The organism is Cellulosimicrobium sp. I38E (genome assembly GCF_001647255.1).
GTDB classification, from domain to species: domain Bacteria; phylum Actinomycetota; class Actinomycetes; order Actinomycetales; family Cellulomonadaceae; genus Cellulosimicrobium; species Cellulosimicrobium cellulans_E.
In genome coordinates, this window is sequence record NZ_LUAZ01000001.1 from 57,672 (window position 1) to 114,020 (window position 56,349).

General features: G+C 74.6%; 51 protein-coding genes (2 of these 51 running past the window's edge). 27 read left to right on the plus strand and 24 right to left on the minus strand.

Features of this window, described 5'->3' with window-relative positions:
* Both A0J59_RS00245 and A0J59_RS00250 read right to left on the minus strand, forming a co-directional pair.
* Positions 1 to 558 carry the 5' portion of a proline/glycine betaine ABC transporter permease gene (locus tag A0J59_RS00245; protein ID WP_053370040.1) on the minus strand. Its footprint begins 312 nt before the window's first position, so the window shows 558 of its 870 coding nt (coding positions 1–558); its start codon is at positions 556 to 558; its stop codon lies beyond the left edge, outside the window.
* A complete protein-coding gene (locus A0J59_RS00250; RefSeq protein WP_064314857.1) occupies positions 555 to 1,913 on the minus strand; it encodes a glycine betaine/L-proline ABC transporter ATP-binding protein in 1,359 nt (452 codons plus the stop codon). Before A0J59_RS00250 ends, A0J59_RS00245 begins: the two co-directional genes overlap by 4 nt.
* A gap of 571 nt (positions 1,914 to 2,484) precedes the next feature.
* On the opposite strand from A0J59_RS00250, the gene ahcY reads away from it, so the two are divergent.
* From ahcY to A0J59_RS00275, 5 genes are all read left to right on the plus strand, one after another.
* On the plus strand, positions 2,485 to 4,047 hold the full coding sequence (gene ahcY, locus A0J59_RS00255) for an adenosylhomocysteinase (RefSeq protein ID WP_082918615.1): 1,563 nt from the start codon (positions 2,485 to 2,487) through the stop codon (positions 4,045 to 4,047).
* Positions 4,048 to 4,081: 34 nt separating this feature from the next.
* Positions 4,082 to 4,699, plus strand: coding sequence for a hypothetical protein (locus A0J59_RS00260; protein ID WP_047232128.1), 618 nt, complete (start codon positions 4,082 to 4,084; stop codon positions 4,697 to 4,699).
* 92 nt (positions 4,700 to 4,791) lie between these two features.
* Positions 4,792 to 6,312, plus strand: coding sequence for a sensor histidine kinase (locus tag A0J59_RS00265; protein WP_082141077.1), 1,521 nt, complete (start codon positions 4,792 to 4,794; stop codon positions 6,310 to 6,312).
* Between the two features lie 115 nt (positions 6,313 to 6,427).
* Positions 6,428 to 7,087 carry a response regulator transcription factor gene (locus A0J59_RS00270; RefSeq protein ID WP_047232210.1) on the plus strand — a complete coding sequence of 220 codons (660 nt, stop codon included), beginning with the start codon at positions 6,428 to 6,430 and terminating at the stop codon, positions 7,085 to 7,087.
* Between the two features lie 334 nt (positions 7,088 to 7,421).
* Complete coding sequence (locus tag A0J59_RS00275) at positions 7,422 to 8,630, plus strand: acyltransferase family protein (protein WP_255364846.1); 1,209 nt, start codon at positions 7,422 to 7,424, stop codon at positions 8,628 to 8,630.
* On the opposite strand, the gene A0J59_RS00280 is transcribed toward A0J59_RS00275, so the two are convergent.
* Positions 8,603 to 9,421 (minus strand): RDD family protein, encoded by an 819-nt coding sequence (locus tag A0J59_RS00280; protein ID WP_047232129.1) that lies wholly within the window; start codon positions 9,419 to 9,421, stop codon positions 8,603 to 8,605. The two genes, A0J59_RS00275 and A0J59_RS00280, sit on opposite strands and share 28 nt — an antisense overlap.
* Positions 9,422 to 9,510: 89 nt before the next feature.
* Here A0J59_RS00280 and A0J59_RS00285 point away from each other — a divergent pair, with 89 nt between their 5' ends.
* Positions 9,511 to 10,500, plus strand: a complete 990-nt coding sequence (locus A0J59_RS00285; protein WP_064314859.1) for a stage II sporulation protein M — start codon at positions 9,511 to 9,513, stop codon at positions 10,498 to 10,500.
* Between the two features lie 61 nt (positions 10,501 to 10,561).
* Here the strand turns inward: A0J59_RS00285 and A0J59_RS00290 are convergent, their stop codons facing one another.
* From A0J59_RS00290 to A0J59_RS00315, 7 genes are all read right to left on the minus strand, one after another.
* Positions 10,562 to 11,872 carry a winged helix DNA-binding domain-containing protein gene (locus A0J59_RS00290; RefSeq protein WP_064314860.1) on the minus strand — a complete coding sequence of 437 codons (1,311 nt, stop codon included), beginning with the start codon at positions 11,870 to 11,872 and terminating at the stop codon, positions 10,562 to 10,564.
* 7 nt (positions 11,873 to 11,879) lie between these two features.
* Positions 11,880 to 12,002, minus strand: coding sequence for a hypothetical protein (locus A0J59_RS22170; RefSeq protein ID WP_255318720.1), 123 nt, complete (start codon positions 12,000 to 12,002; stop codon positions 11,880 to 11,882).
* Between the two features lie 171 nt (positions 12,003 to 12,173).
* The gene (locus tag A0J59_RS00295) at positions 12,174 to 13,466 is read right to left on the minus strand and encodes a DUF58 domain-containing protein (protein WP_047232132.1); all 1,293 of its coding nucleotides are present in this window, start codon (positions 13,464 to 13,466) and stop codon (positions 12,174 to 12,176) included.
* 10 nt (positions 13,467 to 13,476) lie between these two features.
* Positions 13,477 to 14,469 (minus strand): MoxR family ATPase, encoded by a 993-nt coding sequence (locus A0J59_RS00300; RefSeq protein WP_047232212.1) that lies wholly within the window; start codon positions 14,467 to 14,469, stop codon positions 13,477 to 13,479.
* Positions 14,470 to 14,675: 206 nt separating this feature from the next.
* Positions 14,676 to 15,935, minus strand: a complete 1,260-nt coding sequence (locus tag A0J59_RS00305; RefSeq protein WP_082918616.1) for a DUF4350 domain-containing protein — start codon at positions 15,933 to 15,935, stop codon at positions 14,676 to 14,678.
* Entirely contained in the window at positions 15,932 to 16,603 is a 672-nt protein-coding gene (locus tag A0J59_RS00310; protein ID WP_064314861.1) for a DUF4129 domain-containing protein, read from the minus strand. Before A0J59_RS00310 ends, A0J59_RS00305 begins: the two co-directional genes overlap by 4 nt.
* Positions 16,600 to 17,985: a glycerophosphoryl diester phosphodiesterase membrane domain-containing protein gene (locus tag A0J59_RS00315; RefSeq protein ID WP_064314862.1), complete on the minus strand. Its 1,386-nt coding sequence runs from the start codon at positions 17,983 to 17,985 to the stop codon at positions 16,600 to 16,602. Before A0J59_RS00315 ends, A0J59_RS00310 begins: the two co-directional genes overlap by 4 nt.
* Before the next feature lie 274 nt (positions 17,986 to 18,259).
* On the opposite strand from A0J59_RS00315, the gene mtrA reads away from it, so the two are divergent.
* The 7 genes from mtrA to secA all read left to right on the plus strand — a co-directional run bounded on the left by mtrA (position 18,260) and on the right by secA (position 29,083).
* On the plus strand, positions 18,260 to 18,943 hold the full coding sequence (gene mtrA / locus A0J59_RS00320; RefSeq protein ID WP_047232133.1) for an MtrAB system response regulator MtrA: 684 nt from the start codon (positions 18,260 to 18,262) through the stop codon (positions 18,941 to 18,943).
* Positions 18,940 to 20,781: an MtrAB system histidine kinase MtrB gene (gene mtrB, locus A0J59_RS00325; protein WP_369799730.1), complete on the plus strand. Its 1,842-nt coding sequence runs from the start codon at positions 18,940 to 18,942 to the stop codon at positions 20,779 to 20,781. Before mtrA ends, mtrB begins: the two co-directional genes overlap by 4 nt.
* Positions 20,778 to 22,508: an LpqB family beta-propeller domain-containing protein gene (locus A0J59_RS00330; RefSeq protein ID WP_064314863.1), complete on the plus strand. Its 1,731-nt coding sequence runs from the start codon at positions 20,778 to 20,780 to the stop codon at positions 22,506 to 22,508. The genes mtrB and A0J59_RS00330 overlap by 4 nt, the downstream gene beginning before the upstream one ends.
* Positions 22,509 to 22,671: 163 nt before the next feature.
* Positions 22,672 to 23,487, plus strand: a complete 816-nt coding sequence (locus tag A0J59_RS00335) for a ComF family protein (RefSeq protein ID WP_064314864.1) — start codon at positions 22,672 to 22,674, stop codon at positions 23,485 to 23,487.
* A 273-nt stretch (positions 23,488 to 23,760) separates the two neighbouring features.
* Positions 23,761 to 24,414 carry a ribosome hibernation-promoting factor, HPF/YfiA family gene (hpf, locus tag A0J59_RS00340; protein WP_047232136.1) on the plus strand — a complete coding sequence of 218 codons (654 nt, stop codon included), beginning with the start codon at positions 23,761 to 23,763 and terminating at the stop codon, positions 24,412 to 24,414.
* Positions 24,415 to 24,538: 124 nt separating this feature from the next.
* Positions 24,539 to 25,774: a winged helix-turn-helix domain-containing protein gene (locus A0J59_RS00345; protein ID WP_064314927.1), complete on the plus strand. Its 1,236-nt coding sequence runs from the start codon at positions 24,539 to 24,541 to the stop codon at positions 25,772 to 25,774.
* A gap of 249 nt (positions 25,775 to 26,023) precedes the next feature.
* The gene (gene secA, locus A0J59_RS00350; protein WP_064314865.1) at positions 26,024 to 29,083 is read left to right on the plus strand and encodes a preprotein translocase subunit SecA; all 3,060 of its coding nucleotides are present in this window, start codon (positions 26,024 to 26,026) and stop codon (positions 29,081 to 29,083) included.
* A gap of 97 nt (positions 29,084 to 29,180) precedes the next feature.
* Here the strand turns inward: secA and A0J59_RS00355 are convergent, their stop codons facing one another.
* Positions 29,181 to 29,750 (minus strand): Rv3235 family protein, encoded by a 570-nt coding sequence (locus A0J59_RS00355; protein WP_064314866.1) that lies wholly within the window; start codon positions 29,748 to 29,750, stop codon positions 29,181 to 29,183.
* A 27-nt stretch (positions 29,751 to 29,777) separates the two neighbouring features.
* A complete protein-coding gene (locus tag A0J59_RS00360) occupies positions 29,778 to 30,785 on the minus strand; it encodes a LysM peptidoglycan-binding domain-containing protein (RefSeq protein WP_064314867.1) in 1,008 nt (335 codons plus the stop codon).
* Between the two features lie 167 nt (positions 30,786 to 30,952).
* Between A0J59_RS00360 and A0J59_RS00365 the strand changes: the two genes are divergently transcribed.
* Entirely contained in the window at positions 30,953 to 31,492 is a 540-nt protein-coding gene (locus A0J59_RS00365; protein ID WP_047232218.1) for a hypothetical protein, read from the plus strand.
* Positions 31,493 to 31,572: 80 nt separating this feature from the next.
* Here the strand turns inward: A0J59_RS00365 and A0J59_RS00370 are convergent, their stop codons facing one another.
* The gene (locus tag A0J59_RS00370; RefSeq protein ID WP_047232140.1) at positions 31,573 to 31,788 is read right to left on the minus strand and encodes a helix-turn-helix domain-containing protein; all 216 of its coding nucleotides are present in this window, start codon (positions 31,786 to 31,788) and stop codon (positions 31,573 to 31,575) included.
* Positions 31,789 to 31,914: 126 nt separating this feature from the next.
* Between A0J59_RS00370 and A0J59_RS00375 the strand changes: the two genes are divergently transcribed.
* Genes A0J59_RS00375 through A0J59_RS00385 form a run of 3 tightly spaced genes read left to right on the plus strand, consistent with a single transcriptional unit; the run spans position 31,915 to position 34,521 of the window.
* Complete coding sequence (locus tag A0J59_RS00375; protein ID WP_064314868.1) at positions 31,915 to 32,613, plus strand: hypothetical protein; 699 nt, start codon at positions 31,915 to 31,917, stop codon at positions 32,611 to 32,613.
* A complete protein-coding gene (locus tag A0J59_RS00380) occupies positions 32,610 to 33,986 on the plus strand; it encodes a hypothetical protein (RefSeq protein WP_064314869.1) in 1,377 nt (458 codons plus the stop codon). The genes A0J59_RS00375 and A0J59_RS00380 overlap by 4 nt, the downstream gene beginning before the upstream one ends.
* A gap of 4 nt (positions 33,987 to 33,990) precedes the next feature.
* Complete coding sequence (locus tag A0J59_RS00385; RefSeq protein ID WP_047232143.1) at positions 33,991 to 34,521, plus strand: hypothetical protein; 531 nt, start codon at positions 33,991 to 33,993, stop codon at positions 34,519 to 34,521.
* 59 nt (positions 34,522 to 34,580) lie between these two features.
* Here A0J59_RS00385 and hisN read toward each other — a convergent pair whose 3' ends face one another.
* From hisN to A0J59_RS00410, 5 genes are all read right to left on the minus strand, one after another.
* A complete protein-coding gene (hisN, locus tag A0J59_RS00390) occupies positions 34,581 to 35,375 on the minus strand; it encodes a histidinol-phosphatase (protein ID WP_064314870.1) in 795 nt (264 codons plus the stop codon).
* A gap of 57 nt (positions 35,376 to 35,432) precedes the next feature.
* Complete coding sequence (gene rsgA / locus A0J59_RS00395) at positions 35,433 to 36,503, minus strand: ribosome small subunit-dependent GTPase A (RefSeq protein ID WP_064314871.1); 1,071 nt, start codon at positions 36,501 to 36,503, stop codon at positions 35,433 to 35,435.
* Positions 36,503 to 37,858, minus strand: a complete 1,356-nt coding sequence (gene aroA / locus A0J59_RS00400; protein ID WP_064314872.1) for a 3-phosphoshikimate 1-carboxyvinyltransferase — start codon at positions 37,856 to 37,858, stop codon at positions 36,503 to 36,505. Before aroA ends, rsgA begins: the two co-directional genes overlap by 1 nt.
* A 71-nt stretch (positions 37,859 to 37,929) precedes the next feature.
* Positions 37,930 to 38,634, minus strand: coding sequence for a DoxX family membrane protein (locus A0J59_RS00405; protein ID WP_064314873.1), 705 nt, complete (start codon positions 38,632 to 38,634; stop codon positions 37,930 to 37,932).
* A 127-nt stretch (positions 38,635 to 38,761) separates the two neighbouring features.
* Positions 38,762 to 39,307: a ferritin gene (locus A0J59_RS00410; protein ID WP_047232147.1), complete on the minus strand. Its 546-nt coding sequence runs from the start codon at positions 39,305 to 39,307 to the stop codon at positions 38,762 to 38,764.
* 251 nt (positions 39,308 to 39,558) lie between these two features.
* Between A0J59_RS00410 and A0J59_RS00415 the strand changes: the two genes are divergently transcribed.
* The gene (locus A0J59_RS00415) at positions 39,559 to 40,275 is read left to right on the plus strand and encodes a sigma-70 family RNA polymerase sigma factor (protein WP_047232220.1); all 717 of its coding nucleotides are present in this window, start codon (positions 39,559 to 39,561) and stop codon (positions 40,273 to 40,275) included.
* Entirely contained in the window at positions 40,272 to 40,607 is a 336-nt protein-coding gene (gene rsrA / locus A0J59_RS00420; protein WP_231581754.1) for a mycothiol system anti-sigma-R factor, read from the plus strand. The genes A0J59_RS00415 and rsrA overlap by 4 nt, the downstream gene beginning before the upstream one ends.
* Before the next feature lie 106 nt (positions 40,608 to 40,713).
* Here the strand turns inward: rsrA and A0J59_RS22590 are convergent, their stop codons facing one another.
* Positions 40,714 to 40,788 carry a 50S ribosomal protein bL37 gene (locus tag A0J59_RS22590; protein WP_099052597.1) on the minus strand — a complete coding sequence of 25 codons (75 nt, stop codon included), beginning with the start codon at positions 40,786 to 40,788 and terminating at the stop codon, positions 40,714 to 40,716.
* Positions 40,789 to 40,980: 192 nt separating this feature from the next.
* Here A0J59_RS22590 and A0J59_RS00425 point away from each other — a divergent pair, with 192 nt between their 5' ends.
* From A0J59_RS00425 to A0J59_RS00435, 3 genes are all read left to right on the plus strand, one after another.
* Complete coding sequence (locus A0J59_RS00425; RefSeq protein WP_047232148.1) at positions 40,981 to 41,904, plus strand: DUF4097 family beta strand repeat-containing protein; 924 nt, start codon at positions 40,981 to 40,983, stop codon at positions 41,902 to 41,904.
* Complete coding sequence (locus A0J59_RS00430) at positions 41,904 to 42,503, plus strand: PadR family transcriptional regulator (protein WP_047232222.1); 600 nt, start codon at positions 41,904 to 41,906, stop codon at positions 42,501 to 42,503. Before A0J59_RS00425 ends, A0J59_RS00430 begins: the two co-directional genes overlap by 1 nt.
* 71 nt (positions 42,504 to 42,574) lie before the next feature.
* Positions 42,575 to 43,378, plus strand: coding sequence for a hypothetical protein (locus tag A0J59_RS00435; protein ID WP_064314874.1), 804 nt, complete (start codon positions 42,575 to 42,577; stop codon positions 43,376 to 43,378).
* A 72-nt stretch (positions 43,379 to 43,450) separates the two neighbouring features.
* Here the strand turns inward: A0J59_RS00435 and A0J59_RS00440 are convergent, their stop codons facing one another.
* The gene (locus A0J59_RS00440) at positions 43,451 to 44,074 is read right to left on the minus strand and encodes a GDSL-type esterase/lipase family protein (protein WP_047232150.1); all 624 of its coding nucleotides are present in this window, start codon (positions 44,072 to 44,074) and stop codon (positions 43,451 to 43,453) included.
* 94 nt (positions 44,075 to 44,168) lie between these two features.
* Entirely contained in the window at positions 44,169 to 45,083 is a 915-nt protein-coding gene (locus A0J59_RS00445) for an aldose 1-epimerase family protein (protein WP_064314875.1), read from the minus strand.
* A gap of 108 nt (positions 45,084 to 45,191) precedes the next feature.
* Between A0J59_RS00445 and A0J59_RS00450 the strand changes: the two genes are divergently transcribed.
* Entirely contained in the window at positions 45,192 to 46,187 is a 996-nt protein-coding gene (locus tag A0J59_RS00450; protein WP_047232151.1) for an aldo/keto reductase, read from the plus strand.
* A 178-nt stretch (positions 46,188 to 46,365) separates the two neighbouring features.
* On the opposite strand, the gene A0J59_RS00455 is transcribed toward A0J59_RS00450, so the two are convergent.
* The 3 genes from A0J59_RS00455 to A0J59_RS00465 all read right to left on the minus strand — a co-directional run bounded on the left by A0J59_RS00455 (position 46,366) and on the right by A0J59_RS00465 (position 52,541).
* Entirely contained in the window at positions 46,366 to 50,142 is a 3,777-nt protein-coding gene (locus tag A0J59_RS00455; RefSeq protein ID WP_255364849.1) for a multifunctional oxoglutarate decarboxylase/oxoglutarate dehydrogenase thiamine pyrophosphate-binding subunit/dihydrolipoyllysine-residue succinyltransferase subunit, read from the minus strand.
* A gap of 396 nt (positions 50,143 to 50,538) precedes the next feature.
* A complete protein-coding gene (locus tag A0J59_RS00460; protein WP_082918618.1) occupies positions 50,539 to 51,741 on the minus strand; it encodes a cell wall metabolism sensor histidine kinase WalK in 1,203 nt (400 codons plus the stop codon).
* Positions 51,738 to 52,541: a response regulator transcription factor gene (locus A0J59_RS00465; RefSeq protein WP_231581757.1), complete on the minus strand. Its 804-nt coding sequence runs from the start codon at positions 52,539 to 52,541 to the stop codon at positions 51,738 to 51,740. Before A0J59_RS00465 ends, A0J59_RS00460 begins: the two co-directional genes overlap by 4 nt.
* Positions 52,542 to 52,691: 150 nt before the next feature.
* Here A0J59_RS00465 and A0J59_RS00470 point away from each other — a divergent pair, with 150 nt between their 5' ends.
* The 4 genes from A0J59_RS00470 to A0J59_RS00485 form a co-directional block, all read left to right on the plus strand.
* Positions 52,692 to 54,068: a hemolysin family protein gene (locus A0J59_RS00470; RefSeq protein ID WP_047232226.1), complete on the plus strand. Its 1,377-nt coding sequence runs from the start codon at positions 52,692 to 52,694 to the stop codon at positions 54,066 to 54,068.
* Positions 54,065 to 55,108, plus strand: a complete 1,044-nt coding sequence (locus A0J59_RS00475; RefSeq protein WP_047232153.1) for a hemolysin family protein — start codon at positions 54,065 to 54,067, stop codon at positions 55,106 to 55,108. Before A0J59_RS00470 ends, A0J59_RS00475 begins: the two co-directional genes overlap by 4 nt.
* A 132-nt stretch (positions 55,109 to 55,240) precedes the next feature.
* Entirely contained in the window at positions 55,241 to 56,050 is an 810-nt protein-coding gene (locus A0J59_RS00480) for a D-alanyl-D-alanine carboxypeptidase family protein (RefSeq protein ID WP_047232154.1), read from the plus strand.
* Between the two features lie 52 nt (positions 56,051 to 56,102).
* Positions 56,103 to 56,349, plus strand: the beginning of a protein-coding gene (locus A0J59_RS00485; protein WP_064314877.1) for a hypothetical protein. 317 nt of this gene lie beyond the right edge of the window; 247 of the gene's 564 nt are visible here — the first part of the coding sequence; its start codon is at positions 56,103 to 56,105; its stop codon lies off the right edge, out of view.

Below are 56,349 nucleotides of genomic sequence, written 5' to 3' on the forward strand. Positions count from 1 at the left end.
CTCGACGACCTCCTTGTCCACCTGCCGGATGCCGAGCTCGGTGAACCGGACGCCGGGCGCCATGGCGAAGATGATCGTCGCGATGATGCCCGGGACGGGGCCGGTGAGGAAGATGACGACGGTCGGGATGAGGTAGACGAACGCCGGCATGGTCTGCATGAAGTCGAGGACCGGGCGCACGACCGTGGAGACGCGGTCGTTCCGCGCCGCCCAGATGCCGAGCGGGATCGCGACGACGAGCGCCAGGACCGCGGAGAGCAGGACGAGCGCGAGGGTGTCCATCGCGTTGTCCCACTGGTCGACGCCGGCGATGACGACGAACCCGACGAGCGACCCGAGCGCGAGCTTCCAGCCCTTGGCGAGGAGCGCGAGCAGGGCGAGCGCGAGCGCGACGACCCAGAACGGCGGGCTCGACAGGATGGTGTCCAGCCCGTCGTAGATGCCGACGAGCACGTCCTTGACGAAGCGGAAGAGCGGCCGGAACGTCGTCGTCATCCAGTCGACGAACGTGTCGACCCACTCGCCGAGCGGGATGCGGGGGACGAGGGTGTCGTTCACGCGGCACCTCCCTCGGTCGTCAGGTCGGAGTTCACGGCGGCGTCCGCCACGGTCCCGTCCTGCCCGGCCGGCGCGCCGAGGTCGATCTCGCCGGTGCGCGGCTGGTCCGGCGGGACCATGGCCTCGAGCAGCGTGACGCGCGGGACGACGCCGACGAGGCGGCCCTCGGCGTCGGTCACGGGCACGGGGAGCGAGGACTCGGCCGCGGGGGCGAAGATCTCCGCGAGCGGCGTGTCCGGGGAGACGGGCGCGACGCCGTCGTGCACGAGGTCCCCGATGGACTCCTTGCCGGCCTTGAGCGCGGCGACGGCGTCGTCGTCGCGCACGACGCCGTGCAGCACGCGCTGGCGGTCGACGACGTACGCGGCCGAGACCTGCGCCTCGCGCATGGCGCGGCTCGCCTGGCGCGGCCCGCCGCTCACGGGGACGACGACCGCGGGGCGCACCATGACGGACGACGCGGTGAGGACGCGCGTGCGGTCGACGTCGGCGACGAACTGGGCGACGTAGTCGTTGGCCGGGTCGGAGAGGATCTGCTCGGCCGTGCCGATCTGGACGATCCGCCCGTCGCGCATGACGGCGATCCGGTCGCCGAGGTGCATGGCCTCGTTGAGGTCGTGCGTGATGAACACGATCGTCTTGCCGAGGCGCTGCTGGAGGTCGAGGAGCTGCTCCTGCATCTCGCGCCGGATGAGCGGGTCGAGCGCGCTGAACGCCTCGTCCATGAGCAGGACGTCGGTGTCGGCGGCGAGCGCGCGGGCGAGGCCGACGCGCTGGCGCATGCCGCCCGAGAGCTGCGACGGGAGCGAGTCCTCCCAGCCGCCGAGCCCGACGAGGTCGAGGGCGGTGCGGGCCTTCTCGCGGCGCTCGGCCTTGCCGACGCCCTGGATCTCGAGCGGGTAGGCGGCGTTGTCGAGCACGGTGCGGTGGGGGAGCAGCGCGAAGTGCTGGAAGACCATGCTCACGCTGCTGCGGCGCAGGGCGCGCAGCTGCTTGGCGTCGGTGGCCGCGAGGTCGGTCCCGCCGACCACCACGTGGCCGGACGTCGGCTTCCACAGGCCGTTGAGCATCCGGATGAGCGTGGACTTGCCGGAGCCGGAGAGGCCCATGACGACGAAGATCTCGCCGCGGCGGACCTCGAAGGACGCGTCGATGACCGCGGCGGTCCCGAGCGACTTGACGTCGTCGCGGGACGCGCCCTGCTCGAGGCGCCTGATGGCCTCGACGGGCCGGCGCCCGAAGACCTTGTAGACGTCGCGGACGGAGACGGCGACGTCGGCCGCTGTCGTGCTCGGCTCGGTCTGCTCGGGTACTGCGGTGGTGCTGTCTGGCGGGGTGATGCTGGGGGCAGTCATGCGGGCGGGTCTCGCCACCTTCCGTGCGGGGGACCGGCACGCCCCGCGCGAGGACGGCGCCAGAGGGGGGTCCGGCGGCGGCGTCTCGGGAGCGCGGCACGTGGCCCCTGATCGCGTCGCGGTCGGGCGCCCGGGGGCGACCTCCGCGCTCGGCGCGCAGCGGGCCACATGCTGGTCCGACGTCAATCGGTACTCCAGCACCCTGCCTGATTCGAGGTTCAACTTCTACCCAGGAGGCTGCCGCTGGGGACCAATCCAGGACGTTTCTTGACCGAACATCGTTGGAACCGCGCGGAGGACGGACGATCACGGATCGTTATCCCTTTGTGATCTTGAGATGGTCAAGCATTCGTGTTACGCGCGCGCCCGGGCGCGCGCGCCGGACGAACGGTGTGACCCGCGCCGGGTGTCCCCGTCGCCGGGGCCGGTCGGCACCGTCGTCGGTAGGCTGGGACCGGGCGGGCCGCGGTCCCGTCCGGCGCGGACGGGAGCCCCCAGCGCAGCCACCGGCCGACCACCGGACCGGCCGGTACCACCGGCCCTTCCGGCACCGAGAACGCACAGGAGAACCATGTCCACCACAGCGCCAGCCCCGACGACCGGCACCCCGGGGGCCACCCCCGGCTTCGACGAGGTCCCCGGCCGCCACAAGGTCCGCGACCTGTCCCTCGCCGAGGCGGGCCGTCACCAGCTCCGCCTTGCCGAGCACGAGATGCCGGGACTCATGGCGCTGCGCGCCGAGTACGGGGAGTCGCAGCCGCTCGCCGGGGCACGGATCGCCGGGTCGCTCCACATGACCGTGCAGACCGCCGTCCTCATCGAGACGCTCGTCGCGCTCGGGGCGCAGGTGCGCTGGGCGAGCTGCAACATCTTCTCCACGCAGGACGAGGCCGCGGCCGCCGTCGTCGTCGGGCCGCACGGGACGCCCGAGGACCCGCAGGGCGTGCCCGTCTTCGCGTGGAAGGGCGAGAGCCTCGAGGAGTACTGGGACTGCACGGAGCAGATCCTCGTGTGGCCCGGGGACGAGTCGCCGAACCTCATCCTCGACGACGGCGGCGACGCGACGATGCTCGTCCACCTCGGCCTCCAGTACGAGCGCGCGGGCGTCGTCCCGCCGGACACGCTGCCGGGCGAGCCGGACCACACGCACGAGATGAACGTCGTGCGCGCCGTGCTGCGCCGCGCGCTCGAGGCGGACCCCCTGCGCTGGACGACGATCGCCCAGGCGCTCCAGGGTGTCACCGAGGAGACGACGACGGGCGTCCACCGCCTCTACCAGCTCGCCGAGGCCGGCGAGCTGCTCTTCCCGGCGATCAACGTCAACGACTCGGTCACCAAGTCGAAGTTCGACAACAAGTACGGCATCCGCCACTCGCTGCCCGACGGCATCAACCGCGCGACCGACGTCCTCATGGGCGGCAAGGTCGCGTTCGTCGCGGGGTACGGCGACGTCGGCAAGGGCGCGGCCGAGGCGTTCCGCGGGCAGGGCGCGCGCGTCATCGTGTCCGAGGTCGACCCGATCTGCGCGCTCCAGGCCGCGATGGACGGCTACCAGGTCGCCCGGATCGAGGACGTGCTCGGCGAGGCCGACTTCTTCATCACGACCACGGGCAACAAGGACGTGATCCGCGCCGAGCACCTCGTCGCGATGAAGGACAAGGCCGTCGTCGGCAACATCGGTCACTTCGACAACGAGATCGACATGGCGGGTCTCGCCGAGGTGTCGGGCGTCTCCCGCACCGAGATCAAGGCGCAGGTGCACGAGTGGACGTTCGCCGAGCCCGGGCCGGACGGTCAGCCGACGGGGCGCTCGATCGTCGTGCTGTCCGAGGGGCGCCTGCTCAACCTCGGCAACGCGACCGGCCACCCGTCGTTCGTCATGAGCAACTCGTTCTCCAACCAGGTGATCGGTCAGATCGAGCTGTTCCAGGACGCGACGCGGGCCGAGCGCGAGGGTCGCGAGCGGTCGTACGCGCGCCAGGTCTACCGCCTGCCCAAGGTGCTGGACGAGAAGGTGGCCCGCCTGCACCTCGACGCGCTCGGCGTGCGGCTCACCGAGCTCTCGCCGTCCCAGGCCGACTACCTCGGCGTCCCCGTCGAGGGGCCGTACAAGCCCGAGCACTACCGCTACTGAGCGCGGGCGACCACCCGCGCCACGAGGAGGCCGCATGGACCTGTCGCCCGACGAGCGTCGCTCCGCCGTGCCCTCGCCCTCGACGGGCGGGGGCACGGCGGGACAGGCCGGTCCGCCGGTCGACGGCGAGCCGGAGGGGCCGCCCCCGGGCGTCCGGCCGCTGTGGCACCGGGTCGGCGACCGGTGGGAGCGCGAGCCCCCCCACGACCTGCTCTACGGCGCGATCGTCGCAGGGTTCGTCATGGCGGTGTCGAGCGTGCACGCCCCGACGGGCGACCGGGTGGTCGTCGCGACGGGCCTCGTCGCCGTCGGGTACTGGCTCGCGCACTGCTACGTGGACGCGGTCAGCGGGCGCTTCCACGACAGCGGGCACTCCCTGTGGGACCGCACCCTCACGGCTCTCCGGCTCAACGTCGGGGTGCTGCTCGGTGCGGTCCCCGGGATGCTGGTCTACCTGCTCGCCTCCGCGTTCGGGCTCGACGTGGAGAACGCGGCGCTGGTCGCGGTGTGGTTCACCGTGCTCCTCCTCGGCGTCGTCGGCTTCCTCGCCGCCTACCGGGCGGGCGCCCGGGGCCGCCGCCTCGTCGGGGAGACCCTGCTCGCCGCCGCGTTCGCGGGCGTGGTCATCGCCGTCAAGTACCTCCTGCACTGACCCGCGTCGCGCAGGGACACGGGGGTTGTCCCCACCCCGGCGCGGCGGCGGCCACCCTGTCGTCGTGACCGCGGCTCGCCCAGACTGGCAGCATGACTGCCGTGACCCCTGACCAGCCGAGCGTCGTGCCCGCGGGCGACCCGACGTCGGGCACCCCGACCGCGGGACCCGCGCATGGCCTCCTGCCGACTCCGGACGCGTCCGCGACGGGTGCCGCCGCGACGTCCGCGACGGTGACGGACGCGACGACGTTCGCCGGCACGCAGCCCGACCCGCGGTACGTCGACCACCGTGAGCGGGTCGCGTTCGCGAGCGCGCCGTTCCACCGCCAGACGTGGCGCGCTTACGGGTACCTGTGGCTCGTGCTCCTGCTCGCCCCGTTCGCCTTCACCTACGGGCTGTTCGCGGTGGTCTTCCTCGTGGCGATGCTGGTTCCGGTCATCGGCCTCGTCGTCGCCGGCTGGGTCGTGGTCGGCGGGCGCGGTTGGGGCTCGATGTACCGCTCCCTGGCGCGCTCGGCGCTCGGCATCGACGTCGCCGCCCCCGCGCCGTACGTCCGGCGCCGCGGGTTCTGGAGCACGCTGTGGAGCGGCATCGGCGACGGGACCGGCTGGCGGGCCGTGCTCTTCCTCCTCGTCACGTTCCCCCTCGCGATCGTGTCCTTCGTGGTGAGCACCGTTTTCCTCGCCGTCGGGCTCGGCGGGACGACGCACTGGATCTGGTCGCGCTGGCTCCCGCTCCAGCAGGCGAGCGACGGGTCGTGGCACCGCGGTGCGTCGTTCGGCGCGGACTGGTTCGTCGACACCCCGGTGCGGCAGCTCGGCCTCGTGGTCGTCGGCCTGCTCTTCCTCTGGCTCTGGGCGCAGATCACGCGGGGATTCGCGCAGCTCTTCCGCGCGCTCACCGTCGCGCTGCTCGGCCCGACCCTCTCGAGCCTGCGCGTCGCCGACCTCGAGGAGTCGCGCGGCCGCACCGTCGAGGACGCCGACGCGAAGCTGCGGCGCATCGAGCGCGACCTGCACGACGGGACGCAGGCCCGCCTGGTCGCCGTCGCGATGCAGCTCGGGGAGGCCAAGGAGCAGCTCGCCGCGGGCGGCGACCCGGACGAGGCGCTCGAGCTCGTGGACCTCGCGCACTCGTCGACCAAGGAGGCGCTCGTCGAGCTCCGCGAGCTCGCGCGCGGCATCCACCCGCCGGCGCTCGACAACGGGCTCGCCGTCGCCCTGGAGACGCTCGCGGCGCGCTCGCCGCTCCCGGTCACGGTCGACGTCGACCCCGCCGTCGAGGCGTCCGGTCGGCTCGCGCCGGCCGTGGAGTCGATCGCGTACTTCTGCGTCGCCGAGCTCGTGACGAACGCGGTCAAGCACGCACGGGCGACGGGCGTGTACGTGCTCGTCGAGCGGCAGGGGGGCGGTCGCGGCGCGCGGCTGCGCCTGCGGGTGCGCGACGACGGTCAGGGTGGCGCGCGCGTCGTGCAGCCCGGGTCCGACGGCCAGCGGTCCGGCCTCGCGGGCCTCGCGGAGCGCGTGCGCTCCGTGGACGGCACGTTCGAGCTCACGAGCCCGGTCGGCGGACCGACGGTCGTCACGGTCCTCCTCCCCGTGCGGGTCTGACGTGCGCACGGACGACCGTGTCCTGTCGGTCCGTGCGGACGGCGTCGGGCACGATGTCCCCGGGGCATCCCGCCCGCCGGGGCCGTCGCACGGCCCGCCCGACCGGAAGGACACCATGCGGCTCGCCATCGCCGAGGACTCCGCCATCCTGCGCGACGGGCTCGTCGCGCTCGTCACGCGCCGTGGCCACGAGGTCGTGGCGGCGGTCGCTGACGGCGACGAGCTCGTCGCGCGGGTCGCCCGCCTCGCGGCCGAGGACGCGCTGCCCGACGTCGCGGTCGTCGACATCCGCATGCCCCCGACGTTCACCGACGAGGGCCTGCGCGCCGCCCTCGCGCTGCGCGCCGAGTACCCCGACCTGGGCGTGCTCCTGTTCTCGCAGTACGTCGAGACGCGGTTCGCGAGCGAGCTGCTCACCGGGGGCGCGCGCGGCGTCGGGTACCTGCTCAAGGACCGCGTCGCCGACGTCGGCGAGTTCGTCGACGCGCTCACGCGCATCGCGGCCGGGCAGACCGTGCTCGACCCCGAGGTCGTGAGCCAGCTCATGGGCGCCTCGCGGTCCGACGACGGGCTGGCACGCCTCACGCCGCGCGAGACCGAGGTCCTGGAGCTCATGGCGCAGGGGCGCTCGAACTCCGCGATCGCGGAGGCGCTGTTCCTCTCCTACGGCGCGGTCGAGAAGAACGTCACGTCGATCTTCGGCAAACTCGGCCTGCCCCAGGACGCGGGCGACCACCGCCGCGTGCTCGCCGTGCTGCGCTACCTCAAGGTCTGAGCGGGGCGGGGGACAACCCCCGTCGGACCGGGTGGTCCGCCGCGAGAGGCTCGGGGGACCGTCCCGTACCGGGACGAACAGGATGTTTCGAGACTGGTGAGCACCGGGGATCCTCCCGGGCACGCCGACCTTGGAGCATCCCGTGGCCGTCCTGTCGCCGCCGCCGTCCCCGACCCGCGCGCCGTCCCGCGCGCGACCCGCACCCGCCCGACCGTCGCCCCCGGGCGGGGCGCAGCCCCACCGGGACCGACCGTCGTCGGGCACCGCGCGGGCGCCTGGCACCGCACCGGTCCGCCTCACCGCGCCGGACGGCCCCCGCCGACCGCGGCGCGACGTGTTCGTCGACGCCGTGCGGGCCCTCGCGACGCTCAGCGTCCTCACGGTGCACTGGCTCATGGCGGACGCGACGTGGGACGGCGAGCACCTGCGCATCGGCAACGCCCTCGCGCACGGCGCCGGCTGGACCGTCACCTGGGTGCTCCAGGTGCTCGCGCTCCTGTTCTTCGCCGCCGGCGCCTCGGCCGCGTACGGGCTGCGGCGCGGGCCCGACGGCGGTCGCTCGTCCGGGCCGGCGGGTGCCGGTCGGGTGGTGGCCCGCCCGAGCGTCCTCGGCGACCTCGCGGCCGGTGCACGGCTCGCCGGGCGGCGCGTGCCCCGGCTGCTGCGGCCCGTCGGGGTGTTCGTCGGGGCGTGGGTCGTCGCGATCGGGGTGCTGCTCGCCGCGGGACTGCCCGGGGACGCCGTGCGCTCGCTCGCGACGCTCGCGCCGCAGCTCCTGTGGTTCCTCGCGGTGTACCTCGGCCTCGTCGTGCTCACGCCGCTCCTGCGCCGCGCGCTGCACGCCGCGGGCTGGTGGACCGTGGGGGCGCTCGCCGCCGCGCCGCTCGCCGTCGAGGCGCTGCGGTTCGGCGCCGGGCTGGAGCGACTCGCGCTCGTCGACGTCGTGCTCGTCTGGGCCGTCCCCTACGCGATCGGGCTCCTGTACGCCGACGCGCGCTCGGGGACCCGGGTCGTGCGAAGGGGGCGCATGGTGCCCGTCGCCGTCCTCCCGCGGCCGCTCGTGCTCGTCGGGGTCGGGCTCGCGGCGGCGGCGCTCGCGGCCCTGCTCGTCGTCGTCGGGCCGTACCCGGTCTCGCTCATCGGCATGCCGGGAGACGCGATGTCGAACCTCGGCCCGCCGACGGCGCCGGTCGTCCTGCACGCGGTCGCGCTCGTCGCGCTCGCGCTCGCCGCCCGAGGGCCGCTCGTGCGCTGGGCGGACGGGCGCGGCCGGGCGGTCGTCGCGAGCCTCGCCCGACGGTCGATGACCGTCTACCTGTGGCACCTCACGGCGATGATCGTCGTCGTCGGGACGGTGCTCGTGGTGCTCGGTCAGCAGCTCCCGGCACCGGGCAGCGCCGACTGGTGGGCGAGCCGCCCGGTCTGGTTCGGCGCCTTCGCGCTCGTGCTCCTGGGCATCTCCCGCGTCGTCGGCCGGTTCGAGGACGCGCGTCCCGTGCGGCGCGCGGCACGGCGTCAGCGCGTGGGGTCAGGGATCGAGTAGGGGAGCCGGTGCAGCAGCTCCGCCTGCTCCCCGGCGAGCGCCTGCGCGCGCTGCGCCGTCGCCCAGTCCCGGTCGCGCCGCTCGGCGAGCACCGCCAGGAGGAACGTCTCCGGGTGCGTGCCGGGCGGCGGGCCGGGCGCGACGTACCGCTCGACCTGCCCCGCGAGCTCCTGCCCCAGCCGGGCACGCGACGCCGGGTGCAGCTTGCCCGCGCGGGCCAGGAACTGTCGCGCCGCGAGCGCGAGGCCGTCGGGCAGGCGGCGCATGTCGGCGTGGGACGCCCATGCGGCGAGGTACGGGGGCATGACGAGCGGCGCGAGCGTCGGCCGCCCGCCCCGCACCCGGATCGCGTAGGTCCCCGCCGCCATGTCGCCGAGGCGCTTGCCCTTGTCGTTCGTCAGCGACGCGACGAGCGCGACGGAGCCGAGCGTCAGCCAGATCTCGCCGATGCCGACCAGGGCGCGCAGGAAGGCGTGCCGGAAGCGGACCGGACCGCCGTCGTCGCGCACGACCCGGATGCCCAGCGCCAGCTTGCCGAGCGAGCGGCCGCGCGAGAGCGTCTCGACGGTCGTGGGGATCACGACCATGACGAGGACGGCGAGCGCGATCCCGATGGCCGGGGCGAAGTCCGGGTCGACCAGCTCGAGCGAGCCCGACGTCGCGAAGAGCAGCGCGAACAGTGCGACGAAGAGCGTCAGCATGTCGAGGAAGAGCGCGAGGCCACGCGTGACGAACGACGCCGGTCGCGCGTCGAGGACCACGCCCTCGCCGATCAGGATGCCGTCCCGCACGCTGCTCCTCGCCCTCGTTCCGTCACGGGTCCGTGCCCGCGCGCCGGTCGGCGCACCGGCGGCACGCCCTGTGTGGCAGGGTATCGGTCGTGGACCTCGACGCCTTCACCGACGTGCACCGCGCGCAGTGGGACCGCCTGGAGACCCTCACCTCGCGGCGCACGCTCGACGGTGCCGAGGCGGACGAGCTGGTCCGGTTGTACCAGGCCGTCGCGACGCACCTGTCGACCGTCCGGTCCGTCGCGCCGGACCCCGTGCTCATCTCGCGCCTGTCCGTGCTCCTCGGCAAGGCCCGGACGCGCATCGCGGGGGCGCACGAGCCCGCGTGGCGCGACGTGGTGCGGTTCCTCACGGTGTCCCTCCCTGCCGCCCTGTACCGGATCCGGTGGTGGTCGGTCGGTGTGACGGTCGCGTGCCTCGTGGTCGCGCTCGTCGCCGGGACCTGGGTCGCGACGACGCCCGAGGGCCTCGCGTCGATGGGCCCGCCGAGCGTCCAGGAGAACTACGTGAACGAGGCGTTCGCCTCGTACTACGACCCCGGGCTCGACTTCGCGACCGTCGTCTGGACCAACAACGCCTGGATCGCGGCACAGTGCATCGGGCTGGGCATCACGGGGATCTTCCCCGCGTACGTGCTGTTCTCCAACGCCGTGGCCATCGGGTCGACCGGTGGCATGATGGCCGCGCACGGGGAGCTCGGGCTCTTCCTCCAGCTCATCGCGCCGCACGGCCTGCTCGAGCTCATGTCCGTGTTCGTCGCCGGTGCCGCAGGCCTGCGGATCTTCTGGGCCTGGGTCGACCCGGGTCCGCTCCCGCGCTCGCGCGCCCTCGCCCAGGAGGGCCGCGCGCTCGTCACGGTCGCGATCGGGCTCGTCATCGCGCTCGCGATCTCCGGCGTCATCGAGGGCTTCGTCACGGGCTCGGCCATGCCGTGGTGGCTCAAGATCGTCATCGGCGCCATCGCGCTCGCCGGGTTCTGGGTCTACACGATCGTGCTCGGTCGTCGTGCCGTGGCCGCCGGCGAGACCGGCGACCTCATCGCGGACCACGCGGGCGACGTCGTCCCGGTCGCGGCCTGAGCCTGACGCTTCTTCCCGGCTCCCGGCTCCCGGCTCCCGGCTCCCGGCTCGTGGGGCCCGCTCAGTCGTGCATGACGACGCGCGCCCGCGCGCCCGGCCACGCGCACCGGACCCAGTCCTCGGCTCGCGCGACGACCGCGTCGCGCACGCCGGGCTCGCGGAGCCGGTCCGCGGGGGAGCGGCGGCCGTCGGCGTCGCCCGCTCCGTCGGCAGCCGTGCCGTCCCGGGTCACGTCACCCGCGGGGCCGCGCAGCGGGCGCACCTCGACGTGCACGACGTCGTCCGCAGGCGCGTCGGGCGACGTCGCCTCGGTCGTCGGCCGGGCGGGGGTGGGCGGGCTGGCCGTGGCCGTCGGGCGCGCCGTCCACGCCCCGGCCACGCGTCCGTCGACGAGCACGGTCGCCGCGACCTGGCCGTTGATGCTCACGACGCTCTTGACCGGGACGTCGCCGAGCACCCGCGTCCGGTCGTCGTGCGCGAGGACGAGGTTGTCGAAGTCGCCCGCGAGGACCGTCGGCACGGGCGCGTCGCCCGGCGGGCGAGGCGCGTCGGGGAGGTCGAAGAGCTCCTCGCCGTCCGGGCCGGTGAACGTCACGAGCTCGGGACGCAGCACGTCGAACGCGGCCTTGAGCCGCGTCAGCCCCGCCCAGCGCTGCGCGTCGACCACGGAGGCCGGGCCGAACGCCGCCAGGTAGCGCCGCACGAGCCTGACGCGGGTCGCGAGGACGGCGTCGGGGTCCGTGTCGTGCGCGACCGCGTCGAGGATCGGGTCGGACCGGCCCAGCCAGGCCTGCACCGTCGTCCACGTGGTCGTGGTGCCCGGCCCGCTCGCTCCCCAGAGCCCGCGCGGCGGCACCTGGACCAGCGGCAGCAGGCAGCGCGCCCCGTACGCGAGGTGCTTGGGGTCGACGTCGGGCCATCGCTCCGCGAGCCGCCTGCCGAGCTCGACCGAGGTCAGCGGCTCGTCGAGCAGGTCGCGCGCGACCTCCTCGAGGTCGTCGAGGTCCACGTCCGCGAGGGCCGCGCCGTGCTGGTTCTTCGCCCGCAGGTACGCGGCGAGCGTCGGCCGCACCAGTGCGGTGAGCGCCAGCGCGTCGTCCGCGGCGACCAGGTGCACCGTGCCGCGCAGCGCGCCCACGCGCACGACGTCACGGCTGGTGAGCAGCGAGCCCAGGTCGTCGGGCGCGAACGCCGCGAGCCGCGACCACAGGGCGGGGTACGGCGACGACGGCACCTGCGACTGGAGCCCGACGAGGTGCCGCACCTCGTCCAGCACCGACGCCGCGCGCGGGGCGTCGAGGTGCTGGCGCGCGAGCAGCGCACGGTTGAGGTCGTCGTGGCTCAGCCGCGGCCCGAACCGCCCGTCCGCCATCGGCGCGTCAGGACAGCACGATCGCGAGCGCGGGGATGAGGAAGGTCGCGAGGAGCGCCGCCACGACGATCATCGCGACGCGACGGTTGCGCCGTGCGCGCTGTCGGGGATCGGTCGGCTGCCAGGCCACGGGGGTTCTCCTGAGCTCGGTGGAAATACCCGCACGACCCTACCTCGCCCCTGAGACAGCGTCCTCGTCCGCCGAGGTAGAACCGCCGGTCGCGAGGTAGAACGCGCGGAGCTCTATCTCGTGACCGGAGGTTCTACCTCGCGGTCGGCTGACCGGGCAGCGGCCCGGACGTCAGAGCCGGCCGGCGGCCTTGAGGGCGAGGTAGGTGTCGGCGAGGCGGGGGGCGAGGTCGTCGGGGAGGGCGTCGACGACCTCGACGCCACGCTGGCGCAGGACGGTCGTCACGGCGGCGCGTTCGATCTCCCCGCGTGCCGCGGCGGCGGCGTCGTACACCTCGGCGGTGCCGGTGCGGTCGTCGCGCAGGGCGACGACCTCGGGGTCGCCGGCCGCGGCGAGCACGACCTGGTGCTTGGCCGTGAGCTGCCCGACGACGGGGAGCAGCCCGGTCTCGACGGCGGCGGCGTCGAGGGTGGACAGGAGCACGACGAGCGCGCGCTGGGACAGGCGTTCGTGGACCGCGCCGACGAGCCCCGGCCAGTCGGTCTCGAGCAGGGCGGGCTCGAGCGGGGCGAGCGCGTCCGCCATGGCGGGCATGAGGCGCGGGCCGGCGGCGCCGGCGACGCGCGAGCGCACGGTGCGGTCGTACGCGATGAGCTCGACGCGGTCCCCGGCGCGCCCGGCGAGCGCGGCGAGCAGGAGCGCGGCCTCGATGCTCGCGTCGAGGCGCGGCTCGTCGCCGACGCGGGTCGCGGACGTGCGCGACGTGTCGACGACGACGAGCACGCGCCGGTCGCGCTCCGGACGCCACGTGCGCACGACCATGTCCCGACCGCGGGCGGACGCGCGCCAGTCGATCGAGCGGACGTCGTCCCCGAGGACGTACTCGCGCAGCGAGTCGAACTCGGTGCCCTCGCCGCGCACCTGGACCGCCGCCCGGCCGTCCATCTCGCGCAGGCGCGCGAGCCGGCTCGGGAGGTGGCGGCGGGACGCGAACTCGGGGAGCACGCGCAACCGGCCGGGCACGGTGATCGAGGCCTGGCGCGCGGCGAGGCGCAGCGGGCCGAACGAGCGGATCGTGACCCGGTCGGCGACGCGTTCGCCGCGCCGTGTCGGCACGAGGACGGTGGTGACGCGCGCGGCCTCGCCGGGTGGCAGGTCGACCGGGTGCCGGTTGACCTGGGTCCCGGCCGACGGCGGCCACGCGTCCCGGACGAGCGCGCGCAGCCGCCGCGGTGCGAGGTTGGTCAGGGTGAGGCGCGACGTCGTCGTGTCGGTGAGCCGGACGGAGCCCGGGACGCGGCGCTCGACGGCCACGCGCCGCGGGGACGCCGCGAGCGACGCGTCGAGCACGCACAGCGCGACGACCAGCAGCGTCCACACGAGCACCGTCCCCGGCACGGGGAACAGCAGCACGGGGACGATCCCGAGCGCCGTCAGCACGACGGCGCGCCACGTCAGGGCCACGTGCGACGCCTCAGCGGGGGACGGGGACGGACGCGAGCACGGTGTCGAGCACGCTCTCGGCGGTCACGCCCTCGAGCTCGGCCTCGGGCCGGAGCTGCACGCGGTGGCGCAGCGTCGGGTGCGCGAGGGCCTTGACGTCGTCGGGCGTCACGTAGGAGCGGCCGGACAGCCACGCCCACGCACGCGCGGTCGCGAGGAGCGCGGTGGCGCCGCGCGGGGAGACGCCGAGCGACAGCGAGGGGGAGTGGCGCGTCGCGCGGCACACGTCGACGGCGTAGCCGAGGACCTCGCGCGCGACCTGGACGCGCGCGACCTCGGCGCGCGCCCGGTCGAGCACGTCGCGTCCGGCCACGGGGCGCACGCCCGCGCCCGCGAGGTCGCGCGGGTTGAACCCGGCGGCGTGGCGCGCGAGCACCTCGACCTCCTGCTCGCGCTCGGGCAGGGGCAGCACGACCTTGAGCAGGAAACGGTCGAGCTGGGCCTCGGGCAGCGGGTAGGTGCCCTCGTACTCGACGGGGTTCTGCGTCGCGATGACGAGGAACGGGTCGGGCAGCGGGCGCGGGGTCCCGTCGACGGACACCTGGCGCTCCTCCATCGCCTCGAGGAGCGAGGCCTGCGTCTTGGGGGGCGTGCGGTTGATCTCGTCCGCGAGCAGGAGGTTCGTGAAGACGGGGCCCTCGCGGAACGAGAACTCGGCGGTCCGCGCGTCGTACACCAGCGAGCCGGTGACGTCGCCGGGCATGAGGTCGGGCGTGAACTGCACGCGCTTGGTGCCGAGGTCGAGCGACGCGGCGAGCGTGCGCACGAGCAGCGTCTTGGCGACGCCGGGCACGCCCTCCAGCAGCACGTGGCCCTTGCACAGCAGCGCGATGAGCAGGCTCGTCACGGCCCCGTCCTGCCCGACGACGGCCTTGCCGACCTCGGTGCGGACGGCGGCCAGGGCCTGGCGCAGCTCGGGAGACGGCGCGGGCGGCGCGTCGTGCACGGGCGCCGGCGCGGGCACGCCCGGCTGGCCATGGCCGGCCGGGGGCGCGGCGGCGTGGCCCGGCGCCGGGGCACCGGGGGCGGGCGGTCCCTGCTCGTGCCCGGGGGCGCCGGCGGCCGCGCTCACGCGGTCGGCGACGCTCGGGTCCTGGGTGTACGGCTGCCCCTGGTGCGGTGGCGGCGCGTAGCGGTCGGGCTGCGGCACGGAGCCGTCGGGGTGGTGCGTCACGAGTGGTAGACCTCGCTCTCGATCCGGTCAAGGTGACGCGCGAGCTCGAGCAGCGCCGCGTCGTCGGCGGGTGGTGGTCCGTACAGGAGCTGGGCGACCTGGTCGCCCGGTCGGCCCGTCGCGCGGGCGACGGCGTCGACGAGGGCAGGTGCGTCGGCGGAGCGCGGGAGGCCGAGCCGGCCCGCGAGCCGGTCCGCGGCGCTCGCGCGGAGCCCGGCGGCGGCGTGCCCGCGGGCACCGGCGCGCCGGTAGAGGCGGCCGCGGCCGCGCGTCGTCTCGGCGGCGCGCACGACGACCGGGAGGTCCTCGGTGACGAGCGGCCCGAGCCGCCGGCCCCGCCACAGCGCGACGACGAGCACGACGACGAGGACCTGGAGCGCGACGACGCCGAACCAGGGCGGCAGCGACAGGGCGGGGGTCTGCTCGTCCTCGCCGCCGCCGAGGGACGTGTCGAACGGGTCGGGCACGAGCCACACGAGGCGGTCGTTCTCGCCGAGCATCCACAGGGCGAGCGCCGCGTTCCCCTCCTCGGTGACCGAGTCGTTGCGCAGCACGGCCGTCGTGTCCACGGCGCGCACGGTCCGCTCGTCGGTCTCGTGCACGAGGTAGGCGCCGATGGCCGGGTCGTCCGGGGAGGGGAAGCACAGGACGGTCGTCCGGTCGAGCGCGAGGAAGCCGACGCCGTCCGAGCGCAGGGCGCCGGCGGCCTCCGCGACCGGGTCGTCGCAGCGCGGGGAGCGCGCGGACGTGCCCGAGCCCCAGTCGTAGGCGAGCTCCGCGCCGCCGTCCGTCGCGGGCGAGAGCAGGAAGTCGGGAGGGGCCACGAGGACGAGGTCGGTGGGCGTGCGCACGAGCGCCTCCACCTGCTCGTCGAGCAGGAAGTCGCCCTGCGCGACGAGCAGCGTGCCGCCGTCAGCGGACGCCGCGACCGCGTCCGCGACCGTGGTCACGTAGGTGACCTCGACGCCCTGGTCGCGCAGGACCTCCGCGACGGCCCTGGCGCCGGCGGGCCCGGGGTTGTCCGGCGCGAGGGGCGTGGACGACGTCGTCGGCCGTGCGATCGCCGACAGGCCGGCGAGCGCGAGGAGGGCGACGACCACGGCCACCGGCCAGCGCGCGCGACGCCACCGGCTGCGGGCGCGCGAGCCCGCCGTGGTGCCGTCGCCCACGACGGGCACGTGCGCCGTCGTGACGGTTCGAGGACCGTCACCGGACGGGGGCGCGGTGGGGTGGGGCGGGGACGCCGTGGTGCTCACGCGTCGCCACCCCCCGAGGTCGGGGCGGAGTGCGCGAGCTCTGCCCGCAGCGCGGGGCGTGTCGCCAGGGTGCGCTCGTCGAGCGCCCGCAGGAACGCGTCCGCCTCGGGCCCGACGGCGGCCTTGCCGTACGCGACGTCGTCGAAGAGGTGCGCGCCGCGGGCGAGGCCGTCGGCGACGTCGGGTACGCGCTCGCCCGCGGCCTCGGCGGCCTCCCACGCGGTGCGTCCGGGACGCGCGTCGAGGACGGCCCGTTCCTCGAGCGAGCGGACGACGGCACGGAAGCGCTCGAGCGTGGCGGTCGCCCAGTCGGCCCGGGACGCCGCGGCATCGGCCGCTGCGCGCATCTCGGCGGCGGTCCGCGCGTCGTCGTCGTGCACGACGGCGGACGACGTCGCCCGGCGCGACAGGCGCACCGGGCCCGCCACCCAGTAGGCGATGCCGGCCACGAGGAGCACGACCACGACGACGAGCACCGCGGTGAGCGGGCCGCCCAGGTCGATCGTGGGCGCGCCGTCGAAGAGCCCGAGCAGCCAGTCGAGGAACCGCTGGAGGAGCGACGGCTCCGTGCGGTACTCGGGCTTCGCGAGCTCCTCGACGAGCCACCGGCGCGCCTCGTCGGCGTCCGGCTGCACGGGCACGTCGGCCGCGAGCGACCGCAGCGTCATGCGGGCGGCTGCGCGTTCGCCGCGGTGGCGAGCTCGACGTCCAGGCCCTCGCGACGCATGCGGACGTCGATGTAGAGGAGCGCCACGACGCTCCCGAGGAACAGCGTCATGACGATGGTCGAGACCGCGACACCGAGTGCCAGCAGGGCGTTCGCGAGGAAGGCCTGACCCGCGGCGAGGAGGAACGTGCTCACGATGCTGAACGGCGAGACGACGATCTGCACGACGACGTACATCGCGACGTAGGCCAGCAGGTAGATGCCGAAGAGGCGCCAGAAGCTGCCGCGCGTCAGTCGCCACGACCGCCGGACGGTCGCCCAGAACGGCTGGCCCTCGAGCGCGAGCGCCGGGGGGACGAGCCCGGTCCGGGTGCCGACCCAGACGGCGAGCACGAGGAGGCCCGGGAGGGCGACGACGAGCAGGACCACGCCGAGCCCGGTCGTGGCGGCGAAGCCGAGAGCGACCAGGAGCACGACCAGCGCGACGGCGACCGCCCACGCGAGGCCCAGCAGGAGCGAGAAGCCGATGAGGAACCAGGCGCGGCGCCCGACCTGCGACCAGACCTCTCCGATCGTGGCCTTGCGCCCGATGACGGACTGCCCGATGGACACCGTCAGCAGACCGCTGACGATCGGGGTGGCGAGGCTCGTCGTGAGCCCGGTCCCGAGCGTGCTCGAGTAGAGCATCGCGAAGTCGTTCTCCATCCCGCCGAGCCCGGACTCGCTGGGCAGGGAGAGGAAGAAGTCGGCGAAGTAGCCGGAGAACGCCCATCCGAGGAGCGCCCCGATGATCGTCGCGATCACGACGACGAGCGCGCTCATGCCGAGCATGACCCGGGGGTTGTGCCGGATCGCGCCGAACGCACCGTCGAAGATCTCGCCGAGCGACAGGGGGCGGAGCGGGACGATGCCCGGCTTCGCGGCGGGCGGCACGTAGGGCGCGCCCGCGAAGCCGGCGGGCGGGCCGTAGCCGGGGGCGCCGTACTGCGGCTGTCCGTACTGACCCTGGCCGTACTGACCCTGCCCGTGCTGCCCCTGTCCGTAGCCCTGCTGGCCGTATCCGCCCGGAGCCTGCGGCGCGGACTGACCGTACTGCGGCTGCCCGTACGACGGCTGCCCCCACCCGCCGGGTGCGGGCGCGGGCGGCTGGTCCGCCGTCGGGACCTGCCCGGGTGCGTACCCGGGGGCGTACTGGCCGTACCGGGGCGGGGACGGCGGCTCCGGGGCAGCGCCGCCCGACGCGCCGTAGCCGGGTGCTCCGTACGCGGGGGCCCCCCAGCCTCCGGCGTCACCGCTCGGGCCCGCGGGCGTCGTCGGACCGGGTGCCGCCGTCGGGTCCGGCGTGGCACCGTCCGGCGTGCCGGAGGTGTCGGGTGTGCTCATGTGCTCGTGGTCCCCCGCGGTCGGCTCGGGCGTCGTTCCAGGCCGCCGGGCGAGGATCGGCAACGGCGGCGAGGCCACCCTAGTACGCGCCCCTGCGCGTCGTGCCGAGGAGAGGCGTGGTCCCGCGTGGCACGGCCGGGGCCACGCGCCTGCCGACCTCGCCTCGTGCGCATGCGGGACCGGCCCGCCACCTCGGCGCGAGGCGCGGCGGGTTCACCCGCGCCGCGGCGTCGGGCCGCGCCGAGGTGAGGCGCGTCGATGGCAAGATGTCCGCATGAAGGTTCGTGTGCTCGTGGTGGACGACGACACCGCCCTGGCCGAGATGATCGGGATCGTCCTGCGCTCCGAGGGCTTCGAACCCGTGTTCTGCGCGGACGGTGACCTCGCGCTCGAGACGTTCCGCAGCACCCAGCCGGACCTGGTGCTCCTCGACCTCATGCTCCCGGGCAAGGACGGCACCGAGGTGTGCCGCCTCATCCGCGCCGAGTCCGGCGTGCCCGTCATCATGCTCACCGCGAAGAGCGACACGGTCGACGTCGTGCTCGGCCTGGAGTCCGGCGCCGACGACTACATCTCCAAGCCGTTCAAGCCCAAGGAGCTCGTCGCGCGCATCCGGGCGCGCCTGCGCCGCACGGAGGAGCCGGCCCCGGAGCACCTGTCGATCGGCGACGTCGAGATCGACGTGACGGGTCACCGCGTGTCCCGCGGGGGCGAGCAGGTCGCGCTCACGCCGCTCGAGTTCGACCTCCTCGTCGCGCTCGCGCGCAAGCCCTGGCAGGTCTTCACGCGCGAGGTCCTCCTCGAGAAGGTGTGGGGCTACCGGCACGCCGCGGACACGCGCCTCGTCAACGTCCACGTCCAGCGTCTGCGCTCGAAGATCGAGCACGACCCCGAGAACCCGGAGATCGTGCTGACCGTCCGCGGCGTCGGGTACAAGGCGGGCGCGACCCGCACGTGAGCGCGACGGCCGGCTCCACCGACGGGCGCTGGCGGGGGCTCTGGCGCCGGGTCCGTCGACGCGCGCGTGCCACGGTCCGCCGCGTCGTGTGGCGCTGGCGCTCGTCGATGCAGCTGCGCGTCGTGACGTCCGCGCTCGTCGTGGGCGTGCTCACGGTCGGCGCGCTCGGCGCCTACCTCACCGACGCGATGCGCGACGGGCTCTACGAGCGGCGCGCGGCCGAGGTGGACCTGGAGAGCGCGCAGTCGACGCAGCAGGCGCGCAGCACGCTCGACGCCTCGCCCGCCGCGAACGCGACGGAGGCGCAGTCGCTGCTGTTCGACCTCTTCTCGATGCTCCAGAGCACGGGGTCGTCGCGCGACGTCTTCCTGTGGCAGGCGGGAGGGTCGAGCACCGTCGGCTTCCTCGACCTGTCGACGAACCCGCAGCTCGTCGACCTCGTCACGCCCGAGATGCGCGAGGCCACGGTCACCGCCGACGGCGAGCAGTACCTCCAGTCCGTCGGGATCCCGGTCGACCCGGCGGACCCGGACTCGCCGGTCGTGCCGGGCATCGTCGTCGGCTCGACGGTCGAGGTGCCCGTCGCCGGGACGTACGAGCTCTACTACCTGTACGACCTGGAGGCCGACCAGGAGACGCTGCGCTTCCTGCAGTCCGTCCTGCTCGTCGGCGCGCTCGTCCTGCTCGCGCTGCTCGTCGGCATCACCGCGCTCGTCACGCGCCAGGCCGTGCTGCCCGTGCGGCAGGCGGCGACGGTCGCGGAGCGGCTCGCCGACGGCCGGCTCGACGAACGGCTCCCCGTCAAGGGGCACGACGAGATGGCCTCGCTCGCGCACTCGTTCAACGAGATGGCGCGAAGCCTCCAGGACCAGATCGGGCGCATGGAGGAGCTGTCGATGCTCCAGCGCCGGTTCGTCTCCGACGTCTCGCACGAGCTGCGCACACCGCTCACGACGATCCGGATGGCGTCCGAGGTGCTGCACTCCTCGCGCGAGGACTTCGACCCCGTCTCGAAGCGCTCGACCGAGCTGCTCCAGACGCAGCTCGACCGGTTCGAGGACCTGCTCGCGGACCTGCTCGAGATCAGCCGGTTCGACGCGGGGGCCGCGGTCCTCGACGCGGAGCGCCGCGACCTGCGCGACGTCGTCAACGCCGCGGTCGACCACGCCGCCCCGCTCGCCGAGCGCAAGGGCGTGTGGCTGTCGGTCCACCTCGGGGACGAGCCCGTGACGGCGGACGTCGACCCGCGGCGCGTCGAGCGCATCGTGCGCAACCTCGTCGTGAACGCGATCGAGCACGCCGAGGAGCGGCCCGTCGAGATCACCGTCGAGGGCGACGGGCACGCCGTCGCGGTCGCGGTGCGCGACCACGGGGTCGGGATGACCGCGGACGAGGTCCAGCACGTGTTCGACCGCTTCTGGCGCGCGGACCCTGCCCGCGCCCGCACGACCGGCGGCACCGGCCTCGGCCTCGCGATCTCGCTCGAGGACGCCCACCTGCACGGCGGCTGGCTCGAGGCCTGGGGCCGCCCGGCGCGCGGCGCGAGCTTCCGGCTCACGCTCCCGCGGCGCGCGGGCATCCGGCTCCAGTCCTCACCGCTGCCGCTCGTGTCGGAGGCGGCGGTCGGCCGAGGGCTCCCCGCCGAGTGGAGCGCCACGACCCCGGTCGTCGAGGACGTCGAGGGGACGGCGGGTCCCGCCGACCTGCCGTCCGTCACGGGCGGCATCCCCGTCGTCCTCCCGCGCGACCCCGGCCCGTACCCGGGCCGGGGGACAGAGCCCCACCCCGGAGCGCAGCCGGAGCGGCTGACCTCCGACGACGTGCAGGAGGCGCGATGAGCACGACAGGGACGCTGCGCCGTCGGGCCGTGCGTGCGCTCACCGCCGGGCTCGCGACGGCGCTCGTCGCCGCGCTCGGCGCGTGCGCCTCGATCCCCACGTCCGGACCGGTCACCGAGGGGCAGGCGACCCCGGAGGACCCCGGCCAGCCGTTCGTCAGCGCCGCCGCCCCGCGCCCCGACGCGTCGCCGTCCCAGATCGTCCAGGGCTTCCTCGCGGCCCAGGCCCAGGGCGCCCGGAGCTCGTTCGACGTCGCCTCGGAGTTCCTCACGCCGGAGGTCCAGGAGGAGTGGTCCCCGCTCGCCCAGGTGGCGATCGTGGCGGGGGAGCCGGAGCTCGTCGTGGACGAGTCGACGCTCGAGGGCGGGACGACGACGGTCCGCACGACCGCGGAGCTCGTCGGCACCGTGGACGAGCACGGGGTCTACACCGAGGAGGTCCCCGGGCAGACCATCGAGATCTCCTACGGCCTCGTGCGCGACGACCGCGACCAGTGGCGCATCGGCACCGTCGACGACGGTCTGACGATCACCGAGACGAACTTCGCGCAGACGTACAAGCAGGTCAACCTCTACTTCCCGACGCTCGACCGGGAGTACCTCGTGCCCGACGCGCGCTGGTTCCCCAGCCGCAACTGGCAGGCGCTCGCGGTCCGGGAGACCCTGCGCGGGCCGTCGGAGTGGCTCGCCGGCTCCGTGGCGACCGTCGCTCCCGAGGGCACCGCGCTGAGCATCGACTCGGTCCCGGCAGCGGAGGGGACGATCTCCGTGCCGCTCACGGATCCCGTCACCGCGGCCTCGTCCGCGGACCGTGCCCTGCTGCTGGCCCAGCTCCAGGCCTCCCTCGGGGGACGCGTCGAGATCACGGTCGACGTCGGCGGGTCCGTGCTCTCCGCCGACGAGGTCCCGACGATCGGCGTCGCCACGACCCCCGACGACCCCGTCGTCCTGGCCGGTGACCAGATCATGAGGCTCCAGGGCCGCACCACCGAGCCGGTCGCGTCGGCCGCACCGCTCACGGGGCTCCAGCCCACTGCCCTCGCGTTCCGGGGTCGCTCCACCGACGCCGCGTTCGTCGTCCGCGACGGGGGGAGCCGCATCGTCACGGCGCCCACCGCGGAGGCCGGGCCGACGACGCTCCTCACCGGGTCGAACCTCCTTGCCCCGTCGATCGACCGCTACCAGTACCTGTGGAGCGGTCCGCAGGTCCAGGCGGGTTCGCTGCAGGTCGTCGACCTCGGGGAGGCGGGCTCGGACGAGGCCGTGACCCCCGTCGCGGCGGCCTGGCTCGAGGGGCGCACGGTCATGTCGGTGCGGGTCGCCCCGGACGGCGCGCGGGTCGCCGTCGTGAGCGACGCGGGGAGCGGGGCGCAGATCCACGTCGCGGGCATCGTCCGCGACGAGTCCGGTCGCCCCACCCAGCTCTCCGAGCCGGTCCGGGTGGGCCAGCCCGTGCTGGCGGCCACCCAGGTCACGTGGGTGGACCGCGCGCTCCTGGGCGTCCTCGGCAGGACGGCGGGGACGGCCGAGCCCGTGGTGCAGCGCGTCCCCGTCGGCGGGCCCACGGTGCCCTCGTCGCCGGTCGAGGACGCGGTGTCGCTCGCGTCGGCGACGGGCGTCTCGACGACGCTCGTCGGGACGAGCGACAGCAGCCTCTACGCCGCAGGCACCTCGACGCTCTGGACCAGGGTCGCGACCGAGGTGCGGCTGCCCACCTTCCCGGGCTGACCACGCGGGCGACGTCGCGCTGTCCCGAGGGCGGTCCGTCGCTCGCGCGGGGTGGACCACAGGACCGGCCGCCGGGTGCGGAGCCTGGTCCGCGTGACGCCGTCGTCCACAGGTCTCGCGCCCGCGTCCGCACGCCGAAGCCCTGCGCGGGCAGGCTGGTCCGGTGCTCCTCCTCGCCCTCGACGACGTCGCGCGCCTCGTGCTGCCGGTCGCCTGCCCGGGGTGCGACCGCCCCGACGTCCGCTGGTGCGCCGACTGCCTCGCGCCCCTGGAAGCCCCGCTGCGGCGCCGCGAGCAGGCGGCCCCACGTCTCGACCGGCTCGACGGCGTCGCGCCCCTGCCGGTGTGGGCGCCGGCGCACTACGCGGGACCGGTACGGGGTGTGGTCGTCGCGTGGAAGGACCGCGGCCGGGCCGACCTCGACGGTCCGCTGGCCGTCGTCGCGCATCGCGCGGGCACCGCGCTGGCCGGGCTCCTCGGTACGGGTACGCGTCCCGTCGCGAGGCCGCTCGCGCGAGCGGACCCCGGACCGTCGCCCCGGGCGGTCCTGGTCGTTCCCGCGCCGACGTCCGCCGCGGCGCGGCGGGCCCGCGGCCGGGACCCCGTCGTCGTGCTCGCGCGTGGTGTCGCGGCGGGCCTCCGGGCCGCGGGGACACCGGCACGCGTCGTGCCCCTGCTCGTCCAGCGCGGGCGCGCTCGCGACCAGGTCGGGCTGGGCTCCCGGGCGCGCGGCGCGCGTCTCGGCGCCGTCGGGATCGCGACCGGGCCGGTGACGCGCCGTCGGGTGCAGGAGGCCGTGCGCGACCGGCTCCCGTGCCTCCTCGTCGACGACGTCCTCACCACCGGAGCGACCCTCGCCGCGAGCGAGGCCGCCCTCGCACGCGCCGGCCTGCGCGTGCCGGGAGCGTTCGTCCTCGCAGCGACGCCTGCGCCGCGGCGTCGCGAGGCCGTCCGCGGGACCGTGTCGGAGGCGCCGTGACGCACCGTCCGACGGACGGGCCGAAGGTCCTCCGGTTCACCTCCCGTTGGTGCTGCCGACACCCCGGAGCGCGGGTTAGTCTGAGGGCCAGTCGCCGCGGACGACGGACGTGCAGGGCACGTTCGGCGCCGCGCGAGCGTACCGAGCGCGCGGCCTCGCGCCGCAAGGAGGTGGTAGCCCACCGCACCCGGCACGGGTGCCCCCTACCGAATCCGAACGAGGCGCTCGGACGCACCGAGCCGGGCGCCGCACAAGATCCTCGCGGAGGCTCACATGGAGATCGTCGTCGTCGGCAGGCACACGGAAGTGGCAGACCGCTTCCGCCGGCACGTGGAGGACAAGCTCGCCAAGGTCCAGCAGCTCGCGCCCACGGCGCAGCGCGTGGACGTCGAGGTCACCCACGAGAACAACCCGAGGCTCTCCGGAGTTCGCGAACGCGTCGAGCTGACCGTCCGCGCCAAGGGACCTGTCGTCCGCGCCGAAGCAGCGGCCGACGACCGGTTCGGCGCCCTCGACCTCGCGATGGACAAGCTCGCCGAGCGCCTGCGCCGTGCCCGCGACCGTCGCAAGGACCACCGCAACCACACCGTCGTGCCGCCCGTCGACGTGCGTCCCTACGACCCGGCCACGCACGCCGCGCCCCCGCCGCCGGCGCCGACCGCGCCCAGCGAGCCCGGGGAGGCCGTCGAGACCACCCTCGGCGACTCGCCCGTCGTCATCCGGCAGAAGCTGCACTCCGCGGAACCCATGACCGTGGACGACGCGCTGTACGAGATGGAGATGGTCGGCCACGACTTCTTCCTCTTCGTCGACGTCGAGACCTCTCGTCCGTCCGTCGCCTACCGGCGTCGCGGCTGGACCTACGGGGTCGTCGCGCTCGACACGTCCTGCGACTGCGCCGACGCCGCGGTCGAGAAGACCGCCTGACCCGCACCGACGCGCCCGGACCCTCCTCGGGTCCGGGCGCGTCGCGCTGTCCGGACCTGCCGGAGTGTGGGTGGGGTCGGGCAGGATTCGGAGGGTGGTCGCCACGCCGTCGAGGTCCGAGTCGATGTCCCTCTCCCAGGCGCGCCGCGTCGCGCTCGCGGCGCAGGGGCTGCACCGTCCCCGCCCGTACGACGGAACGGGTGGGCGCGCGCCGACCATGCGGCAGGTCCAGGGGGTGATCGACCGCCTCGGGCTGCTCCAGATCGACTCGGTGAACGTGCTCGCGCGAGCGCACCTCATGCCGCTGTACGCGCGTCTCGGCCCGTACGACACGGCGCTGCTGGACCGTGCGGCGGGCCGGGCGCCGCGCCGGCTCGTGGAGACGTGGGCCCACGTCGCGTCGTACGTGCCGCCCAGCACGTGGCCGCTGCTCGAGTGGCGTCGCCGCCGGTACCGGACGGAGGCGTGGGGGACGATCAGCGCGGTCGAGATGAGCCACTCCGAGGCGGTGGAGGATGTGCGTCGCCTCGTCACCGAGCGCGGCCCCATCACGGCGAGCGAGGTGCACGAGATCCTGGAGGCGGAGGGTCGGGCGCACCCGCGGGACCGGTCGCAGTGGGGCTGGAACTGGACGGTCGCCAAGCGAGCGCTCGAGTTCCTGTTCTTCACGGGCGAGATCACGTCCGCGCGCCGCAACGGCGCGTTCGAGCGCTGCTACGACCTCACGGACCGCGTGCTCCCGCCGGAGGTCGTCGCGGCGCCGCCGGTCGCGGACGCCGACGCCGTCCGGTCTCTCCTCGAGATCGGAGCGCGCGCGCACGGGGTCGGGACGCTGCGCTGCTTCAAGGACTACTTCCGCCTCCGGGGTCCCGCCGTGCGCACGGCGTTCGACGAGCTCGTCGAGGCGGGCACGCTGCGGCCGGTGACGGTGCGCGGCTGGGACGAGCCGACGTACCTGCACGCGGACGCCGCGCTCCCGCGTCGCGCGACGGCGACGACGCTGCTCAACCCGTTCGACCCGCTCGTGTTCGAGCGCACGCGGCTCGAGCGCTTGTTCGACGTGCACTACCGGATCGAGATCTACGTGCCGGCACCGAAGCGGGTGCACGGCTACTACGTCCTGCCGTTCCTCGAGGGAGAGCAGCTCACGGCGCGGGTCGACCTCAAGGCCGACCGGCGGGCGGGCGTGCTGCGGGTGCTGTCGGCGCACCGCGAGCAGGCGGCGGGGGAGGAGACGGCGGCCCGGCTCGCCGCGGAGCTCCGCGTGCTCGGTGGGTGGCTCGGCGTGCCGGACGTCGACGTGGCGCCCTCGGGAGACCTGGCCCCCGCGCTCGCGGCCGAGGTGGCGACGACGGGCTGAGGGGTCGGTCGGGCCGGAGCGCGTTGTGGGCGGCCCGCCCGTGCGGGGACCCGTCGTCGTACCCTGGCGCGGGGTCTCGCCGGCGAGGTTCGTCGTCGGCGAAACCCGGGCGGGTCCGACGTCGCTCCGACTCGCCTACGATGTTGTGTGACGTTGCCGACGTCCGCTGCCGTGCGCGCCCGCGCGGGAGAGCGTCGGCGCTGCTCCCGGACCAGCCGGCCCGGGCACCGATCGATACGGGAGTCCTGCGTGCCTTCGATCCTCGACAAGGTCCTTCGCATCGGCGAGGGCCGGATCCTCAAGAAGCTGTCCGGCATCGCCGACCAGGTCAACAAGCTCGAGCCGGGCTTCGAGGATCTCACCGACGAGGAGCTGCGCGAGGAGACCGACCGCTTCAAGGCGCGCCTCGAGGCGGGCGAGACCCTCGACGACCTGCTCCCCGAGGCGTTCGCGGCGGTGCGCGAGGCCTCCCGCCGCACCCTCGGCCAGCGCCACTTCGACGTCCAGCTCATGGGCGGCGCGGCGCTGCACCTCGGCAACATCGCCGAGATGAAGACCGGTGAGGGCAAGACGCTCGTCGCGACCACGGCCGCGTACCTCAACGCGCTCGAGGGCAAGGGCGTGCACGTCGTCACGGTCAACGACTACCTGGCGAAGTACCAGAGCGAGCTCATGGGCCGCGTCTACCGCTTCCTCGGCCTGACGACCGGCGTCATCCTGTCCGGCCAGACGCCCGCGCAGCGCCGCCAGGAGTACGCCGCGGACATCACGTACGGGACGAACAACGAGTTCGGCTTCGACTACCTGCGCGACAACATGGCGTGGTCCACGGACGACCTCGTGCAGCGCGGCCACCACTTCGCGATCGTCGACGAGGTCGACTCGATCCTCATCGACGAGGCGCGCACGCCGCTCATCATCTCGGGTCCCGCGTCGGGCGACACGAACCGCTGGTTCGGCGAGTTCGCCAAGGTCGTGCGGCGGCTGAACCCGGGGGCCGACTACGAGGTCGACGAGAAGAAGCGCACCGTCGGCGTGCTCGAGCCGGGCATCGAGAAGGTCGAGGACTACCTCGGCATCGACAACCTCTACGAGTCGCTGAACACGCCGCTCATCGGGTTCCTCAACAACGCCATCAAGGCGAAGGAGCTCTTCAAGCGCGACAAGGACTACGTCGTGCTCAACGGCGAGGTCATGATCGTCGACGAGCACACCGGGCGCATCCTGCCCGGCCGTCGGTACAACGAGGGCATGCACCAGGCCATCGAGGCCAAGGAGGGCGTGCAGATCAAGGCGGAGAACCAGACGCTCGCCACGATCACGCTCCAGAACTACTTCCGCCTGTACTCCAAGCTCTCGGGCATGACCGGTACCGCGGACACCGAGGCTGCCGAGTTCCAGGGCACCTACAAGCTCGGCGTGGTGCCGATCCCGACGAACCGGCCGATGCAGCGCGTCGACCAGGCCGACCTCGTGTACAAGAACGAGGAGGGCAAGTTCGACGCGGTCGTCGCGGACATCGTCGAGCGGCACGCGCAGGGTCAGCCGGTGCTCGTCGGTACGACGAGCGTCGAGAAGTCCGAGCTGCTGTCGTCCAAGCTCAAGAAGCAGGGCGTGCCGCACGAGGTCCTCAACGCGAAGCAGCACGAGCGCGAGGCCTCGATCGTCGCGCTGGCGGGCCGCAAGGGCGCCGTCACGGTCGCGACGAACATGGCCGGCCGCGGTACCGACATCATGCTCGGCGGTAACGCCGAGTTCATGGCGGTCGCGGACCTCGCGGCGCGTGGCCTCGACGCCGCGGAGAACCCGGAGGAGTACGAGGCCGCCTGGCCCGACGCGCTCGAGAAGGCGAAGGCCGCGGTCGCGGCGGAGCACGACGAGGTCCGCGAGCTCGGCGGCCTCTACGTGCTCGGCACCGAGCGCCACGAGTCGCGCCGCATCGACAACCAGCTGCGCGGTCGTTCCGGCCGTCAGGGCGACCCGGGCGAGTCCCGCTTCTACCTGTCGATGCAGGACGACCTCATGCGCCTGTTCAACTCGACCCTCGCCGAGTCCATGATGAACCGCGCCGGGTTCCCCGACGACGTGCCGCTCGAGTCCAAGATGGTCACGCGCGGCATCGCGAGCGCGCAGGGCCAGGTCGAGTCGCGCAACTTCGAGATCCGCAAGAACGTCCTCAAGTACGACGACGTCCTGTCGCGCCAGCGCACCGTCATCTACGACGAGCGTCGCCGCGTGCTCGAGGGCGAGGACCTCCAGGAGCAGGTGCAGCACTTCCTCACCGACGTCGTCACCGCCTACGTCGAGGGCGCGACGGCCGAGGGCAACCCGGAGCACTGGGACCTGGACGCCCTGTGGACCGCGCTCAAGGCGGTCTTCCCCATCTCGATCGAGCCCGACGAGGTCGTCGAGCAGGCGGGCGGAGAGACGCGTCTGACGAGCGAGATGCTGCTCGAGGAGATCCTCTCCGACGCCCGCATCGCCTACCAGAGCCGCGAGGAGCAGCTCGGCTCGACGAACATGCGCCAGCTCGAGCGGCGCGTGACGCTCTCGGTCCTGGACCGCAAGTGGCGCGAGCACCTCTACGAGATGGACTACCTCAAGGAGGGCATCGGCCTGCGCGCGATGGCCCAGCGCGACCCGCTCGTCGAGTACCAGCGCGAGGGCTTCCAGCTCTTCCAGGCGATGACCGAGGCCATCAAGGAGGAGACGGTCGGCTACCTCTTCAACCTCGAGGTCAAGGTCGCCGAGCCGGGCGCCGCGCCGGGCCAGGCGCCGGCGATCTCGGTCGCGGACGCGGCCCAGGCCGCGCAGTCGGCGGCCGGTCAGGCGCTCGGCGGGGCGGCGGGGGCGGCCTCGGCCGGAGCCGCAGCAGGTCTCGCGGCGGCGGCCCACCAGGCCACCGCCCAGGCGCAGGGCGCCGCCGCGGCCGACGCTCCCGCCGAGGACGCCCCGGCGACGGCCGACGCCCCGGTCGAGGACGCGCCGGTCGAGCCGGAGCCCGCTCCGGTCACGGCCCCGGCGGCGTTCGGCGGGCCGAGCGGTGACCGCCCCGGCACGCTCATCGCCAAGGGTCTCGACGGCCCCGACCGGCAGGTCCCGCTGTCGTACAGCGCGCCGAGCGAGGACGGCACCGGTCAGGCCGTCGTCTCGGGCGACGCGAGCCGGCGCTCGCGCCGCGCGCTGCACGGCGAGGCGAGCGCTGTGGAGAGCGACGGTCGTACGTTCCCCGGCACCCCGCGCAACGCGCAGTGCCCGTGCGGTTCGGGCAAGAAGTACAAGGTCTGCCACGGCCAGAACGAGGAGTGATCCTCGACCCGTCCGGCGTGCGCCGTGACGGGACCGACGACGGCGGGGCGTGCCACCAAGGGTGGCGCGCCCCGCCGTCGTCTCGGCCGAGGGTCGGTCACCCGATCTCGAGCGCGACGACGCGCCACGTCCCGCGGCGCGCCTCGAGCCGCGCCGCGGCGGCCCGCACGCGGGCACCGTCCTCGACCACGACGGTGCCCTCGGCGACGCCGTCGCCGATCCGCAGCACGCGGGCGCGGCGCACGGTGACGGGCCGGGTCGTCGTGGCGCGAGGGCCGTCGGCGACGAGGCGCGACCGTCGGGCGAGCGTCTCGTAGATCTCCGGCGACACCCACCGCGCGAGCTGTCCCACGGTGCGCTCGCCGCGGACGACCTCGACGGCGGCGCGCACGACCGCGCAGCACAGGGCCGTCGGGTCGGGGAGCGGGAGCGGCGCCGTCGGCGGCGCGAGAGGGCGTCCCCGCACGACGTGCTGCCGTGCCCGCGCGGTCGTGACGTCGGTCAGGTCCATCGTCGGGACGGGACGCTCGCCCACGCAGCGCAGCAGGCGAGCGGACAGCTCGGCGGGCACGCTCGTGGAGCGGGCGGGCGGCGCGGGCCGGTCGGGCGGCGCGGCGGGACCGGTCGTGGCCTGGGCGTCGGCGGTGGTCAGCAGGGGAGCGGTCATCGTGGGCTCCTTCGCGGCGGGCGGTCGTCAGGAGGCCGGTGCGACGAGCACCTGGCCCGGGCGGACGAGGTCGGGGTCGTCGCCGACGACCCCGACGTTCGCGGCGTACCAGCGCTGCACCGCGTCGGCCACCTGCGCGTCCGACGCGCCGTCCGGCAGGTGGCGTGCGGCGATCGACCAGAGCGAGTCGCCGCGCACGACGACGACCTCGCGCGGCTCGTCCGCGGCGACCTCCCGCACCACCGTGAGCGCGGCGTCGCGCTGATCGGCCGCGGCGCTCCGGGCCTCGGGCGCCCGTGCGGGAGCCGACGGACCCGTCGTCGTCGCGGTTCCGGGTGCCTGTGCCCGCGCCGGGGCCGAAGGCGAGGCCGGGGCCGACGGCGTGCTCGGAGCGTCCGGGGTGACGGACGGCACCGACTGCGCGGCCGGTGCGGAGGACGCGCGGTCGCCGGCCCCCGTGGACGGGGCGGTGATCGTCGGCGCGGGCTGGTCGGAGGTCGTCGTCGGGCCCGAGGGAGCGTGCGGCAGCGCAGGTGCCGGTGCGTCCGTCGGGAGGGGAGCGGGCTGCGCCGGCCCGGACGGCGCGGGAGCGGGCGCCGAGGTCTGCCAGCCCAGGTCGACCGCCACGACGCCGGGGTCGGCGTCCGGGGTCGTCGCGGCCTGAGCGGTCCCTCCGGCGAGGACGAGGCCTGCACCCACGGTCAGCCCCACGCCGACCCGCGCGGCCCGGCGGACGACGGCGGGCGCCGCGCGCAGGAGGAGCCGTTCGCCGGCTCCCCACGAGCGGCCCACGGCGCGTGCGGCGACGCAGCCCAGGCCGAGGACGGCGCTGACGGCCACCCACGTGGCCGCCACGGCCCCGAGCGCGACGGCGAGAAGCTCGACGTAGGGCTCGGGGCGGGCAGCGGGGAGGGTGCCCACGAGGTGCGCGGCGCGCAGCGCGAGCGCCGTCACGGCGCCGCCCATGACGAGGAGGAGCGCGAGGAGGACGGCGATGCCTCCGGCTCGTGCGGGTACGGCGGTACGACGGTCCATCGGTGCCCCCTGCGTCGCCGTCCGAAGAAGACGGCTCTTGATGTCGTTTGATGTCGTTTGATACCGACAGAGCGATCTAAGCGTGACCGGCCACCCCTGTCCAGAGGTCTTCTCGTGATGTGGACAGGGCGCGGGCCGGTGGCGCGGGGGACCGCTACGGTGTCCCGGTGCGATGGGACGCCCTCTTCGACGACCTCGCGGCGCAGCTCGCCGCCGCCGAGTCGCAGGACCGGGCCGCCGCCGTCGCCGACCTCACCCGTGCGGAGCACGCGACGATCACGCTCGTCGAGCGGCTGCGCGGCACGCCCGGCACGGTCACGCTCGAGCTGCGCGACGGGTCGGCCGTCACCGGAGAGCTGCGCGAGGCGGCGGAGGAGTGGGTGCTCCTGGGCGCGGCCCGGCGCCAGCACCTCGTGCCGACCAGCGCGATCTCCGCCGTCCAGGGCCTCGGTCGCCATGCCCAGCCCGCGCCCTCGGCGAGGTCGGCGCGGCTGGGCCTCGGCCACGCCCTCCGCGCGCTCATGCGCGACCGTCGGCCCGTCCAGGTGCGGACCCCCGCCGGTGTCTTTCCCGGGTGGGTCGCGCGGGTCGGCAAGGACCACGTCGACCTGGAGGTCGCCCCGGGCGACGGGCACGGCTCGCGGGTCGTGCCCTGGTCCGCGGTCCTGTGCGTCAGCGAGTCGGAGACGGGGTTCGTCCCGCGGTGAGGAGCGTGCAGGGGGAGCGCGCGGGGTTCGCGGCGTCGGCGCGGCGCCGTCGGGTCGGCGGTCGAGGGCGCCGCGGCCGCTCAGGCGTCGAAGTCACCGGCCTCGATGCGCTGGCGCGTCTGCGCGTACATCCGCTGGATGTACGCCTCGAGCTCGCTGACCTCGACGCGCCACTGCCCTCGGCCGCCCACCTGGATCGCGGGGAGCTCGCCGGATCGGACGAGCGCGTACGCCTGCGCCGCGGAGATGTTGAGCTCGTCCGTGACGTCGGCGAGGGTGAGGAACCGCTGGGCCATGGCGTCAGTCTGGCACGCGCGCGCCGCGCCTCGACGCTCGTCCACAGGCACCGCCACGGGTGGCGCAGACCGGGGATCATGAAGCCGCGGCACGGCTGACGTGCCGGACGACCAAGGGGGAGATCGATGACGACGACGAGGGAACGACCCGTGGGGGTCGAGCCGGCACCACGGCCCGCCGTGCGCCTGAGGCGACCTGGCTGGAAGGACCCGCGGCTCCTCGTGGGGATCGTGGTGGTCGCGCTCTCCGTGGCCCTCGGGTCGTGGGCCGTGAGCACCGCGAGCCGGACCGTCACCGTCTACGCGGCCGGGGCGGCGCTGACGCCCGGGACGACCGTGACCGCGGCGGACCTGCGGGCGGTCGAGGTGCGGCTCGGGACGCAGACGGACCGCTACCTCCTCGCGGCCGACGGGCTCCCGGACGAGGCCGTCGTCCTGCGCACCGTCGCCGCGGGCGAGCTGGTCCCCGCGTCGTCGCTCGGCGCGGCCGCCGACCTCGCGGTGCGCGCCGTCGCGGTCCCCGTGACGACGGGCCTCTCGGAGCGGATCGTCGCCGGGGCGGCGGTCGACGTCTGGTACGTCCCCGAGGCTCCCCCGACGGCCGGTGCCGAGCCGGGCACCGCCGCGGGGGACGAGCCACCGCAGCCCGAGCTGCTCGTCGAGGGCGTCACCGTCGCACAGGTCGACGAGGGCGAGGGGACGCTCGTCGTGGGCGGACCGACGACGGTCCACCTCCTGGTCGGCGTCGACGACCTCCCGGCCGTGCTCGCGGCGGTGGCCGGGGACGGGACGATCGCGCTCGTCCCGGTCGGGGCTGCGGGATGAGCGGCGCGACCACGGTCGCGACCGTCCTGTGCGCGGTCCGGGGCGCGCGCGAGGCCGAGGTGGTCACGACGCTCGCCGCTCCCGGGCTCCAGGTCACGCGGCGGTGCGCGGACGTCGTCGAGCTGCTCGCCGCGGCCGCGGCGGGTGCGGGCCGAGTCGCGGTCGTGTCGTGCGACCTGCCCGCGCTGGACCGGCAGGCGGTCGTGGACCTGCACGCCCACGACGTGCGGATCGTCGCGCTCGCCCCGGCCGGGACGTGGGAAGAGGGACGGGTGCGGGCCTACGGGGTCGATGCCGTCGTCGACCTGGACTCCGCGCCGGACGCGCTGTGCGACGTCGTCCGGGCCGTCCTGCCGCCGCGCGAGGCGGCCACGGGCGCACCCGGTGTCCCCCGGGGGGCCGTCGGCGCCGGCGCCGCCGACCCGGGGCGGGAGCCCCGCCTCGGGCGGACCGTCGCCGTGTGGGGCCCGACCGGCGCACCCGGTCGTACGACCGTGGCGACGAACCTCGCCGCCGAGCTCGCGGGACCGGCGCCCGTGCGGCGTGCTCGTCCGGCGCGCCGGGAGCGGCGCTCCGCGGACGTGGACGTCCCGGCCACCGTCCCCTCGGCGCCCGACGCGGAGGTCCTGCTCGTCGACGCGGACACCTACGGCGGGAGCGTCGCCCAGCGGCTCGGCCTGCTCGACGAGTCACCCGGACTGGCGGCGGCCGCCCGCAGCGCGGGTCAGGGCGCGCTCGACGGCGCGGGGCTGGTCGCGCTGGCGCCCACGGTCCTGCCACGCGTCCGGGTGCTGACGGGCCTGACCCGGGCGGGCCGGTGGCCGGAGGTGCCCGGGGCGTCGCTCGACGCCGTGTGGGAGGTCGGGCGGTCCGTCGCGGACTGGACGGTCGTCGACTGCGGCTTCGGGATCGAGCGGGACGAGCTCCTGACGTACGACACCCGCGCCCCGCAGCGCAACGACGCGACCTGGAGCGCGCTCGCGGCCGCGGACGTGGTGGTCGTCGTCGGCGCGGGGGATCCCGTCGGGCTCCAGCGTCTGGTCCGGGCGCTCGACGAGCTCGCCGAGACGGGCGCGTGCGTCGGCGCGGCGCGCGTCGTCGTGGTGAACCGCGTGCGCGCGAGCGTCGTCGGGCCCCGGCCCGAGCGAGCGGTGCGCGACGCGATGGCCCGCTACGCGAGCGTCGACGACCTGCACGTCGTCCCCGAGGACGCCGCCGTCGACCTCGGCCTCCGGGAGGGTCGGACGCTCGCGGAGTCGGCGCCCGCGAGCCCTGCCCGTCGCGCCCTGGCGCGGCTCGCCGTGCAGGTGCGGGAGGCGGCGCAGCCCGGGCGTGGTGCGGCGCACGGACTCGCGCTGGAGGCGGCACACTGAACCCATGCGCATCTACCTCCCCGCGACGCTCGACGAGCTCGACGCCGTCACCGTGACCGCCGACGCCGCCCGCTGGAGCGTCGCCCCGCGCGGCGCCCACGCCGTGACCGCCGCGCTGACGCGCGCGCTGCCCGACGAGGACGAGGAGGGCCTGGAGTACGCGGCCGCGCTCGAGGCGGCGGACGACTCGCTCGCGCTCGTCGCGGCGCGCCCGGACGCGCCGCGCCAGCGGCTCGTCGTGACGCTCGAGGTGCCCGACGGCGCGGTGCAGGTCGTGGGCGCCGACGACTCCGACGACGAGGACGCACCTGCGCCCAGCGCGGTCGAGGTCCTGCGGACCGTGCCCGACGTCGCGATCGTGTGCGTGCACGTCGACGAGCCCGAGGCCGTCGAGGACGTCGCGGCGGTGCTCGCCGCGGCCGACGACGACGGCCCGGGTGCCGACGCGGCGCTCGACGCCGCGATCGACCGGGTCAACGAGCGCGACCTGCTCTGGTACGACTGGTCCGAGCTCAAGGACGTGCCGCGCGGCTGACGGCTCCGCGGTGCGGGGCGGCCGGTCGGGAGCCAGGCGGTGCCCGACGGCGGTCCGCGTCAGCCGAGGCGGCCGAGCACCTCGTCGTGCAGCAGCCCGTTCGTCGCGACGGCGTTGCCGCCCCACGGGCCGTCGGCGCCGTCGAGCGACGTGAACCGGCCGCCGGCCTCGGTGACGATGGGCACGAGCGCGGCCATGTCGTAGAGCTCGAGCTCGGGCTCGGCGGCCGCGTCGGCGGCGCCCTCGGCGACGAGCATGTACGACCAGAAGTCGCCGTAGCCCCGCGTGCGCCACGCGCCGCGCAGGAGGTCGAGGAACGGCTCGAGCTTCCCGCGCTCCTCCCAGCCGTCGAGCGACGCGTAGGCGAACGAGGCGTCGGACCACGCCGAGACGCCCGACACCTGCAGCCGCGACGCGGCGGCGAGCGACTTGCCCGTCCACGCGCCGGTGCCCTTCGCCGCCCACCAGCGCCGGCCCAGCGCGGGTGCGGAGACGAGCCCGACGACGACCTCGTCGCCGTCGGCGAGCGCGATGAGCGTCGCCCACACGGGCACGCCGCGCACGAAGTTCTTGGTCCCGTCGATCGGGTCGATGATCCAGCGCCGCGCGCCGTGACCGGTCTCGCCGAACTCCTCGCCGACGATCGCGTCGCGACCGCGCGCCCGGCCGAGCTGGCCGCGGATGATCTCCTCGGCGGTGCGGTCGGCGTCGCTCACCGGCGTCGAGTCCGGCTTGGACTCGACGTGCAGGTCGAGCGCCTTGAAGCGCGACATCGTGTGCGCGTCGACCTGGTCGGCGATCACGTGGGCGAGGCGCAGGTCGTCGTCGTAGCCGCGCGTCGAGGGGGGCGTCATGGCTCACACCGTAGCGGTGCCCGCCCGGCGCGAGGGAGGCGCCGCGCGGGCCAGGGCTCAGGCCGCGCCGGTGCGCGAGGCGAGCACGCGGCGGAACGACTCGAGGCGCGCGGCGCGGGCCGCGCGCGTCTCGTCGTCGGGCGACGCCTCGACCCACTCGTCGAGCGCGCAGTCCGGGGCGTCGTCGAGGTGGGTGCACCCGCGTGGGCAGCCCGCGGCGACGGCGTCGAGGTCCTCGAACGCGCGCAGCAGGTGGTCGACCTGGACGTGCGCGAGGCCGAACGACCGCACGCCGGGGGTGTCGATGACCCATCCGCCGCCGGGCAGGCGCAGCGCGACGGCGGACGTGGACGTGTGCCTGCCGCGGCCCGTGACGTCGTTGACGTGACCGGTCGCGCGCTGCGCGTCCGGGACGAGCGCGTTGACGAGCGTCGACTTGCCGACGCCCGAGTGACCGACGAACACGGACGTGCGCCCGGCGAGCGCGTCGCGCACCGCGTCGAGCGGCTCGATCGCCCAGCCGTCGGGCGCGAGGCCGTCGGGCGCGCGGCGCGTCACGACGACGGACACCCTGAGCGGCTCGTACAGCGCGCGCAGCGGCTCCGGGTCGGCGAGGTCCGCCTTGGTGAGGCACAGCAGGACGTCCATGCCGGCGTCGTACGCAGCGACCACGCACCGGTCGATCATGCGCGTGCGCGGCTCGGGTTCCGCGAGCGCGGTGACGACGACGAGCTGGTCGGCGTTCGCGACGATGACCCGCTCGTAGGGGTCGGTGTCGTCGGCCGTGCGGCGCAGCACCGACGACCGGTCCTGGATACGCACGATCCGCGCGAGCGACCCGTCGTCGCCGGACACGTCCCCGACGAGGTCGACGCGGTCCCCGCACACGATGCGCGTGCGGCCGAGCTCGCGTGCCTTCATCGCGAGGACGGTGCGCTCGTCCTCGGCGCCGACGACCGTCTCGTCGTCCGTCCCGCCCACGAGCAGCGTGTACCGGCCCCGGTCCACGCCCGTGACGAACCCCGTCACCGCGTCCGCGTGCTCGGGCCGCTGCTTGGTGCGGGGGCGGCTGCCGTGCTTGCCGGGGCGCGCGCGGAAGTCGGACTCGTCCGGGACGCGGCGCGCCATCAGCGGGCCGCCGCTCCCGTGCCGGATCCGGACCTGCCCCCGAGCATGCGCTCCCACATCCCCGCGAACCCGGGCAGCGTCTTGGCGGTCGTCTCGACGTTCTCGACGCCGACCCCCGGGACGCGCAGGCCGATGACGGCCGCCGACGTCGCCATGCGGTGGTCGTGGTACGTGCGGAACAGCGCGCCGTGCAGGGGGCGCGGCGTGATGACGAGGCCGTCGCGCGTCTCCTCCGCCTGCCCGCCGAGGCGCGTGATCTCCGTCGCGAGCGCGGCGAGCCGGTCGGTCTCGTGCCCCCGCAGGTGGGCGATGCCGCGCAGGCGGCTGGGGGAGTCGGCGAGGGCGGCCAGCGCCGCGATCGTCGGCGCGAGCTCGCCGGCGGCGTGCAGGTCCACATCCACGCCGCGCACCTCGCCCGTGCCCGTCACGGACAGCACGTCGCCGTCCAGCGACGCGGTCGCGCCCATGGAATCGAGCAGCTCGGGGACCATGGCGCCCGGCTGGTTCGTCGCCGTCGGCCAGCCCGTGACGCGCACGGTGCCCCCCGCGACGAGCGCGGCGGCGAGGAAGGGGGCGGCGTTCGACAGGTCGGGCTCGACCTGCACGTCGCGCGCCGCGATCGGACCGGGCTCGACCCGCCAGATCGCGGGCCGGGAGTCGTCGACGACGACGCCGACCTCCCGCAGGACCTCCACCGTCATCTCGATGTGCGGCATGCTCGGCAGCGTGTGGCCGATGTGCCGCACCGTGAGGCCCTGGTCGTAGCGCGCGGCGGCGAGGAGGAGCCCCGAGACGAACTGGCTCGACGCCGACGCGTCGACGTCGACCGACCCGCCGCGCACCCGGCCGCGGCCGCGGATCGTGAAGGGGAGCGTCGTCGGCAGCCCGTCGCCGTCGCCCTCCACCGGGACGTCCAGCGCGCTGAGCGCGGCGAGGACCGGGCCCATGGGGCGCACGCGCGCGCCCTCGTCGCCGTCGAACCGGACCGTGCCGCCGGCGAGCGCCGCGAGCGGCGGGAGGAAGCGCATGACGGTGCCGGCCAGGCCGCAGTCCACCTCGACGGGTCCGCGCAGCGGACCGGGGGTCACGCGCAGCTCGCTGGGCGACGCGCCCTCCTCGACGCCGACGCCGAGCGTGCGCAGGGCGGCGATCATGAGGTCGGCGTCGCGGCTGCGCAGGGCGCCGCGCAGGGTCCCGGGCCCGTCGGCGAGCGCGGCGAGCACGAGCAGCCGGTTCGTCAGCGACTTCGAGCCCGGGACCTCGACCGTCGCGTCGAGCGGCCCGCCCGCCGTGGGCGCCGCCCAGCCCTCGTCGACGGCGGGGGGCACGGGCGCGGCGGAGGGCGAGGTCGTCATGGCCTCCAGGCTAGTGGAGGGACGGTGCCCGACGGCGGAGCGTCCCGCCGCGCGGTCACGTCACGACCGTGTCAGGCGACCTTCGCCCGGACCGCGGCCTCGGCGTCGTGCACGGCCCCCGCGGCGAGGGTCGCGGCGTGCTCCGCGGCCTGCTGGGCGGCCTTCGTCGCGCGTCGCGCCGAGCGTCCCGCCTCCTTGGCCGCGTGCTTCGCCGCGTTCTTCGTGGAGCGGCTCGCCTCCTTCGCCGCTCCCCGGGCCGAGGTCGAGACGTCCTTCACGGCCCCCTTCGCGCTCGCGACCACGGCCTCCTGCTTCGCCTGCTTGGCGAGCGCGAGGTCGTGCCGGGCCTTCTCGAGCCGCCACTGCACGCCCGGGCGGCCCTCGTAGTCCGCGCCCGCGATGAGCGCCGCACCGATCGCGCCGACGTTCGCGACGAACTTGCGCGTGCGCTCGGCGCGCGTCGCCTCGCCCGAGGTGAAGGGCTGGTTGACGACCGCGAGGGGCACCGTGAGCGCGGCGAGGGTCAGGGCGGCCGTGCGGGGGGCCTTGCCGACGGCGAGGAACAGCCCGGCGACGGCCGTCGCGGCGCCGTGGGCGCGCACGAGCGTCGCGACCTGCTTCTCGCTGAGCGGGGCCTCGATGCCGGCGCTCTTCTCGACGAGCTCGACGCCCGAGCGCGCGGCTCGCACGTGCTCGGCGGGCTTGAGCGCGGCCTGGAGCCCGTCGTAGACGAACCACGAGGCCAGCATGGGCCTCGCGAGGTGACGCAGCAGCATCGGTTCTCTCCTCATCGCCGGTGACTCGCCGGTGCCCGCCTCGGGCGTGCACCGGTCGGTCCCAGCCTGCCGCGACCGCCGGGACGGCGCCACCTGCGGCCCGTGAGGCACTCCTCACGTGTGCGCGTCAGAGCGCGCCGCCCGCGGCCTCCGGGGCGTCGGCCGACTCGCCGGCGTCGCCGATCGTCTCCCGCGCGACGAAGTTCTCGAGGTCGAACAGGTTGTCGCCCGCGCGCTGCGCGACGGTGAGCAGGGTGGTCGCGGAGGCGACCTCCTCCACCTGCTCCTTGAGGAACCACAGGAGGAACTGCTCGCCCAGGGCGTCGCCCTCCTCGCGCGCGGCGCGGAAGATCGCCTCGATCTGCGCGGTGACCTGCTTCTCCTGGTCGAGCGCGAGCCGCAGCGGCTCGACGACGTCCGCGAAGTCGTTGCGGACCGGGCCGGAGCCGGGGATCTCGACGGGCAGGTCCCGGTCGAGGTGGTACCGCACGATCATCATCGCGTGGTTGCGCTCCTCCACCGACTGCCGGTAGAAGTGCGCGGCGAGCTGCGGCAGGTCGTGGGCGTCGAACCACACGGCGATCGCGATGTACTGCTGGTGCGCGTCGAGCTCGTGCCCGACCTGCTCGCGCAGCAGGGTGAGGAAGCGGGACGGGGTCTGCGAGGTCGTCATGGCGCCACGCTAGCGACGCCGGGTGCGTCGCGCGCGGCGCACCGCGGGGCGCTCCGGGCCGCGGGAATGCGCGCGGGCACGTTCGGGTTGCACCACTCGTGACCGTCCTCCTCGAGACCCCCGCACCCGCCGCCCGGGCCGCATCGTCGACCCCCGAGGCGTCGACGGCGGACGCGGCGTTCGCCGCCGCGTGGTCGGCGCCGGTCACGTCACCGGACACCCAGACGAACAGGGGACTAGGCTCGTTGTTGATGACAGAGCGAATCTCCGGCAGCGACGTCTCCGGCAGCCCCGCGACGACGTCGGGAACGACGCCGGTCGAGGGCACGACGCTGCCCACGGACACGGACGCCGAGGACACCAACCGCGCGCCGCAGACCGAGAGCGACGCCGCGCGCGCCGCACGGTTCGAGCAGGACGCGCTCCAGTACCTCGACCAGCTGTACTCCGCGGCGCTGCGCATGACGCGCAACCCGTCGGACGCCGAGGACCTGGTGCAGGAGACGTTCGCGAAGGCGTTCGCGGCGTTCCACCAGTACCGGCCGGGCACGAACCTCAAGGCGTGGCTCTACCGCATCCTCACGAACACGTTCATCAACACGTACCGCAAGAAGCAGCGCGAGCCGCAGCAGGCCCAGACGGACGACGTCGAGGACTGGCAGATCGCGCGCGCGGCGTCGCACACGTCGCAGGGGCTGCGCTCGGCCGAGGCGGAGGCGCTCGACCGCCTGCCGGACTCGGACGTGAAGCGCGCGCTCCAGGAGCTGCCCGAGGACCGGCGCATGGTCGTGTACTACGCGGACGTCGAGGGCTTCCCGTACAAGGAGATCGCGGAGATCATGGGGACACCGATCGGCACGGTCATGTCCCGCCTGCACCGAGGCAGGCGCCAGCTGCGCGAGCTGCTGGCCGACTACGCCGTGAGGCGAGGACTGGTGGGGGCGAAGAGCCCCGGAGGTGAGTCGTGAGCACGTCAGAGAGCCGGATCCCGGGGCGCGGCCCGGTCGAGGAGTCGGTGACGCCCATCCCGCACTCGACGGCGGGCGAGTCGGAGTGCGAGCACGCGCTCACGCACCTCTACGAGTACCTCGACTCGGAGATGACGCCGGACGACGAGCTGCGCATGCGCGCGCACGTCGCGCACTGCTCGCCGTGCCTCGCCGAGCTGAGCGTCGAGGAGCTCGTCAAGCAGCTCGTGCGCCGCTCGTGCCACGAGAAGGCGCCCGCGGGGCTGCGGGAGCGCATCCACACGCAGCTCACCGTCATGGTCACGACGACGACGGTCGTCGAGAGCCGCTGAGCACCGTCCGCGGGGCACCTGCCCCGACGGACGGAGAACGAGAGAGGGCCCGTACCGACGTCGTCGGTACGGGCCCTCTCGTCGTCCCCCGTGGGGGCGCGCCGTCTCAGGCGTTGGGGCGCTTGCCGTGGTTCGCGGCGTTGCCCTTGCGGCTGCGACGCTTGCGTCCGCGCTTGCTCATGGTGTTCTCCTGACGATCGGGGGAGTCCCGCCGGTCCCGGCGGGTCAAGTCCGCCTCCCATCGTCCCACACGCGACCCCTTGCCAGGGTCGAGCACGCGATATATCGTGTCTGCCAGAACGAGATATATCGCGAGTGCCCACGAGCGTCGCCGTCGCGGCCGCGCGGGACGCGACCACGGACGGAGCCACGGATGACGCAGGAGAGCTGGACCGTCACGGGTCCGCAGGCCATCGACCTGGCGCACGTGCGGACGCTCGACGCGACCGTCATCGGCGGTCGCATCGACGTGGTCGCGCACGACGACCCGACGCGCACCGACACGCGCGTCGAGGTCCACTCGGTGGTCGGCCGCCCCCTGGAGGTGCGTCTCGAGGGGACCACGCTCCGGGTCGGCTACGGACCGTTCGTCGCGGGCTGGAAGGGCTTCCTCGAGCGCTTCCGCACCTACACCGGCAAGGACGCGGCGGACGTGCACGTCGCCGTGCCGGCGACGACGCAGGTCAAGGTCGCGACCGTGCAGGGGGAGGCCCTCGTCGCGGGCGTGCGCGACGGCGCCCGGCTCGCGACCGTCTCCGGTTCCGTGATGACGAGCCGCACGCACGGGGAGCTCCGTGTCGACACGGTCTCGGGCGAGGTCTCGGCGAGCGAGCACGACGGCCCGGTCCGGATGGACTCCGTGTCTGGCGGCCTCACGGCGACCGGCGCGCTGCACTCGCTCCGCCTCGAGTCGGTCTCGGGCTCCGTCACCGTCGACACGCGCACGACCCCGTCCGAGATCGTCGTGAGCGCGGTCTCCGCCGACGTGCTCGTGCGCCTGCCGGACCCCGACGCGATGGACTACGCGATCCGCTGCGTGAGCGGGCGCCTCCTCGTGGACGGCGCGGAGCAGCGCGGGACCGCGCGCTCGTTCCACCAGCCCGCGCGGTACGGGAAGGGTGCGCCGGTCCGGGTCTCCGCCGTCTCCGGCGACGTGACCGTCCTCCGGGGGGCTCCCGACGAGGCCCCGTGGGACGAGAGCCCGGTCGAGGACGCCCCGGCCGGCGCGGACGCCCCCGCGTGGGGGAGCCCGGGGGCCCCGGGAGCCGCGTCGTCGGGCGGGCCGGTGGACCGCTGATGGCCACCGTCTTCGCGCACGGCGAGCTCCGGCTCTACCTCCTCGCGCTCCTCGACACCGGGCCCAAGCACGGCTACGAGCTCATCACCGAGCTCTCGGAGCGCTTCGGCGGCACGTACCGGCCGAGCGCCGGGACCATCTACCCCCGGCTCGCGCGGCTCGAGGACGAGGGCCTCGTGCACCGCAGCGCCGACGGCCGCAAGACGACCTACGAGCTGACGCCCGCGGGGCGCGCGGAGATCGAGGCGCGTCGGGCCGACGTCGCCGCGCTGGAGCACGGCATCGCCGAGACGGTGCGCCAGCGCGCCGAGGCGCTGCGCGCCGACGTGCAGGGCTCGCTGAAGGGCCTGCGGGCCGAGCTCGCGGCCGCCGCGCAGACGGCGCGCGCCCGCCCGCGCGACGGCGGGCCGGACCCGCGACGCCGCGAGTCCTACGCGTGGCGCATGGAGGCCGAGGCGCTGCTCCAGCGCTTCCGCGAGGACGTGCGCGCCGACCTGCGTCGCGCCGACGCCGCGAGCGTCGTCTCGGAGCTCACGGTCGACACCCTGCGCACCGTGCTCGACAGCGCGCGCAAGGCCGTGCGAGCGACCCTGCCCTGACCGACGATCACGAGAACCCCTCGACGAACGCATCGCACCCCCGAACCAGAGAACCGAACGAGGAGAAGCGCATGAGCACCGAGTCCTGGGTCATCAACGCCCCCCAGACCGTCGACGTCGCCGACGTCCGGCGCGTCGTCGTCCAGCTCACCGACGGCGCGGTCGACGTCGTCGCCGACCCCGCGCGCGAGGCCGGGGCCCACCTCGACGTCAGCGAGGTGTCCGAGCGCCCGCTCCAGGTGAGCGTGCACGACGGCGAGCTGCGCGTCGGCTACGACTTCGCCGGCGTCGAGGGCCTCGTCGAGCGGGCCAAGGGCCTGCGAGACAAGGACCGCGCCGTCGTGCGGCTGACCGTCCCCGCGCACGTGCCGGTCAAGGTGACGACGGCGCGCGCCGCCGCGAGCGTCCTCGGCACGCAGGCGGACCTGTCCGTGACGACCGCGACGGGCGCCGTCCGCGTCCAGGGCGTGTCGGGCACGGCGTCGATCAAGACGGCGACCGGCGCCGTGGACGTCGGCGAGCACGTCGGCGACGTCCACGTGAGCACCGCGTCCGGTGCGGTCACGCTCGGCGGGACGCTCGGCCGCGTGTCCGTGAACACCGTGACGAGCGGCGTCGAGGTCGTCGCGCGCGAGAGCACCCCGCTCGTCGACGCGCGCACGGTCTCCGGCGACGTGGCCGTGCGCCTCGGCGCCGGGTCGCCGGTCAACCTCAAGGCCCGCAGCGTCACGGGCAAGGCCGTGCTCGACGGCGTCCGCCTGGACTCCGCCGCGCAGCGCACGACGTCGGTCGACCACGTCGACCAGCCCGGCGCCCGCGGCGCGTACGTCTCGGCGAACACCGTCTCGGGCGACCTCACGGTCTCGCGCGGCTGACGCCCGCGCGCCGACGGCCCGCCGTCCCGGGATGGCTCCCGGGACGACGGGCCGTCGTCGTGCGTGGGTGGTTCAGACCGTGTCGTCCGGCAGACCCAGCCAGGCGTGCCAGCCCGTGTGCAGCACGAGCCAGGCCATGAGCCCGTATCCGGCCTGGCCGGGGAAGCCGTTGCCGCTCTGCGCGAGGTCCGCGAGCCACTGCTCGTGCGTCACGAGCGGGCTGAACGTGTCCACGTACGGCACGCGGCGCCGGTTCGCGACGTCCGAGAACGCGTGCGAGAGCTCGGCGAGCCGCTCGGCGTCCTGCGCGTGCCCCGGCGGGGGCCCCACGACGAACGTCGGAAGGCGGTGCGACTCCGCGACGTCGAGCACGTTCGCGAGGTTGAGGCGCGAGCGCGCGACCGAGAGCCCCGCGTCGAGGTCGTGGCGGCCGAGGCCGATGACGAGGCGGTTGTCCACGTCCGGCTCCGGGGCGAACCGCCGCGCGGTCTCCGCCTCCCAGCGCTGGCTGAGCGCCGTCGTCGTCTCGCCGGGGATGGCGAGCGGGAACACGTACGCCGGCTGGGGGAAGCGCGTGCGCGCGACGACGCGCCCCGCCCACCCCAGGGCCTTCGCGTCGCCGACGCCGGCGCTCAGCTCGTCGCCGACGACGCAGATCCGTACCTCTCGACTCACCGCGTCTTCCACGGGCGCCATTCTCCCCGACGCGGGCGGCGCGGGTCGAAACGGGCTCGCGCGGACGGCGTGTCCAGCCGGACATAGGGGACGGACCGCCCGCGACGGGGGCTGGTCAGAGCAGCGTCGCGCCCCAGGTGACCTCGTGCGTGGCGCCCGGCTCGAGCCGCACGAGGCGCTCGCCGGTGCGGAACGCGTCCGCGATGCAGCTCATGGGTTCCGCCGCGACGCCGGACCGGCGGAACGCGACGTCCCCGACGTGGTCGCCCGTGCAGACCTGCCAGGTGTCCATCGAGCCGTCCATCCAGACGGCCGACGTGCGGCCGTCGGGAGCGGCGAGGCGCATCCAGGACAGGCCGTCGGCGTCGCGCAGCACGTCGACGTAGGCGTCGTCCAGGTCGACGCCCGCGAGCAGGCGCGGCTCGCGCAGGTCGTAGCTCCCCGCGGCGGGCTCGGTGCCCGTGGGCAGGAGCCGCTCGTCGGTCGTGACGCGCGTCGCGGCGTCGAGGCGCAGCGTGCACTCGTCGAGGTTCGCGCCGTCGGCGGACAGCCACGGGTGGAACCCGATGCCGTACGGCGCCGTCGCGGCGCCGACGTTCGTCGTGCGCACGTGGACGCGCAGCCCGGCGTCGTCGAGCGAGTAGGTCACGCGCGTGACGAGGTCGAACGGGTAGCCGGGCGACGGCGGCAGGTGCAGCTCGAGCGTCGCGGCGGACGCGTCGTGCTCGACGACGACCCAGCGCTGCCAGCACGCGAGCCCGTGCAGCGCGGTGCCGCGGTCGGGCTCCGACACGGGCACCTGGTACGCCGTGCCGTCCACCTCGTACGCGCCGTCGCGCAGGCGGTTGGGCCAGGGGAGCAGGACCGCGCCGTTGAACGCGGGCGCGACCTCGTCCTCCGGGAAGGACGTGAAGACGGGCCGGCCGCCGACCGTGTACTCGCGCACGGCCGCTCCCACCTCGGTGATCGTCGCTGCGTGCTCGCCGTGGGCGATGCGGACCTGGGTCCCCGAGGGGGCGTGGGTGTTCACGCTCACATACGGTACTCGGCGTGCGAGGGTGCGCGATGCGCTCTCGCCAGTCAGACTCGGTGCCCGGGTGTGTCTCCCGGCGTACCCGACGCAGCACGAGGAGGAACGATGGAACGACAGGTGCTCGGACGCACGGGACGGCTCGTCTCGGTCGTCGGACTGGGAACCTGGCAGCTCGGCGCCGACTGGGGCGACGTGAGCGAGGACGACGCGCGCGCCGTGCTCGACGCCTCCGCGGAGGCCGGCGTGACGTTCTTCGACACCGCGGACGTCTACGGCGACGGGCGCAGCGAGCAGATCATCGGCGGCTACCTCGCCGACAACCCGGGCCACGCGATCACGGTCGCGACGAAGATGGGTCGCCGCGAAGACCAGGACGCGGACAACTACACGCTCGCGAAGTTCCGCGAGTGGACCGACCGGTCGCGTCGCAACCTCCGGACGGACCGCCTCGACCTCGTCCAGCTCCACTGCCCCCCGACGGCGGTCTACTCGCGCGACGAGGTCTACGACGGCCTCGACACCCTCGTCGCCGAGGGCGCGATCGCGAGCTACGGCGTGAGCGTCGAGACGGTCGACGAGGCGCTCACCGCCATCGCGCGTCCCGGTGTCGCGACCGTGCAGATCATCCTCAACGCGTTCCGGCTCAAGCCCCTCGACGCGGTCCTGCCCGCGGCCTCCGCCGCCGGGGTGGGCGTCATCGCCCGCGTGCCGCTCGCGTCCGGCCTGCTGTCGGGGAAGTACACGAAGGACACGACCTTCGCGGCCGACGACCACCGCACCTACAACCGCGACGGGAGCGCGTTCGACGTCGGCGAGACGTTCTCGGGCGTCGACTTCGAGACCGGCGTCCAGGCGGCGGCCGAGTTCACCACGCTCGTGCACGACGTCGTCGGGCAGGACCTCACGCCCGCCCAGGTCGCGATCGCGTGGGTCTGGCAGCAGCCCGGTGTGTCGACCGTCATCCCCGGCGCGCGCAACGTCGAGCAGGCCCGCTCGAACGCCGCGGCGGGCGACGCGGACGTCCTCGGCCCGCTCTTCACCTCGGGCGTCCGAGAGATCTACGACGAGCACCTGCGCGCCACGATCCACGACCGCTGGTGACCCGCGAGATCGACCCGCACGTCGCCAGATCGACCCCCTGAGGGTCGATCTCGGACGCTCGGGTCGATCTCGCGGTGGCGGGGACGCCCGGGCGCGCCCGTGCCGCGCGCACCGACGACGAAGGCCCCCTCCGTGCGGAGGGGGCCTTCGTCGCGTCCAGGGCCGGGGCCCGGCGACGTCAGCGGGCGAACGCCTGCTCGAGCAGCACGGCCTGCTGGGCCTGGTGCTTCTTCGCCGTACCGGCGGCGGTCGAGGCCGACGCCGGGCGGGAGACGACGCTCACGCGCGGCAGGTCCTCCGGCAGGTTGATGTGCACGAACGACCAGGCGCCCTGGTTCTCCGGCTCGTCCTGGACCCACACGACCTCGGCGTCCGGGTACTTCGCGAGCTCGGCACGGATGCCGTCGACGTCGAGCGGGTAGAGCTGCTCGAGCCGGACGAGCGCCACGCCCTCGTCGCCGCGCTTGGTGCGCTCGGCGAGGAGGTCGTAGTAGACACGGCCCGTGCAGAGGAGCACGCGGTCGACCTTCGCCGGGTCGGCCGTCGCGTCCGCGATGACGGGCTGGAACGTGCCGGTCGTGAAGTCCTCGACGCTCGACGCGGCGGCCTTGAGACGCAGGAGCTGCTTCGGCGTGAACACGATGAGCGGACGACGCGGGCGGGCGTACGCCTGCTGGCGCAGCAGGTGGAAGTACGACGCGGGCGTCGACGGCTGCGCGACCGTCATGTTGTCCTCCGCGGCGAGCTGGAGGAAGCGCTCGATGCGCGCGGACGAGTGGTCCGGCCCCTGACCCTCGTAGCCGTGGGGGAGGAGCATGACGACCGAGGAGTACTGGCCCCACTTCTGCTCGGCGGACGAGATGAACTCGTCGATCACCGTCTGGGCGCCGTTGACGAAGTCGCCGAACTGCGCCTCCCACAGCACGAGCGCGTCGGGACGCTCGACCGAGTAGCCGTACTCGAACCCGAGCGCGGCGTACTCCGACAGCGACGAGTCGTAGACCCAGAACTTGGCCTGGTCCGCCGACAGGTACAGCAGCGGCGTCCACTCGGCGCCCGTCTCGCGGTCGTGGAGGACGGCGTGGCGCTGCACGAACGTGCCGCGGCGCGAGTCCTGCCCGGCGAGGCGCACGGGCGTGCCCTCGACGAGGAGCGAGCCGAACGCGGCGAGCTCGCCGAAGCCCCAGTCGATGCCGCCCTCGACGGACATCTGCCGACGCTTCTCGAGGAGCTGCGCGAGCTTCGGGTGGACGGTGAAGCCCTCCGGCGGCGCGACGTGCACCTGGCCGACGCGCTCGAGGACCGAGCGGTCGATCGACGTCTTCCAGCCGACCATCGTGCCGGCGTCCTCCAGCTGGGACTCCGGGCGCTCGAGACCGGCGACCGGCTCGCGGTCCGCCGCGGGCGTGAACCCGCCCTCCTTGGTCTCCGTGAAGACGCGCTCGAGCTGGGCCTGGTAGTCCTGGAGGACGTGCTCGGCCTCCTCGAGCGTGATGTCACCGCGCGCGACGAGGTTCTCGGTGTAGAGCTTGCGCACCGAGCGCTTCGCCTCGATGAGGTTGTACATGAGCGGCTGCGTCATCGAGGGGTCGTCGCCCTCGTTGTGACCGCGGCGGCGGTAGCAGATCATGTCGATGATCACGTCGCGGTCGAACTGCTCGCGGAACGCGAAGGCGAGCTCCGCGACGCGCACGCAGGCCTCGGGGTCGTCCCCGTTCACGTGGAAGATCGGGACCTGGTAGCCCTTGGCGACGTCCGTCGCGTACGTCGTCGAGCGCGACGACGACGGGCCCGTGGTGAAGCCGACCTGGTTGTTGATGATGACGTGCACGGTGCCGCCCGTGCGGTACCCGCGCAGCTGCGCGAGGTTGAGCACCTCGGGCACGACGCCCTGGCCCGCGAAGGCCGCGTCGCCGTGGATGAGGATCGGCAGGACGGAGAACCCGTCGCCGCCCAGGTCGATGCGGTCCTGCTTGGCGCGCACGATGCCCTCGAGCACCGGGTCGACGGCCTCGAGGTGCGACGGGTTCGCCGCGAGGTAGACCTTCGTCGTCGCACCGGTCTCGGCGGTGAAGACGCCCTCGGTGCCGAGGTGGTACTTCACGTCGCCCGAGCCCTGCACGCTCTTCGGGTCGAGGTTGCCCTCGAACTCCGCGAAGATCTGCGCGTAGCTCTTGCCCGCGATGTTGGCGAGCACGTTGAGCCGCCCGCGGTGCGCCATGCCGATGCCGACCTCGTCGAGGCCGTTCTCCGCGGCCTTCGACAGGATCGCGTCGAGCAGCGGGATGAGTGCCTCGCCACCCTCGAGCGAGAAGCGCTTCTGCCCGACGAACTTCGTCTGCAGGAACGTCTCGAACGCCTCGGCCGAGTTCAGGCGGCGCAGGATGCGGAGCTGGTCCTCGCGCGGTGTGCGGGCGTAGCCCGACTCGAGCCGCTCCTGGAGCCACTTGCGCTGCGTGCGGTCGGCCAGGTGCATGTACTCGACGCCGACGGTGCGGCAGTAGGAGTCGCGCAGCAGGCCGAGGATGTCGCGCAGGGACGACCGGGTCCGGCCGCCGAAGCCGCCCGTGGGGAACGTGCGGTCGAGGTCCCACAGCGTCATGCCGTGGTTCTGGATGTCCAGGTCGCCGTGCTTGCGCTGGCGGTACGCGAGCGGGTCGGTGTCCGCCATGAGGTGGCCGCGCGAGCGGTAGGAGTGGATGAGCTCCGCGATCTTCGCGGGCTTGGCCGCCTCGATCTCCGCGTCCGTCGTGTTGTCGCGGACCCAGCGCACCGGCTCGTAGGGGATGCGCAGCGCCGCGAAGACGCGGTCGTAGAAGCCGTCCTCGCCGAGGAGCTTCTGCGACAGGATGCGCAGGAACTCGCCCGACTGGGCGCCCTGGATGATGCGGTGGTCGTAGGTCGACGTGATCGTCAGGACCTTCGAGATGCCCAGGCGCGCGAGGCGCTCGGTGGACGCGCCCGCGAACTCCGCGGGGTAGTCCATCGCGCCGACGCCGATGATCGTGCCCTGGCCGGCCATGAGGCGCGGGACCGAGTGCACGGTGCCGATGCCGCCGGGGTTGGTCAGCGAGATCGTCGTGCCGGCGAAGTCGTCGACGCCGAGCTTGCCGCCGCGCGCCCGGCGCACGAGGTCCTCGTAGGCCGCCCAGAACTGGGCGAAGTCCATCGTCTCGGCCTTCTTGATGCTCGGCACGAGGAGCTGGCGCGAGCCGTCCGGCTTGGCGAGGTCGATCGCGAGACCGAAGTTGACGTGCGCCGGCTGGTTCACCGCCGGCTTGCCGTCGAGCTGCGTGTAGCTCGCGTTCATGACCGGCATGTCCGCCAGCGCCTCGACGAGCGCGAACCCGATGAGGTGCGTGAACGAGATCTTGCCGCCGCGGCCGCGCGCGAGGTGGTTGTTGATGACGATCCGGTTGTCGACCATGAGCTTGGCCGGCACCGCGCGCACCGACGTCGCCGTCGGCACCTGGATGCTGGCCTCCATGTTCGTCACGACGCGCGCCGCGGGGCCGCGGAGCTTCTGCACGTCGTCCGCGACGGTCTCCGCCTCGGCCGTCGGGGCGCCGGCGACCTTGCGGGCCGGGACCTGCGCGTACGGCGCGGTCGCGGGCTGGGCCGTCGCGACGGGGCGCGTCGCCCGGACCGCCTCGGCGGCGGCGTTGACCGCGGGGTCGGCCGGGAGCTTGGGGGGCTTGACGCGCTGCGCCGCCTCGGCGGCGGCGGAGCCGTCCGTCACGGCGGCGGGGACGGCCGGCGCGGCGGGGGCCGCCGGTGCCGCGGGGGACCCGTTCACAGGCTTCGACGGCGCGCCGGCCGTCGTCGTGGCCTGCTCGGCACGCTCCGCCGGACGGTAGTCCTCGAAGAAGTCCCACCACGCGGGGTCCACCGCGTTCTTGTCCAGGAGGTACTGCTCGTACAGCTCGTCGACCAGCCACTCGTTCGCTCCGAACACGGAGCTTGCGTCGCTGATCGCCTCTGACTCAGCCTTCGGGGACACGCGAGGATCGCCCACTTTCACACACAGGTCGCTGTCGGTCACAGTCTGAGAGCAGACGCGTGGCGGCACGCGCGAGGCGTGGGCGCCCGACGTCGGCGCAGACTCGTCCGGATTCCGGACCACTCCAGCCTAGGCCCTCGACGGCGGCCCAGGGGGCTGCGCGGGACGTTCGCGCGCGGCCTGTTCGCGGGTTCTTCACGCCGCGTCTGGGCCAGGCAAACATGACCCCACGCGGACCTCGTCGGACGGCAAGATCGCGGAATTCCAGGCCATCGCGAGGTATCCGGGTCACGCGGTGTGATGGATCTCACTCGGCGTCGCTCGCCGGTGACCGCGCTGTCGAGGACGGGCTCAGCGCGTGGTCGGGTCCTCGGCACCCGGGTCACCGAGCAGGTCGGGCTCGACGGGGTGGCCGTGCGCCGGAAGGGTGACGCGCATCGTCGCGCCGCTGCGGGAGTCCGCGACCTCGATCCGCCCGCCGTGCAGGTCGATCGCCCACCGGACGATCGCCAGGCCGATGCCCGTCCCGCCCGTCGAGCCGCCCGTCGTCGTGTGCGTGCCCGTCGCGCTGGCCCGCGCGAAGCGCTCGAAGATGCGCTCGCGGTCCTCCTTCGCGATCCCCGGGCCCTCGTCCACGATCTCGAGCACGACGTCGTCGTCCACGGGGTACGCCTCGAGCCGGATCTCGCCCCCCTGGGGAGAGTGCCGGATCGCGTTCTGGAGGAGGTTCGTCACGACCTGGTGCAGTCGCTCGCGGTCCGCCTCGAGCACCAGGTCGGGCGGCGTGACGTCGACGACGTACCGCAGCTGCTTCCCGGCCTCCACCATCGACACGGCCTCGGCGTTCTCCTCGAGGAAGTCGCCCACGTCGATCTCGGTGATGTTGAGGGCCGCCGCGCCGGCCTCGATGCGCGACAGGTCCAGGAGGTAGGAGACGAGGCGCGTGAGGCGCTCCGTCTGCGCCAGGGCCATCTCCATGGTCGCGGGCGTCGGCTGCGTGACGCCGTCGACGACGTTCTCGAGCTGCGCCTGGAGCGCCGCGATGGGCGTCCGCAGCTCGTGCGACACGTTCGCGATGAGCTCGCGGCGCACCTGGTCGCTCGTCGCGAGGTCCTCCGCCATGACGTTGAACGCGACGGCGAGCTGGCCCACCTCGTCGCGGCTCGTCGCCCGCACGCGTCGCGTGTAGTCGCCGTCGGCCATGGCGCGTGCCGCCGCCGTCATCTCGCGCAGCGGCGACGTCATCCCGCGCGCGAGGAGCTGGGTGAGCAGCAGCGACAGGACGATCGCGAGCGGGAACGTGCGCGACGGCCCGAGCTGGTTCTGGAGCCCGATCCAGGTGATGAGGACCGCGAGCGTGACCGTCGCGGCCACGAGCACGCCGAGCTTGATCTTCAACGAGCGGAAGGAGTCGAGCGGCCGGACGTCGGGCAGGTGCGGGCGGATCGTGTGCGCACGGTGCACGCCGTTCCGCGCCGGAGCGCTCGTCGCGCCGCCCGGGCCCCGGCCCGCGCCGTCCGCCGGGTCGGCAGGGTCAGCGGGGTGGGGGGTCATCCTGCGGGCGGCTCGAACGCGTATCCGACGCCGTGCACCGTGCGGATGAGGTCGGCCCCGAGCTTGCGGCGCAGCGCCTTGATGTGCGAGTCGACGGTGCGCGTCCCGCTCGCGTCGGCCCAGTCCCACACCTCCGCGAGGAGCCGCTCGCGCGTGAGCACCGTCTTGGGCGAGCTCGCCAGCATGACGAGGAGCTCGAACTCGGTGGGCGTGAGGTGGACCTCCTCGCCCGCGCGGTAGACGCGGCGCTGGGCCTTGTCGATCGTCACGTCGCCCACCGTCATGGGCGGGTCGGTCGGGGCGGCGCTCGCGGCCTGCGTGGCGCGGTCGACCCGGCGCAGCAGCGCCTTGATGCGCGCGACGAGCTCGCGCATCGAGAAGGGCTTCGTCATGTAGTCGTCGGCACCCACGCCGAGCCCGATGAGCATGTCGGTCTCGTCGTCGCGCGCGGTGAGCATGAGGATCGGCACGGGCTGCTCGGCCTGGATGCGCCGGGTCACCTCGAGGCCGTCGATGCCGGGCAGCATGACGTCGAGCACGATGACGTCCGGGCGCAGCCGCGTCGCGGCGTCGACACCCGAGAGCCCGTCGCGCGCGACCTCGACGCGCCAGCCCTCCGCGCTCAGGCGCTGCGCGATCGCGGTCGCGATCGCGGGCTCGTCCTCGACGACGAGGACCGTCGCCGCCTGCTGCGGCGTGCCGCCGGCCAGCGGTGCCGTCGTGGGCACGGGCCCGCGGCCCGGGACGGGACCGGCGCCCGCGCCGGTCGGTGATGCGCTCGCTGCCCTCGGATCTGCCATGGGATACAGCGTGGCACACGTCGGCCCAGGTCGGCCGGATTTCGCCGTCGCCCGGCACCCGGGCGGCGCACGGCCGGGCGGCCCGGCGGGAGCGGGCGCTAGCATCGTCGGCACGATGAAGAGCACCTCTCGATATCGGTGGAGCACCTCGTGGTAGGCGACTGGGTCATGGTCGCGCTCGGGGTGCTCCTCACCGCAGGCACCGCCGTCTTCGTGGCCAGCGAGTTCTCCCTGGTCACCCTCGACCCCGCCGTCCTCCCCGCGGGCGACGACCCCGACCAGGAGGGCGACAGACGCGGCTCCCCGCCGTCGGGCCGGGAGGCCCGTGCCGACCGCCGCGACCGCAGCGTCCGGGCCGGTCTCAAGCACCTGTCGACCGAGCTGTCGTCCGCGCAGGTCGGCATCACGCTCACGACGATCCTCCTCGGCTACACGGCGCAGCCGGCGCTGCTCTCGCTGTTCGGCGCCGGGCTGGGCGCCACGGCGCTCGGGCAGGCGGCGTCCGCCGTCCTCGCCGGCGTCCTCGCGCTCCTCGTCGTGAACTTCGTCTCGATGCTCTTCGGTGAGCTCATCCCCAAGAACTTCGCCCTGAGCGCGCCCTACGCGACGGCCCGGCAGGTCGTGCCGGTGCAGCGCCAGTTCACCAAGCTGTTCCGGCCCGTGATCGCCGTCCTCAACGGCTCTGCCAACGCGATCCTGCGCCGGGTGGGCGTCGAGCCGCGCGAGGAGCTGTCCGGTGCGCGCTCGGCGTCGGAGCTCGCGGCGCTCGTGCGCCGCTCGGCCCAGGAGGGCACGCTCGACGTCTCCGTCGCGACGCTCCTCACCAACTCGATCGAGCTCGACGAGCTGAGTGCCGTCGACGTCATGACGGACCGCATGCGGATGGTCGTGGTGGACCGTGACGCCACGGCTGCGGACGTCGTCGACGCCGCGCGGCGGACCGGGCACTCCCGGTTCCCCGTGATCGGCGAGGACCGGGACGACGTCGTCGGCCTGGTCCACCTGCGCCGCGCGGTCGCCGTCCCGTACGAGCGTCGCGACGAGGTCCCGGCGGCGGCGCTCATGGTCGAGGCGCCCCGGGTGCCCGAGACGGTGCGGCTGGGCCCGCTGCTCGTCGAGCTGCGCGGGTTCGGGCTCCAGATGGCGGTCGTGGTGGACGAGTACGGCGGCACCTCGGGCGTCGTGACGCTCGAGGACGTCGTCGAGGAGCTCGTGGGCGACGTGGCGGACGAGCACGACCCCCGCCGCTCCGGCGCGGCCCGGCGCGCGGACGGCTCCTGGCTGGTCCCCGGCGTCATGCGGCCCGACGAGCTCACCGAGGTCACCGGCCTCCGTGTGCCCGAGGACGGTGCGTACGAGACGCTCGGCGGCCTCGTCATGGCACGGCTGGGGCGCGTGCCCGTGCCGGGCGACGAGGTCGTCGCGGGCGACGCGCGCGACCGCGTCGTGCTGCGCGTGGAGGCGATGGAGGGCCGGCGGGTCGAGCGGCTCTCGGTCCGGGCGACCCCGGTGGAGGTGGAGTCGTGAGCTCGACCACCGCGCTCCTCGTCGCCGTCCTGCTGCTCGCGGGCAACGCGTTCTTCGTCGGTGCCGAGTTCGCCGTCATCTCCGCGCGCCGCTCGGCGATCGAGCCGCTCGCCGCGCAGGGGAACCGCCGGGCGCAGACCGTCCTGTGGGCGATGGAGAACGTGTCCCTCATGCTCGCGTGCGCCCAGCTCGGGGTGACGGTCTGCTCCACGGGCCTCGGCGTCGTCGCGGAGCCCGCGCTCGCGCACCTCATCGAGGACCCGCTGCACGCGCTCGGCGTGAGCACGTCCCTCGCCCACCCGATCGCGTTCGTCGTCGCGCTCGCGATCGTCGTCTACCTGCACGTGGTGCTGGGGGAGATGGTCCCGAAGAACCTCGCCGTCGCCGGTCCCGAGACGGCGGTCATGTGGTTCGGGCCGCCGCTCGTGTGGATCGGGCGCGTCCTGCGCCCGGTCATCGTCGCGCTCAACTGGCTCGCGAACCACGCCGTCCGGGCGACGGGGGTCGAGCCCAAGGACGAGGTCGCCTCCGCGTTCACCGCGGAGGAGGTCCAGTCGATCGTCGAGCACTCCCAGGCGGAGGGCGTGCTCCGGGACGAGCAGGGCCTGCTCTCGGGGGCGATCGAGTTCTCCGAGCGCACCGCGCAGGACGTCATGGTGCCGGTCGCCGACCTCGTCACGGTGACCGAGGGCTGCACGCCCGAGGAGGTCGAGCGCCTCGTCGCCAAGACCGGGTTCTCGCGGTTCGCCGTCGCCGACGCCTCGGGCGAGCTCGTGGGCTACCTCCACGTCAAGGACGTGCTCTACGCGGACGAGACGACGCGCTCGGCGCCGGTCCCGTCCTGGCGCGTGCGGGCGCTCGCGACCGCCGCCCCGGGCGACGAGGTCGAGGACGCGCTCCGGGCGATGCAGCGCTCGGGCGCGCACCTGGCACGCGTCGACGCGCCCGAGGGCGGCGGCGCCCTCGGCGTCGTGTTCCTCGAAGACATCCTCGAGGAACTCGTCGGGGAGGTGCGCGACGCCATGCAGCGTCGTCACTGACGAGCGTTCCGGGTGCCGAGACAGGGCCTGAGCAGGGGACTTGGCATCGTCGGAGTGCTTCGTTACTGTTCCGTGATTGATCGGTCGTCGGTGGCCCGAGAGCCACCCCGAAGGGTGAGAGGCAGGTGGCGGGTGGAGTCGCAGCGGACCGACGCACCCGCCCTCGAGTCCCGACGGGCACGGCGCGAGGCGGAGCAGGGCTCCCGTCGTCGTCGCCCCCAGGCGCAGGTCTCCAGCCAGCACCGCTGGATGCCGCGCATCGCCGTCCTCGGAACCCTCGCCGCCGCGACGATCGCGATGCCCCTCTCCGCCGGCGCGGACGACGGCCTCGGCACCGGGTCCCCCTTCGAGCCCGAGACGCGACCGCTGGGCCCGAGCGCGCTCGACCTCGCGACCGCCGGGTCGACGGCGCCCGCGGTCTCCCAGAGCGTCGCGGCCGCACCGCGCGTCGAGGTGCGGCGCGAGGCCGCATCCCGGTCCGCCGCGCGCGACCCGCTCCCCGGCTGCGACCCCACGGTCCGCCCCGCGGGCACCAACGGCAAGCTCGACGAGCACGCGCTGTGCGAGCTCTGGCAGGCTGGCGAGCACCTGCGGCCCGACGCGGCCGTCTCGCTGTCGGCCATGAACGAGGCCTTCCGGGCGACGTTCGGTCGCGACCTGTGCCTCGTCTCGTCGTACCGCACGCTCTCGACGCAGGTCTCGCTCAAGTCCTCCCGCGGCGCGTTCGCCGCACCTCCCGGTTGGTCCATGCACGGGTGGGGCCTCGCGATCGACCTCTGCTCGGTCGAGACCGGCTCGCGCGAGGTCTATGCGTGGATCAACCAGAACGGTGCCACCTACGGCTGGGCCAACCCCGCCTGGGCCAAGCGCGGCGGCAGCGGCGCCTACGAGCCGTGGCACTTCGAGTTCGTCCAGGGCGTCGAGGAGATCCAGAGCTCCTGACGCGCGGCCCGTCGCCCACCGCCGTGGCCCTCGTCGCCGTATCGTCGGAACCGTGGCCGACCTGCTCCTCGCCGCGGTCGTCCTGCGCCGTCCCGAGCACGCGCTCGCCGCGCAGGTGCTGAGCCTCGCGCTCTCCGGCCTCGTCCGGGTGGAGCCGACGGCGCCCGGGCCGCCCCCGGCTCTCGTCCTCCTCGACCCGGTCCCCGGCTCCGAACGCGAGCGAGTCGCCCTCTCCGCGGTGTTCGGCGACGACGCCGGTCCGGGGGCGCGCGTCGTGCTCGACCCCGCCGACGACCGCC

Bases quoted from the DNA above. Each gene is read 5' to 3' on its own strand.
- A0J59_RS00425 (WP_047232148.1), top strand. From the start codon at position 40,981: ATGACGCAGGAGAGCTGGACCGTCACGGGTCCGCAGGCCATCGACCTG.
- A0J59_RS00360 (WP_064314867.1), bottom strand. From the start codon at position 30,785: ATGGACCGTCGTACCGCCGTACCCGCACGAGCCGGAGGCATCGCCGTC.
- A0J59_RS00460 (WP_082918618.1), bottom strand. From the start codon at position 51,741: ATGACCCCCCACCCCGCTGACCCTGCCGACCCGGCGGACGGCGCGGGC.
- A0J59_RS00315 (WP_064314862.1), bottom strand. From the start codon at position 17,985: ATGAGCACACCCGACACCTCCGGCACGCCGGACGGTGCCACGCCGGAC.
- rsgA (WP_064314871.1), bottom strand. From the start codon at position 36,503: ATGGCGCGCCGCGTCCCGGACGAGTCCGACTTCCGCGCGCGCCCCGGC.
- A0J59_RS00450 (WP_047232151.1), top strand. From the start codon at position 45,192: ATGGAACGACAGGTGCTCGGACGCACGGGACGGCTCGTCTCGGTCGTC.
- A0J59_RS00330 (WP_064314863.1), top strand. From the start codon at position 20,778: ATGAGCACGACAGGGACGCTGCGCCGTCGGGCCGTGCGTGCGCTCACC.
- A0J59_RS00345 (WP_064314927.1), top strand. From the start codon at position 24,539: ATGTCCCTCTCCCAGGCGCGCCGCGTCGCGCTCGCGGCGCAGGGGCTG.
- hpf (WP_047232136.1), top strand. From the start codon at position 23,761: ATGGAGATCGTCGTCGTCGGCAGGCACACGGAAGTGGCAGACCGCTTC.
- ahcY (WP_082918615.1), top strand. From the start codon at position 2,485: ATGTCCACCACAGCGCCAGCCCCGACGACCGGCACCCCGGGGGCCACC.
- A0J59_RS00380 (WP_064314869.1), top strand. From the start codon at position 32,610: ATGAGCGGCGCGACCACGGTCGCGACCGTCCTGTGCGCGGTCCGGGGC.
- A0J59_RS00270 (WP_047232210.1), top strand. From the start codon at position 6,428: ATGCGGCTCGCCATCGCCGAGGACTCCGCCATCCTGCGCGACGGGCTC.
- hisN (WP_064314870.1), bottom strand. From the start codon at position 35,375: ATGACGCCCCCCTCGACGCGCGGCTACGACGACGACCTGCGCCTCGCC.
- A0J59_RS00370 (WP_047232140.1), bottom strand. From the start codon at position 31,788: ATGGCCCAGCGGTTCCTCACCCTCGCCGACGTCACGGACGAGCTCAAC.
- A0J59_RS00260 (WP_047232128.1), top strand. From the start codon at position 4,082: ATGGACCTGTCGCCCGACGAGCGTCGCTCCGCCGTGCCCTCGCCCTCG.
- A0J59_RS00385 (WP_047232143.1), top strand. From the start codon at position 33,991: ATGCGCATCTACCTCCCCGCGACGCTCGACGAGCTCGACGCCGTCACC.
- A0J59_RS00405 (WP_064314873.1), bottom strand. From the start codon at position 38,634: ATGCTGCTGCGTCACCTCGCGAGGCCCATGCTGGCCTCGTGGTTCGTC.
- A0J59_RS00250 (WP_064314857.1), bottom strand. From the start codon at position 1,913: ATGACTGCCCCCAGCATCACCCCGCCAGACAGCACCACCGCAGTACCC.
- A0J59_RS00465 (WP_231581757.1), bottom strand. From the start codon at position 52,541: ATGGCAGATCCGAGGGCAGCGAGCGCATCACCGACCGGCGCGGGCGCC.
- A0J59_RS00435 (WP_064314874.1), top strand. From the start codon at position 42,575: ATGAGCACCGAGTCCTGGGTCATCAACGCCCCCCAGACCGTCGACGTC.
- A0J59_RS00410 (WP_047232147.1), bottom strand. From the start codon at position 39,307: ATGACGACCTCGCAGACCCCGTCCCGCTTCCTCACCCTGCTGCGCGAG.
- A0J59_RS00415 (WP_047232220.1), top strand. From the start codon at position 39,559: ATGACAGAGCGAATCTCCGGCAGCGACGTCTCCGGCAGCCCCGCGACG.
- A0J59_RS00265 (WP_082141077.1), top strand. From the start codon at position 4,792: ATGACTGCCGTGACCCCTGACCAGCCGAGCGTCGTGCCCGCGGGCGAC.
- A0J59_RS00355 (WP_064314866.1), bottom strand. From the start codon at position 29,750: ATGACCGCTCCCCTGCTGACCACCGCCGACGCCCAGGCCACGACCGGT.
- aroA (WP_064314872.1), bottom strand. From the start codon at position 37,858: ATGACGACCTCGCCCTCCGCCGCGCCCGTGCCCCCCGCCGTCGACGAG.
- A0J59_RS00440 (WP_047232150.1), bottom strand. From the start codon at position 44,074: ATGGCGCCCGTGGAAGACGCGGTGAGTCGAGAGGTACGGATCTGCGTC.
- A0J59_RS00310 (WP_064314861.1), bottom strand. From the start codon at position 16,603: ATGACGCTGCGGTCGCTCGCGGCCGACGTGCCCGTGCAGCCGGACGCC.
- A0J59_RS00290 (WP_064314860.1), bottom strand. From the start codon at position 11,872: ATGGCGGACGGGCGGTTCGGGCCGCGGCTGAGCCACGACGACCTCAAC.
- A0J59_RS00375 (WP_064314868.1), top strand. From the start codon at position 31,915: ATGACGACGACGAGGGAACGACCCGTGGGGGTCGAGCCGGCACCACGG.
- mtrA (WP_047232133.1), top strand. From the start codon at position 18,260: ATGAAGGTTCGTGTGCTCGTGGTGGACGACGACACCGCCCTGGCCGAG.
- A0J59_RS00430 (WP_047232222.1), top strand. From the start codon at position 41,904: ATGGCCACCGTCTTCGCGCACGGCGAGCTCCGGCTCTACCTCCTCGCG.